A 57,671-nucleotide genomic window follows, 5' to 3' on the forward strand; every position below is an offset into this window, starting at 1 on the left:
CGAGGGTATGTCGGCAAGCGGAGCGACCAAGATCGCACCGGTGAACTGGCGAGATCCCTCGCCCGCTGCGCAACGTTCCTGGCGCAGCCTCACGCCCGCTACGTGATGCTTGTCCACCTTCCCGACGGCCGCAGCGCAGAGCACATGCGCGACGCGCTGGTGCAGACGGTGAAGACCTTGCCGACGAACCTGACACGCTCGCCGACCTGGGACCAGGGCTCGGAAATGGCCGCCCACTACGCCTTCAGCCTCGCCACCGACGTCCCGGTCTACTTCTGCGACCCGGCCAGCCCCTGGCAGCGCGGCTCGAACGAGAACACCAACGGCCTGCTGCGGCAGTACTTCCCCAAAGGCACCGACCTATCCGTCCACACCCACGAGCACCTGGCCGACGTCGCCGCCGAACTCAACGGCCGCCCACGCAAAACGCTCGGCTGGGAAACCCCAGCCGAGCGCCCGCATAAACTACTGAACTTGATTGGGTGATGTCGGCCTGATCGTGGTCAGCCGTCCATGGTCAGACCGGTTCCGGCGAGGCATCCGTCGACGAGGTGTGGTCGGTACTAAATCTGTTTGAGGTTTCGTTCCACGGCTCTGGCCAGCTGGTCAAGGTTGGCGGCGGCGAGGTTACCGATGGTCCGTTTGACCAGCGCCCAGATGCCCTCCTGGGGGTTGAGGCCGGGTGAGTAGGAGGGGAACTGGAAGACCGTCAGCCAGTCGGCGTTCGCTTCGATGAACGCTCTCATCTGCGGCATCAGGTGTGCGCGGAGGTTGTCCCAGACGAGTACGACCGGGCCGTCGAGCTGGATGTGTGCGCGGACGATCAGGTCGCGGTAGTCACGCCAGGTGAAGCCCTTGGGCTCGCCTTTTCGGCCCCGGTAGACGTGGAAGCTGTAGAACATGCGGGACCGCTCGCCCTCTCTGAAGCAGGTCATCCCGGCCATCGAGACCCGGCCGGATCCCCGCCCACGAACGCGGACCTGCGGGGTCTGGCCTATGCGGCCCCAGGTTCTGGCGCGCGGCGGTCTCAGCGACTGCCCGGCCTCGTCCTCGAAGGCGAGCCAGGCTCCGCGAGCCGCCGCAACGCTTTTACCCGCGGCCGGACCTCCTTCTTCCACAGTTCGACGGCCTCATCGTCGCGCTCGACGGCGCGGCGGGCCGGCTGCTGCCAGGACCGGCCGTGGCGCTTGAGCAGCCGCCACGTTCCCTCCACCGTGTAGGTGACGTGGAACAGGCGGCCGATCAGCGTCTTGACCCGGGCCAGCGTCCACCGCTGATCCGCCCAGCCGTGAACCAGCGGACCCCGCTCCAGCTCCCGCTCAAGCCTGGCTACTTGTCTCTCACTCAGCCTTGGACGCCCGGGAGAGCCCTTCGAGTGGACCCCGGCCTGACCGCGCTCCCGCCATTGGCGGCGCCGGCGTTCCACCGACCGCTCGCTCACCCGCAGCGCGGTCGCGATCTCTCTGTTCTTCTCCCCGCCCTCGAAGCGGACCACGGCCTGCAGCCGGATCCGCTCCCGCGCGGCCCTCTCGGCGTCGGTCAAGCCGCCGCCCTGCGCGTACCTCACAGCATCAGGGCTACCGGAACGGTCTGGACGCTGTCAGGCGAACAACCCCGACATCACCCAATCAAGTTCAGTACTCGCCGCCTAACCCTGGATATTCAGCGGAATTGGGTGGCCTGACGCCCCGATAGCAGAATGGTGCCGCTGACCTGCGAGGATGCGAGTGTCTACGTCGTATCCGCTGCAAGAATCAGGGCACCAATCTGGTGAGCAAGAGTACAGGGTGGGACCGTCGGTTGTCCGTGGTGGCTGACGGGAAGAGACTGATCGGGCATGCCGGTGCGGTGCTGCTGCGCCGGTGCGCGGACCGCACAGGGCTCACCGGGGCGCTGGCGAAGGTGCTGCCGTCCAGCACAGCGGCCGGCTGGCGGGAACGGGCGGGCGTGCTGGTGCACCTGGCCGTCGCGATCGCGCTCGGGGCGGCGAACCTGTCGGAGGCCGAACAACTCCAGCTTCATCACCGGCCGTTGTTCGGGCCGTCGGCCTCGGACTCCACCGCTCGCCGCACCCTGGCCGCGCTCGACGAGACAGTCCTGGTGAAGATTGCGAAGGCACGAGCCCGGGTGCGCCGGCATGTGTGGAGTCTGCTGCATCTGCGGCCGGGCGGCTTCCCCTGGCTGACCGTGGCGGGCAAACGGCTGACCGGCTGGATCGTCATCGACATCGACATCGACGCCACCATCATCACGGCGGCATCGAAGAAGGCCGGGGCAGCGGTCACCTTCAAAAAGACATTCGGGTTTCATCCGCTGGCCGCCTGGTGCGCGAACACCACCGAGTCCCTGACCATGCTCCTCCGGCCGGGGAATGCCGGAGCAAACACGGTGGCCGACCACATCACGGTGCTCACCGACGCCCTCGCCCAGATCCCCGGCTCCTCGGCCGCGAAGATCCTCATCCGGGTGGACGGGGCCGGAGCCACCCACGGGCTGCTGGAACACCTCGAAGCGTTGAACACCACACGGCGCACGGTCCGCTACACCGTCGGCTGGAAGATCACCGAAGACGACGAGAAGGCCATCGCAAAGCTGCCCAAAAGCGCCTGGGAGACCTCCCTGCACCAGGACGGCAGCCTCCAAGAGGGCTACTTCGTCGCCGAGTTGACCGCGCTGAACACCCGTGAGGGCTGGCCGGAGGGCATGCGGCTGATCGTGCGCCGCGTCAGGCCCACCCGGCGGCACCTGAAGAAACTGACCGCCTTCGAGAAGAAGACCGGCTGGCGGTACTGCATCACCGCCACCAATATCCGGCACATGTGGGGCATCCCAGGCTCGGGCCACAGCCAGTTCCTGGACGTGCTGCACCGCTCACACGCCGGCGTCGAGGACCGGGTCCGCACCAACAAGGCGACGGGACTGGACAACTTGCCCTCCGCCTCCTGGGAAGTGAACCGCGGCTGGATGCTCGCCGCGAACCTCGCCAGTGACCTCGACGCCTGGGTGCGGCTGCTGGCCCTGCACGACGTCGAGGGCCTGGCCGACGCCGAGCCCCAGACCATGCGCTTCCGCCTCTACCACCTGCCCGCCCGCCTCGCCGACCACGCCCGACGCCGATGGCTGCGTATCGACGCGACCTGGCCCTGGGCAGAAGCGTTCACCACCTGCTGGCAGCGGCTCACCGCCCTCCCAACTGTCACCTGACAGTCGGGCACTACCGCGACAAGGACCAGGAAGGAGAAGACCGGCAGCACTCCGGGCCCGTGGAGCCCGGCGCACCCGCGGCGTCACGCGACGGCACACCTCGAACGGCCCGAGGACATTACGGGCGAACTGCCGAGCAAGTCAGCCATCGAACCCCGCTGACGAATCGAGGCTAACACAACCGGCCACATGTTGCGACGATCCCTAGAAACCGCCCACACCTGGCGGGGCTTCCCTTTTGCTATTACCACTCAGGGGGGCGGTGGACGGCTGGCGAGTTCACGTCAGGGAGTCCGCTTCCGTATTATTCTCGGTGATCATCCCACGAAAGAAATCGGAGAAGGTTCGGTACCTTTCGATTTCCCCGCCTGCAAGCCAGATGACAGGGGCTGGTCGCTTCAAATCGCTCGCACACGGCATAACGATGATGTCGATGTCCGTCCGTGACGCTCCGATGGGAATCAGGCGGGTGAAGCCTTCTCCATGCTAAATCTCCACCTCATCCTCGATCACACGCACCAATTCTTCAGCTTCCGCGTAAGCATCGGTATCGAAATCCGCTGTCCCAAATGGATCAATGTCCTGCAAAATGGCCGACCAGCCATCCGCGTGCAGGAGGAAATCGGTGTACTCAGGGTCCACCGAACAGTGCGTCACCGTAGCGATTTCAGCGATCCGATCCGGTACGGCTGGAAGTCGACGTTGCTCGTGACGCCATAGCTTGTCTCGGTCACTCACCGCCAACCTGCGCTTAGCTGTTTCCATTTCCGCGAAGAGCGCCGACCAGTCAGACACCGCCACCCCTATTATCTACAAGTGCGAATCTCCTAGGGCTGCACCCTACAGGGCAGCTTTGCCCTTGGGCAGAAAGGTTGCTGTTCACCCGCTTCGTCATATCAATGACATCCCGGTCAAGGCGCTTCCAGCCCCTCACAGCGGCCGAAGCCCGCCAGTTTCTCCAAGCGGCCCGCGCCGACCGGCTCCACGCCCTGTACGAACTCGCCCTGCGCACCGGCCTCCGCAAAGGCGAACTCCTCGGCCTGCGCTGGGAAGACCTCGACCTTGACGCCGGGACCGCCAGCATCCACCGCTCCCTCCAGTGCACCCGCACCGGCGGCCTCACCATCTTGCACACCAAGACCCGCGCCTCCGAACGCCGCATCGTCCTCCCCGCCGAATGCGTCAGCTCCCTCAAGATCCACAGGGAACGGCAGCAGGGCGAACGCCAAACTGCCGAGTCAGGCTGGGCAGGCAACGGCCTCATCTTCACCACCCCGGTCGGCGGCCCCCTGGACCCCACCAACCTCACACGACGCTTTCGCCGCCTCCTGGACCGTGCCGGGCTACGCGTGATCCGCTTCCACGACCTCCAGCACTCCACCGCCACCCTGCTCCTGGAGCAGGGCGTCGACCTCATCGTGATCAAGGAACTCCTCGGCCGCGCCCACATCGGCGTCACCGCCGGCGTCTATGCCCACGTCCGCCTACGCCTCCAGCGCCAGGCCACCAACACTCTTGGCGACGCACTCGGCCAGGCTGACGATGACCCCGACGACCCACCCGCCACAGCCGCCGTCCGCTGACGTTGCCGTCACCGTTGCCGTCAAACGACCCGAGGGGCCCCTCCGCGCAGAAGCACGGAGGGGCCCCTCATTTGCGTAATGGCTACCGAACTCTCCATGAGGAATGACGTAATGGAGAGCGTTCAGTAAGCGCAACCTACGCACCAGTGGGAGGATCCGAAACGTCCATCCCAATCAAATCTGGCCGCTTCTCAAGAGAGCCCCAGTCCAGGATCTCACGAAGCTTCCGAGACAAATTCCCCTCATCCACCTGAGATTCACGCAGGTTCACTTCAACGGGTGTCGAGATCTCAAGAATCCCTGCATCCTCAGCAGTGAATTCCAGCGCGAGAACCATATTGGAAAGTCGCGCGCTTCGTAGGCAGCCGTACACGGTGAAGCCTCGCTCGGTGGAGACGTTGTAGGAATCCATACCAGACTGGATTTCCTGCTCATCTGGTTCGTACGTGGATCGCTGAATTGAGAACGATCTCGGGACGCCGGACTCATCCACCCCGGCAATGCCCACCTCAAGGGCCTCTTCGTCCTCGTAATCCTCGAAGAACCCAACCTCCGTGGCGGTCAATCTCATTGTTAGCGCCTCCTCCTTCCAGCTGTCCATGACCCAGCGCCCTTGGCGCCGGACCATTCATACGTGACCGACACTCCCAACTCGTTGACCATACGGTTCATCGCACCCTTGCACCGTGAGCAAGGGGGGAGCTGGCCTTGCATCCTAACCGCATTACCAGCATTCAACGGGGACTTGCCGGCGAATGGGTCATTCGGGAGTGAAACCTTCGGCCCTGTGGAAGCGCCCGACATACGCGAGAACCGATGCTCCGTATGTGTGAAAGCCGAGTTGTTGGGATACCCGAGCGCAGCCTCTTCAGGCGTCATGTCGCCGCTCTCCAGCGAGATATTTCTCGTGCTTCCGTCTGATGACGTCACAGAGATATCGCACATGTGCCCGTTGCCGCCAGTGTTATGAACCAGGACTGGAGTCTGCCCCGCCAGCACATAGTACGTGTGGGCGTCGGTGACGGTCAGGTTGTGCACCGTTGTCTGCTGCTGCCACCGTTGGACGTCGCTGACCTGCGACCGGGCTCCCGTCGATGTCTGCACGTGCATCCCCGGCTGCAGCTCTGCCGCCTTCACCCAGGCGTCCAGGGCGGGAACCCAGAAGGGGTGGCCGTCGGTGGCCGTGAGTTCCGCCTCTTGGGTCTGCTCGCCTTGCGTCTGGGCGAGCGTCACCTTGACGAGCTTCTTTTCCCCCGTGCCGGTGATCGTGGCGGATGCCGTCTGAACCGAGGTTTCTCCGGTCTTCGGGTCGGTGGCGATTACCTTGTCGCCGACCTTGATCGCGGAGATGGGTTTGCTTGACCCGTCAGCCATCAGGACGGTGGTCTCGGGTATGAAGCTGTTGCCTACCGCACATGTGGTCGGCTTAGCTTTCGCCTGCTGTGCGGGGCGCTGCACCTGGGACGGTCGCGGACGGGGTTTTGCCGCCGCGCGGGGTTTTGCGCTGGGGCGTGTGCGGGCGGCTTGTTTGCGGGCTGCGGCACGTCGGGCCTGTTCGCGCTTGGCTGCTGCTCGCTGTGCCTCTACGCGCTTTCGGGCTGCGGCGGCTCGCATGGCTGCTTGCTTGGCTGCCCGGGCTTCGGCGGCTGCTGCCTTGGCGGCTGCGCGTTGGGCTGCGGCCGCTTCTTCGGCGGCTTTTCGTTCGGCCGCTTCCTCGCGGCGCAGGGCTGCTTCGCGTGCGGCCTTCTCGCGTTGCAGGCGTGCTGCTTCCTCGGCTTTTCTCCTGATTTCAGCGATGCGTCGCTGGCGTTCGCGTTCCTGCTCCTCTTCCCATTTCCTCATGAGCCATCGCTGGAGTGCTGAGCCCAGCTCATAGGCGTTCTCACCACGGTCGTGGCCGCTTGGGCCACCGCCGCCGCCCTTTCCGCCGTAGTAGAGGCCGTCAGGGTCGGAGAAGGTGGCTGGTGCGTTGTTGCTGTAGGCGTACGGGTTCATCCTGCCGGACTGGCCGTAGTCGACGATGGGGTCGACGGAAATGAACCGGCCGGTGACCGGGTCGTAGTCTCGGGCGCCGAGTCGGGTGAGTCCGGTGTCGCGGTCCTTGGTTCCACCGACGAAGCCGCGCTGTCCGGACCAGGTGGAGGGCTGGATGCCCCGTTCCTCGCCGAACGGCATGGACTTGCGACGGGTGACCCGCATGTCTGCGGCGGCCATGTCGATGCTGGTGTTGGCGGTGCCGTGGTGGTCGGCGACCATCATCTGGCGGCCGCCGCCGGTGGCGCGCACGGTGGTGGCGCCGTCGGGGTGCGCGTAGAAGCGTTCCGCGGTCTTGGTGACGCCGTCAGGCTTGACCGTCAGTTCCGCCTCACCCAGGTAGAGCGTCTTGGATCCGTCGGCGCCCTTGCGGATCAGCCGGCTGCCGGATGCGTCGTAGAGGTATCCGGTGGTCTTGGTGGCGCCGCCCTCGACCGGTTCGGTGACCTGGCGGAGCTGGCCTTCGACGTCCCATTCCAGGGTCTGGGTGGTGCCGTTGACCTGGCGGGTGGTGGTGTTGCCGGACTTGTCGTAGGCGAAGGTGCTGAGCTGCTCTCCCTGGGGGCCGGTGGACTTGACCTGGGCGAGCGCGTTGGGGCCTCCGACTCCGGTCTTTCCGTAGGTGTAGGAGCGGGTGACGTCCTTGGTGGTGTTGCCGGTGATGTCGCGTTCGGTGAGCTTGGTGCGGTTTCCGGCGGCGTCGAACTCGTAGGAGTGCCAGTAGGCGTCGGTGCCGCCGACGGTGTCCTTGGAGGGGGCCGTCGTGCAGTCGTCGGTCTTGGCGGTCCAGGCCGAGGTCATCTGACGCAGCTGGTCGTAGACGAAGCACTGGGTGTCGGTCTTGCCGGTATCCGGGGCGGCCGCGCCCGGGACATCGTTGACCTTGGTGACGTTGCCGGCCTGGTCGTAGGTGTACTGGGTGTCGCTGATGCGCGCCGGTGCCACCGAGCGGTCGAAAATCGACTGGGTTTTACGGCGAGTGAACTCGTCGTAGACGTAGGTGCCGTAGACCTTCTTGGCAGCGACGCCGGCGTCGGTGCGCAGGATCTCGCCGAAGGCGGAGTACTGCACGTCGTTGAGGTAGGAGGCCGCGCCGCGGATGGAGATCGGGAGGCCGTCGGAGTTGTACCAGAAGGTCACTCGTTCGGCTGCCAGGCCGCCCAGGGCGGGGACGTCGGTTGACTGCAGTTTGCCGGTGGGCGTGTAGGCGGTGTTGTAGGTGTAGGTGCCTCCGAGGCCGGTTTCCTCTGTGGGGATGGTGGTTTTGGTGGTCAGCGGCCGGTAGGCGTTGTCGTACGTGGTGACTTCGTCGCGGTAGGCGAGCCCGTTGTCGTAGCGGATGGCCGCGGTGGGGAGTCCCTTGTAGAGGGTGTCGTAGGTCCACTCGATGCGCTTGGGGCCGGTGGCGCTTCCTTCGCGCACGGATGTCTGGCGGCCTGCGGCGTCATAGGTGGGGACCAGGATGTTGCCCCGGGGGTCCTTCACCGCGATGACGTTGTCGGTCGCGTCGTAGGTGAGTTCGGTGCGGCCGCCGTCGGGGTCGGTGGATGCGGTCTGGCGGCCGCGGTTGTCGTACTCGAAAGCCGCGACGGCGCCACCGGGTCCGGTGATCTTGGAGATCTGGTCGTGGTTGTTGTATTCGAAGGTGGTGTCGCGCCATGCGCTGCGATCCGGCTTGCTGTATTCGCGAGACGTGACGACGCGGCCCTCTGCGTCTTCGAACCGGGTGGTGACTGTGGCGCCCTGGGGCGGCACGGTCGTGGTGGTGTCACCGTCACGTTCGATGGTGGTCCGGGTCCGTTCGGTCCCCCGGGCATAGGTGATCGTGTGGGTCGCCTGGGCCATGCCGTCGTAGAACGTGCGGACCTGTGAGGGGACCTCGTTGTCGCCGACCTGGAGGAGGACGGCGGTGGGCTCGTTACTGTTGAAGTAGCCGTCGTTCTTCTTCCACGCCCGACCTGCGGAGTCGTAGAACGTGTCGCCGACAATGCGGCCGGCGCCGATGGCCTCGTCCTGGGTCTGCCGCTTGCGCAGCAGGCCGTCCATGATCTCGTAGGAGACGGCGTACTCGCCGTTGTCCTTCAAGGTGCGGTGGGTGACGACGGCGGGCCCGTCGCGGCGCACAGTGTACTCGTAGGTCGCGTTCGGTGTCTGGGTGAGCGGATCGCGGTCGATCTTCCAGACCTTCAGCAGCCGGCCCAGCGGGTCGTACTGCAGCGTCGAGGACTTGCCGTTGGCGTCGGTGGTCTTGGCCGCCAGGCCTCGTACGCCGTCGAACTCGGTGGTCTCGGTGTGTCCCAGCGGGTCGGTGGTGACCGTCTTGACGGGGCGGGCGCCGGTCGCGGGGGTGTTGGTGACGGTGGTCTTGCGGCCTTCCCCGTCCCAGGAGGCGGTTTCCCGGCCGTGGATGTCGTACTCGGTCTTGTCGATGGTCAGGTAGCCGGTGCCGCCGGCGTTCTGCTCCTGGACCTCGGTGGCCAGGCCCTTGGTGGGCGTCGCGCCGAAGGCGAGCCCGTCGTACAGGGTGCGGGTGTCCTTGACCACCTCACCCCCGCTGGTTCCACAGGCTCCGAGCGTCGTCAGCTGCCGGGATTCCGATTCCAGCAGGTAGGCGGCGGTGTTGCGCGCGTAGCTGGTCGTGGAGCACGACCGTTTGCCGCTGGCCGTGGTCTCGTCGACCTGGGTCGGCAGACCGTAGGTGTCGTAGGAGGTCACCTCTTTGTCGGCGCGCCACGTGTCGCCCTTGACCCGCTTGCGGGTCACGACCGTCTCGGGGTTGCCCATCCAGGCTTGCAAAGGGGTGGTGCCCGCCCGCTTGCGTTCGGCAGTCTTGACCGCCCAGGCCGTGGTGACCGTGGTGAAGTTGACAGGGCCGCCGTCGGACTCGTAGGTGATCTTCTCGCGGAGCTGGCCCTGGAGGTGCGGCAGGTCGGGAACCGAACCGCCCTGGGTGTCCTCGACCGTCGCGGTGCGGGTGCCGATGGGTAGTTTGTCCCCGTGCATGCCTCGGAAGTACCGCTGCTCGGTCAGCTGCCCGGTGTCCGAGCCCGCGCCGCGGCGGGTGCGGACCCGCTCGTAGCCGCGGTACTGGGACCAGGTGCGCTGCTTGGCCTCCGTGAACTCGCGGGTGTCGTACGCCCAGGCCGGTGAGCCGAGGAACTCGTAGGAGGTGACCTCGTCGGGGCTGTCCGTGACGAGGTCGTCCTCGCGGACCTGCGTGGCCAGATAGATGTGGAACCAGTCCTGGACGGGTTTGGTCGCGCCCTTGGGCGTCCAGTACTGCGGGTAGCAGCGCATCGTGTTGGTCTCGGGGGAGGCCGGCATCTTGCGCGGTTCGAGCACCTGGCATTCGCGCGGCGAGTAGGTGACGCCGATACGTCCGCCGCTCTCGGTGTCGATCGCGTGGATGCGCATCCGGGAGAACGGGGGCAGGCCCTCGACTCCGTCGACGCGGTTGTCCATCTGGGTGCCGGCGAAGGTCACCTTCGGCATGTTCGCCGTGCCGCCCGCACCGTGCCCGGTGCGGGTGATGGACTCCAGCCACAGAGCCGGGGAGGTGCCGTCACCGGTATCGGGGTACCCCTGTTCCAGCGTCCAGGAGTCGACGTCCGTCAGCGCGGTGCCGGTCAGTACCTGGGTGGTGACCTTGGTCAGACGCTTGGTCGACCAGAAGGTTGGGGAGTACTTGTCGGTGCACTGCGTACCTGGCCGGCACTCCTGGTCCAGCGGGGTGTCGGGCCAGTACTTCGCGTTGGCCGTCGTCCGCTTGGACTCCGCGCAGTCGAACGTGGCATTGGGTATGCAGCGCTCTGCGGTGGTGAAGCGGGTGCGGCCTGCCGGCTGCCCGACGAAGAGGGCATTTGAGCGCTGGCCGTAGTCGATCCGGTCCAGCTCCGCGGACCGGTCGTAGGAGATGGGTTTGTCGGCCTTCATGTGCTGGCCGTAGAAGTTGGTGTACTTGTTCCACCAGAAGGTCATGGCGTCACCGAGCGGATCGACGACGTAGTCCAGGTTCCAGCGGTAGGCCTGTGTGCAGTCGGAGTCCGCGAAGGCCGTCGCGTGACAGGGCTCACCGGGGTGGTTGCCGAACACCGGGACCGTCAGAGCGGAGTTGGTGCGCTGGGCACCGGCGCCGGGAAGCTTGTTCAGACCGAAGTGGTACTGGACACCGTCGGTGCTCGTGACAACCCAGTACTCGCCGTCTTTGGTGCCGTTGTCCGCGCCTGTGCGCCGTTCGATCCTGGCGCCGTCGTCGTCGGCCGCCCGCCATGAGCCCGTTGCGTCGTCCTTGACCAGCTCGGAGGTGCTGCCGTCCAGGGACAGTACGACGTGGTCGGAGCCCCAGCACAGGTCGCCGGTCTCGCCGGAGTTGTTCGGGGTCTTCCCGTCCTCGGCGGCCTTGTCGGTGGAGCAGGGCTTGTAGCGCCGTTCCACGAAACCGGGCTCGTAGTCCCAGCCCTCGGCGATCCACGAGGACTGCGAGCTTGAGGAAGCGGTACGGCCGTCCACCGAGTTCGAGGAGTACGACAGCTGGATCTCGGGTTCCGGTCCGCCGGGGACTTCCGGCGCCTTCATCGGGTACGACCAGGCGAACCCGCCGGATGAACCGCCGCCCTGCCAGGAGCCGGTCGATGACAGCGAGGTCGCCTGGTGGTTTCCGCCGGGTCCCGACGCGGAAGCCGCCGCTGCAAGGACCATCGGTGCGCCCGCACTACGCGCGACCTGCTTGTCAAGGTCGACGGTGGCACTGACGGTGCCGGTGACCGGGTCGTTGGCGCCGCCCAGCTCGGTACGCGTACGGCACTCCGCCTTGTCCGGTGTGCTCAGGGCGCAGGCGGGGAGCTGGACCAGCCGCAGCCGGGAACTCCAATCACCGCCGTAGGTGTCCTTGATCGCTGTGTAGTCCAGCTCGACCTTGACCGAACCGGTCGCGGCCTTGGCTGTGTTCGTGGCCGTGGGGGCAGCGGTGAACAGCACACCCTCGATCCCCGCCTTGCGCGCCGTGGCCTGGTCCTTGATCTGGACCCGGGCCGCACCGTCGGCCGGAGCCGGGGTGGCGGTCAGCTCGTCATGGGCGGCCTTCGCCGGCGCCGCAGGGCGGATCAACCGCACCGGAGCATCACCGGGCAGACCTGCTGCGAGTGTGCCCAACGTGGGGGCTGCGCGTGGGCGCAGCAGCGTCATGGGCTTCTTCTGGTTCCCCGTCACCTGGACGGTGAAGTCGCCCGCCAGGGTCCTGGAGGTGGACGGCAGCCACTTCTTCGCGGCGTCGTCCTGGACGTCCTTACGTTCGTTTCGGACGTCGCGGCCAGGAACGGACGCGTCGCGCTTGAGTTCCTCCAGATGCAGCCTGGCCGGGCCCGCCTGGGCGGAGGTCCCTGGCATGAGAGTAACGAGGAACGCCATAAAAAGGAGAAAAGCTACCGATCTTTGCCAGTTGCCCAAATGGCGCATGTGTTGGAGTAGTTGTCGCACGAATTTAACCCACTCTCGATCAGTTAGAACATATGGACGATGTAGTGTAAACACAGGTTAAAGTTCGCCAAAGCAAGGGGTCATCTCTCAAGCGGCCCCGGTCCAACGCAAGAACGGCAGAAAATGCTAGGAATATTCACGCGAGGATGGTCGCCGACAAGGCGTAGAGTGCTGCCCGGGGTCATGACGGTCCTGGTCATGTGTGGTTCGTTGAGCCTCGCGCCGGTCGTCCCGGCCTCCGCCACTGCCGCAGACAGCACGACCAGTACACCCTCAACTCCACAACAGAGCACGGGATCTGAGCAGTCCGCCGTCAACGCGGCGCGCCAGTCCGGTCAGCCGGTCGAGGTGCTCACGCAGCGCTCGGAGACCAGCGAGACCTACGCCCTGCCCAACGGGAACCTGCGCCGGACCCAGCACACCATGCCGGTCCGGGTGAAGCGCGAAGGTACCTGGACCCCCATCGATACCACCCTCGCCACCATCGCCGGCCGGGTCTCCCCCATAGCCGCCGCCGGCCATGTGACCTTCTCAGCCGGGGGTACGACCCCTCTGGTGACCCTCGCCGACCAGGGCCGCTCCATCTCCCTGACCTGGCCCACGCCGCTGCCCACGCCCGTTCTCGACGGCGCCACCGCGACGTATCCGGAAGTCCTGCCGGGCGTCGACCTCGCCGTTGCCGCGAGCGTCGACGGTTTCAGCCAGGCCCTCATCGTCAAGTCAGCCCAGGCGGCCGACAATCCGGAGCTCGCCACCATCGACTTCGGCCTCACGACCGACGGCCTCACCCTGAAGCAGGACCTGGCGGCCGGGAACCTCACCGCGCTGAACCCGGCCGGCCAGACCGTGTTCGCCACCTCCACCGCCCGCATGTGGGACTCCTCCGGCACTACCGAGCCCGCAGCCACCGCGCCGGCCGCGAAGTCCGCGGCGCCGCCGGTCAACTCCCTGAACGCTGCATCCCGGCTGCGCGAGGCACCCACTGACCTGAGCCCCGGCACCAACAGCAGCACCGTCGGCATCGACATCGCCCACGACCGGCTGACCCTCACTCCGGACCAGAAGCTGCTCGACTCGCCGAGCACCACGTACCCGGTCTACATCGACCCGAGGATGACCGGCACCCGTCAGGCCTGGACCATCGCCTACAAGCGCCACCCGAACGACAGCTACTGGAACGGCACCGGCTGGAGCGGCGGCACCACCAGCGAAGCACGTGTCGGCTACGAGTCGTCCACCGGCGGCACCGCCCGCTCCTTCTTCCGTGTCGACTCCAAGTTCCTCGCCGGCGTGAAGGTCGTGGACGCCCAGTTCCAGATCACCGAGACCCACTCTTGGTCATGCACCGCCAAACCGGTCGAGCTGTACTGGACCGGCGCCATCAGCTCGGCGACCACCTGGAATAATCAACCGTCCTGGACAATCCGTCAGGACAGCCGCAACTACGCGCACGGCAACGAGAGCGTCGGCTGCCCGGACAAGGCCGTCGACTTCACAGCCATGGACGTGGCCGTCAGGGCAGCCGTCGGCAACTGGTCCGACATCACCTTCGGCCTGCGTGCTCCGCAGAGCGCGGAAGACTCCAAGGACGCGTACAGCTGGAAGAAGTTCAAGCCGGACGCGCAGCTCATCGTCGAGTTCAACCGCGCCCCCAAGGCGCCATGGGCGCTGGACACCATTCCCAGTACCAAGGTCAACGGCACCGAATGCGGCAATGGCAGCAGCTACACGACGCTCGGCAACACCGACGTCACCTTGAACGCACAGGTATGGGATCCGGACGGCGGCGACGTCAACGTCCAGTTCCAGGTCTGGCCCACCGGAACCTATGGCGGCGCTCCCGGCGTCATCTTCGACCAGCGGGTCCGCAAGACCGCCTTGGCCAACGACCCCAACGGCGTGCGGGCCAGCATCGTCGTACCCAAGGCCCTGCTCACCCAGTACAAGGACGCCCGCGGCGGCCAGTTCTCCTGGAAAGCCCAGGCCGAGGACGTGGGCGACTCCACCTTCGCCTCCGACTGGACACCCGCACTCGGGGCAGCCGGGTGCCGGTTCGGCTTCGATCCGACAGCCCCTTCCACGCTGCCGACCGTGAAGTCCGTCAACAACCTCTTCCCCGAGAATGCTGAAGGTGCCCTGGCCCGCACCGAAGGAGAGTTCATCCTCGGGTCAGGCGGCGAGACGGACATCGTCGAGTACCGATGGAGCATGGACCGCACCCCTGCCAGCACCGTCGCCAACCCGGCCACACCCGGCGGCAACGCATCCATCAAGGTCACCCCGCACACGCCCGGCCCGCACACCCTGTACGTCCAGGCCTTCGACGCCGGCAAGAACGCCGGACCGGTCTACCCGTACCGCTTCCACGTCAAAAGCCCCGGCATCGTGGACAAGCCCGGAGATGTCAACGGCGACGGCCTGCCAGACATGTTCGCCGTCAACGCGGACAGCAACCTGATCCTGTACGGCGGAACCGGCAACGGCGGCGTGGCCACCTCCATCCCCCTCACAGCCAACGGCTACTGGGGCGGAGCCCTGCTGACCCACCGCGGCGACTGGACCGAAGACCTCTACGAAGACCTCGTCGCCCGCAAAGCCGACGGAACCCTCTGGCTCTACCCCAACAACGGACAGGGTGAATTCACCGAAGACACCAAACAGAAGGTCCAGTTCTTCAAGGACCCCGAGACCGGCCTGGAACTGAACCCAGCGACGATCAAACAGATCATCTCGGTCGGCGACCTGACGCCCAGCGAGGAGAGCCACAACCCTGACTTCGTCGCCGTCATCGGCGACCAGCTCTGGTTCCTGCCCGGCTACTCCGGCGGCAACATCCAGGTCGGCTACCAGATCGGATCCTCCGGCTGGGGCGTCATGCAGCTCGGCACCTCGGGCGATGTCGGCGGGGACGGCTTCACCGACCTCATCGCCCGCAACACCGCCACCGGCGAGCTGCGGGTCTACCACGGTAAGAGCAACGGCGACGCGGACGGCGACGGCATCCCCGACGGCGGCACAGCCCCAGCATCCCTCGGCGCCGATTCCGGCAAGACCACCTACGCCACCGGCTGGACCACTACCGACCGGCCACTGATCACCGCAACCGGCGACTCCAACGGCGACGGCATCGGCGACCTGTGGACCACCACGGCCAACACCACCGCCGGACTCGAATTCATCCCCGGCCGCAAGACCGGTCTCCTCGGCCCCGGAACCCCTGTAGGTACCAACGGCTGGCAAGCAATCAAGAACATTTCCTGACACACCAGCAACACATCCCCACGTCGGCCCGGTCCGCGCAGCCCTGCTGCCCGGACCGGGCCGACATCGCTATCAGCTCCATTGAGGTGGTCCAGGGACCACCGGTCCGTGGGAACAGGTCGGGCAGCGCCTGGTGGTAGAGCGACAGGGCCCGGTGCTCGAAGGCGATCAGTGCCGGTCGGTGGTGAGGTGCTGGATGCAGGCGAGGCGGTGACCGCGGACCTTGACGATGATCTGGCCTCTTTCGCCGTGGACCCGGAGATCGGGGGCGCAGGGGCCGGACCGCGCCGGACAGCCACACGAGCTCCTCGGCGGCGACGCTGTACCGGGCTATCGCGAAGTCGATCAGGCTGTGACGCCCGGTTGCGGTGTTGTACAGCCAGTTCCGGGTCGTGTAGTCGCTGTGCTGGAAGACCAGTGGCAGGTGCCCGGCCAGGTCCACCAGGTTCTTCGAAGCGGCTTCGACCAGCGCGATCCGGTCGGCGGCCAGGTGGGTGGCCGTGCCCTGAAGGCAGTCGGCGGCCTCCCGGGCCTGCTCCTGCATCGCCGCACGCACGGCGGCGCGGTCTGCGGCCGACCCGGAGCCGACGTGTCGTGCCAGGTGCGCAGCAGTCGGCCGGCGTTCTCGTGCAGGCGCAGCTGGACGTTCAGGGGCAGCGCCGGCGGCGTGTCGCCGCTGGAGGTTTCCTGATGGTTGAGGCACGCCACGATCCAGATCACCGCGGACATCTATGGTCACCTGACCCCGGACGCCGGTGGCAGACTGAGGTCCGTGATGGATCAGGTACTGGCTGGCGCTAGCGTGGTTGGTACTGACTGCGGCGCCCGTGCTGGGTTCGGAGGTAGAGGAGCGGTAAACGTGCAGGTCGGAGCTATATCTTGAGAATTCTGCACACCTTTTTGACACATCTCTTATCATGAATGCTCATTCGAGCGCAAATGTGCAGGTCAAGCGCTTGGTCCTCGCCTCTCGGTGGGGCCCTCCTGCATCCCCGTGCTGATCTGGTGCTGACCTCTCATCACCCGTCATCATCCCTGCGAACCTCAACCGTGCTGGGTTGGTGCTGACTTAGACAAGCCCAGCCTCGATGCCTTTGGGGGTGTGTCGGCAAGCGAAGCGGCCAAGATCGGACCGGCGAACTGACGAGATCGGTCTGAGCGGTGACAGGCGTGGACGGTAGGCGTAAGTCAGCCACCGCAGACCGATGCGGTCCGATCCCCGCGGGAGCGGAATACCTGGGTGGCGCGATTCCGCCCGGCTTCCGGCCGCACATCTTCCGGACTGGAATTGTGTAGTCGGTGAACATGCCAGGCGTGCCGAGGAGTCCGTGTGCGATGGAATCTCGGGCGGCGTAAGGGAGAATTGGTCGTCCCACGCCTTCGGCTCTTCGCATGCCGGCGAGCGGATCTCACGGGGGCCTCACGGCGGGGCAGGTGCAGGTTCGGCGATGCAGTTGGCTGTTGTGGGCGGGCCCTGTCTTGCAAAGCGTAAGCGTGTTGTAGTGAGGGTACGGCTTCAACGTGGTGCCGATGACGCACCACGTGGAGTGCGTGGCGATCCTGGAGCGGGTCGCCAAGGATGCCTGACCTGCAGGTTTGTCGATGTGCATTATGTGCACGGTGGGCGTTACGGGCGATATCTTGACGCTGAAATGACGCTCATTTGACGCTCGTCGAAGGTGTTCTCTGATGCATCGTCAGTAGTGGAAAGTCGCCTCCCAAGCCCGCCGTGTGCCCGGTCGTGGAGGCGGCTTCTGCGTAACTGGACGACTCGTGCGAGCCCTGTAGGTGTCCTGGCTGACTCCAGCTCGACGGATACGCTCCGAAGCTGACTGGGAAGGGGGATGCCGCCGCCAGAGAGTTCGACGGGGTTCCGAGCTCACCACTTCCGGTTTGGAGGAAGGCTGGGAGTGGAGGCAGCCCCTGGGGGTGACGGCGGCGCATCGGATGGTCATGACGTCGACGAGCGGCAGAGTCTTGTCCCATGACACGCCACCGGGCGGCACTCGTCCTGATAACGCTGTTCTTTGCGGGGGCCTTGATTGCTGCCCCATGCTTACCACCGGAGCCGCGAGCCCTTCTGGCCATGGAGGGGGCTGTCCAGCCGCTGCGCACCGCCGAGCCGTACGGTGATCTGAGTGACCTGCGGCCCTTCGGTCACATGGTGGCCAACGCGCGGGTGGTGGGGATGGGTGAGGCGACGCACAGCTCGCATGAGTTCTTCACGATGAAGCATCGCGTCCTGCGCTATTTGGTCGAGAACAAGGGCTTTCGGGCGTTCGCGCTCGAGACGAGCTGGAGCAGCGGCCTGCGCCTCGACGAATACGTGCTGACGGGCGAGGGTGATCCAAGGCAGGTCATGCGGGAGGAATTCCAGGGCGCGTACGCGTGGTGGAACACCGAGGAATACCTTGCGCTGGTCGAGTGGATGCGCGCATACAACATCCGCCACCCGGCTGATCCTGTGCGCTTCGTGGGCGACGACTTCGCTTATGCCGGGCCGGAGCTGTACGACAAGGTGCTCGCATACGTGGCCCAGGGCCACCCGGCGCTGCTGCACCGCTTCACCGACCTGTACCGGGGCCTGAGGCCGACCACCACGGCCGGCACTTATATGCGGCGATACCTCACCTACCCGCTGGACGAACGAAGGAGCAGGGCGAAGAGGGCCGAACGCGCCCTAACCCTGCTCAAGAGCCTCCCGGTGTGTTCAGGGGCGCGGAGGGCCACCTACGACCGGGCCGTGCAGAATGCGACCGCCATCACTCAGACCGCCCAAGGCTACGCATTCGACTTCGAGGACCAGCGACAACTCAAGGCGGCCATGCGTTTCCGTGACCGGATCATGGCGGACAACGTCGCCTGGTGGCATGCGCATACCGGGCACAAGATCCTGCTGTCGGCCCACAACGCGCACGTCTCCTACCGGACGTCCGATCCGCGCTATCCGAAGATGCAAGGCGCCTTCCTGCACGAGCGGTTCGGAGCGGACTACGTGAGCGTCGGCGCGACCTTCGGCCGGGGCTCGTTCAACGCGACCGGCCCCGACAACAGGACGCGAGTCCACACGGTCGGGCCCGCCACCCGGGGGAGCACGGAGTACCTTCTCGACCAGGTGAGCCCGCGCGACTACGCCGTGGACGTCCGTACGGTTCCGAAGGCCGCACGCACATGGCTGCTCACCGCCCGCCCCACGCGGAGCATCGGTACGTCCTACCCCGGGCCCGAGTCACTGATCGCGCCGGCACGGTCGCACGACATCCTCATCCACCTGCACCAGGTCCGTCCCGCAGGGCTGTTGGCGATTCCGTGACTGAGCCTGGGCACACCGCAGCCGTTCCCGTCCCGCTACCGGAAGACCTGGGCGAGCCTCTTCACCCCCAGCTCGATCTGTTCCGGACCATGGCCGGCGAAGGACATCCGCAGCGTGGCGGGGTCGGCCTGCCCAGCGAAGAACGGGGCGCCTGGAACGTAGGCGACACAGTGGGCAACGGCCTCGGACAGCAGGGCGTACGTGTCGTAGCAGTCGGGCAGCCGGACCCAGATGAACATTCCTCCGTCAGGCCTGGTCCAGGTACTGCCGGACGGAAGTGCGTGCGCGAGCGCGCCGAGCATCGCGTCACAGCGTTCCCGGTAGGTGTACGAGGCCTGCTCCAGGCGTGCGTCGAGATCGTGTTCCCTCAGGTAGTGCGCGGCGGCCGCCTGGTCGACCGTGGACGTGTGGAGATCGAAGGCCTGCTTGGCCAGCACACACACGCCGCGCAACGCGGCCGGAGCGCGCAGCCACCCCAGCCGCATGCCAGGAGAGAGGATCTTGGACAGGCTACCCAGCAGCACGGTGCGGTCCGCGGCGTCGTCCAGCGACGCGATCCACGGCACGTGCTCGCCGCGGAACCGCAGCTCGCCGTAGGGGTCGTCCTCGGCGATCCACAGCCCCTGTTCGGCCGCGATGCGCGCCACCGCTCGGCGACGCTCGATCGGAAGGGTGTGTCCGGTCGGGTTCTGGAAGGTGGGGACCAGGTAGAGCAGCTTGGGACGTTCTTCAGCCGTGATCCGAGCCAGAGCCTCGACATCGATGCCTTGTCCGTCGGTCGGCACCGGGACGACTCGCGCGCCCGCCAGGGCGAAGGACTGGAGAGCCGCCAGATAGGTGGGGTTCTCGACCAGCACAGTGTCACCGGGTTCGAGCAGCGCGGTCGCCAACAGCGACAGCGCCTGCTGCGACCCGGTCGTCACCAGCAGGTCCTGCGCGCGGGAGAGCAGTTGGCGGGCGGACAGCCGGGCCGCGACGGCCTCGCGCAGCCGGGGGTCGCCCTCCGTGGTCGAGTACTGGAGCACGCGATGCGGGGATTCCGTCAGCACATGGTCGTAAGCCGTGCGAATTCCCTCGACATCGAGGAGTTCCGACGCGGGCAGGCCGCCGGCGAAGGAGATCACCTCGGGCCGGGCCGTCAGGGCGAGGGCCTCCCGGATGACGGAGCCCCCCGCTGAGACGGCCCGGGCGGCGAATCGGGGAGGAGCGACGCGAGTGTTCATGAGGTCCGGTCGTCCGTCCCACGCTTGAGCAGCGCCACCACCTGGTCCATGAACCGGTCGGTGGTTCCCTGTCCTCCCAGGTCGGGGGTGGCCGCATCACTCCGCGACACCTCGATCACACAGCTGCGGAGCAGTTCGGCCGGCCGGCCGTGCCCGAGGTGGTCGAGCATCATCGCCAGCGACATCGCCGCGGCATAAGGGTTCGCGAGGCTCTTGCCGGCGATGTCGGGAGCGCTGCCGTGCACGGGCTCGAACAGGGCGAAGCCCGTCTCGGGGCAGACGCTCGCGCTCGCTGCCAGGCCGAGGCCGCCCATCAGGGCCGCACCGATGTCGCTGATGATGTCTCCGAAGAGGTTCGACGCAAGGATGCCTTCGTACGGCGTCGCGTCGCGTACCAGGTTGTAGCAGAAGGAGTCGACGTACTCCTCGGAGCCCACCAGCTCCGGGAACTCCAGCAGTTCCCGGCGGAACACGTCCTGCCAGAGGCTGCCGGTGTTCGGTACGGCGTTGGACTTGTGGACCAGGGTCACCTTCCGCCGCCCCTTGTCACGGAGCTGTCCGAGGCAGAAGCGTACGAACTTCTCGACGGTCTCCCGGGTGTAGACGCATTCGTCGATCGCTACGCTGACCCTGCCGGCACTGGCCACCGTGCCGCCGACGCCCACGTAGAGCCCCTGGGTGTTCTCGCGGTAGAGGTCGATGACCCCGCTCGGCAGGGCGATCGGGCGGTAGTTGACGTAGAGGTCGAGTCCCTTGCGCATTCCCAGCAGGATGTCCCGGCCGTGCGCCATGTCCGGGATGCGTGGATCGCCCAAGGCGCCCAGCAAGACCGCCGCGTACTCGCTCGACAGCAGGTCGATCGCCCCGGCGGGCAGGCCGATGCCCGTGTCGAGCCATTGATCGGCTCCCCAGGTGAACACCTCGTATTCGAGGCCGAGCCCGTAGGCCTCGTTGAGGTGTTCCAGGGCGGGCAGGACTGCCGGAACCACTTCCTTGCCGATTCCGTCACCGGGGACCACTGCGATTCTCATGATTGCGTCCGTGTCTTGAGCATGTCTTCAACAGAGCTGAGGCGGCCGGCGATCGCGGTGGCGGCCACGACGTAGGGGGAGGCCAGATACACGTGACCGGGCCCCGACCGGCCGGGGAAGTTGCGGTTCTGTGCGCTCACCGTGACCTCCTCCGGGCTTTCCGAGACGCCCGGCCCGGCGTTGATGCAGGCCCCGCAGGAGGGCGGCAGCACGCTCACACCGACCTCCTCGAAGAGTTCGATGTAGCCCCGGTCGACCGCATAGCGCATGACGCTCTCGCTGCCCACCTGGATGTACGCCTGGACACCTTCGGGGACGGTCATGCCCTGCGCGCGAGCCCGCTCGAAGACGCTCGCGTACATGTCCATGTCGTACGCCTTGCCACCGGTGCAGGACCCGCCGTACACCTTGTCGACCTTGACCTCCGCGTCGACAGAGGCCAGCGGAACGGAGTTGCGCGGGTCCCCGGGAAGGGCGACCATCGGCTGGATACCGGCCAGCTCGATGTCCACCACGGCGGAGTACGCCGCGCCCTGGTCGGAGTGAACGTCCGTGCCGGCGGACGAGGCCGGACCGCGCAGCGCCAGGTGGGCGTGGGTCACCTGGTCCGGCTCGAACATGGCGGTCATGCCGCCCGCCTCCACCGCCATGTTGCACAGCGTGGCGCGCTCGTCGAGGTTCATCGACGCGCACCCGGGACCGCTGAAGAGGATGACCTTGCCCAGCGTCTGGCTGCCCTGGATCATCGGGTGTGCCAGCAGCGCCAGCATGAGGTCCTTCGCGCACACGCCCGGTGCCAGCTCGCCCAGCAGGTTGACCTGGATGACCGCCGGGACCTTCACCAGGATCTCGCGGTTGTACCAGGAGTTGGCTATGTCGGTGGCACCCACGCCGAAGGCGAAGGCGCCCACGGCGCCGGCCGTGCACGTGTGGCTGTCGGTACCGATGATCACGTCGCCCGGCTTGGCGACGTTCTCGACGATGTAGTTGTGGCAGATCGCACGGCTGCCCCCGGTGTCCGCGGGGCCGATGAAGTTCCCGCCGCTCAGGGTCGCGAACTCCGCCTGCCGCTTGCCGAGGTTCTCCACCCGCTCGATCAGTTCCAGGCCGTTGGCGCGCCGCTTGAGAACCGGCTCCGCCAGCGAGAGGTGGTCCTGGAAGAAGTAGCAGGACTCGGGGCTCGCCAGCGCGGCATCCGCGCCGAACTGCTGGGCGAACATGCCGGCGGCCATGGGCGTCACGTACTCGTGCGAGAACCTGACGTCCGCCTCGATGAAGTACGACTCCCCGATCCGTACGGTGGCGTCCTCGGGGGGCTGGTTACGGGACGAGAGGCGGCTCTGAATGATCTTCTCGACGGCGTTCTGCGGGCGCGGCGCATCGAAGTGGGGCTTGATGGGGGACTGCGTGCCCTTACGCGTCTCGCGGTTGAACCCGAACAGGCCGCCCAGGTCGATGATGGCGCGCTCGATGTCGTTCGCCCGGCGTGTGAAGGCGTCCAGCGGCAGTTCCTCGCCCGTCAGCAAGGCGTCCAGGACGGTGAAATCGTCGCACGTGATGATGCCGACGTTGCGGCAGTTCTGCTGGTAGATCCGCTCAAAGGACCGGGCGAACACGATCTCTACACCGGCGTACTTCTCGGCGTAGACGGCGTGTTCCCGGGACGAACCGCAGCCCTTGGCCTCGCCGCTGACGATGATCTGCGGGGCGAAGGCCTTCACCGCGCCCTGGCCGAACTTCCTGTCCCGCAGGCCCAGGTACGCGTACTCCCCGAGCTTCTCGTCGTACCAGTAGCAGCACCAGCCGGGGATGATCTCGTCGGTCGAGATGTTGTTCATCAGCGGCGCCCGTATCAGCTCCGCCGGTGTCGCCGTTCCGGTGCCGTCCAGCTGCGCGGCGAGCAGATCAGTGTCCTCGGTGATGACCAGCAGGTTGCCGCTGAGCCGGATGTCACGGGTGCGGTTGTCGCCGGTCGGTTCACTCAGCGTTCGCAATGATCTGCCTTATCTGTTCGTCGGTCAGCGGACCGCGGCCCGACTTCGCCTGTTCGAGAACCTGCTTGATGAAGGAGGTGTTGTCGCTGTCGTAACCGTGCACCGTCAGCCAGTACTTGACGTTGTTCGCACCGGATGCCTCGTCGATGAGCACCTCCTGTTCCCGGCCCAGATAGCTGGCCGGGACGCTGGAGTAGACCGCATCCTTGACCAGCACATTGCCCTTCTCGTGGGCCTTGAGGATGGCGGAGGCATGCACTCCGGCACTGGTCTTGAAGACGTCCCGGCCCAGGGCGGGGTAGTTCTGCGGGATCTCGACCCCGAGCACGGACGCGGCGTAGTCGGAGTACTCGCGCAGCGCCCTGAGGTCGTAGTGGCCGTGCTCGTCGAGGTGGCTGTTGACCATGAGCTGGTCGAGGGAGGCGTTCCCGGCACGCTCGCCGATGCCCAGGATCGTCCCGTGCACACGCTCGCAGCCGTGGGTGAGGGCGGTCAGGGAGTTGGCCAGCGCCAGGCCGCGGTCGTTGTGCCCGTGCCACTCGAAGCCGACCTGGTGGCCGCGGTCCCGGAAGTACTGGTGCGACCACTGGAGCAGCGATTCGACGCCGCTCGGTAATGCCGCACCGACCGTGTCGCACAGGGTCACCCGCCGCACACCCGTGTCGATGGCCACGTCGAACACGTGGCCCAGCACGTCCGGAGTACACCGCACGGCGTCCTCCAGGACCAGGACGAACTCCGCTCCACCGCGCCGGCATTCGGCCACCGACTCGCGGATGTGACGCTGGATCAGCCGGACATCCCAGTCCTCCACGTACTGCCGGATGGGGCTGACGCCGATGAAGATGTAGGCGTCCACGGAAACCCCCACCTGTTGGGCTATCTCGCAGATCGCGTTGATGTCCGAGGGGTGGGTGCGGCCCGCGTACCCCTGGGAGAGCGGGTGGCCGCTGCGGAGGATGTGGCGGGCGATCTCCACGCAGGTCCGCAGGGCTGCGGGGTCCGAGCCGGGGAATCCCAGGTCCGCGGAGGTGACGCCGGCGCGGACCATGTGGTCCACCAGCTTCAGCTTCTCCTCCAGCGTGGGATTGCGGATGTTCGGGGCCTGGAGTCCGTCGCGCAGGGTCTCATCGAAAAGGGTCCCCGGGTAGGGAGGCTCCGGAACGGGCCGGTGCGCCGCCACCTTGATGGCGTTCCAGTTGAACCAGACATCGGGGCTCGGACTGGAGCTGTCGGAAGCTTTTCCGTTCACTGCGATCTCCGAGTTTCTTGAAATGCGGTCGCCCCGCACCAGCCGCCGACGTGCGGTCTGGAAGCTTGGGGAACCGCGCCGGGGGCACGGCAGGAATGTGCGGCCGGGACAGATCGGAAAACTGTCGACGGGAAAGTCCAGGTACGTGTGTACGGACAGCCCGGCCGGACTTCGGCGGTACGGCTACCCGTACGAACGGGGGTGCGGGTAGCCGTACCCCCCCATCCTTGATCGTTCACCCAGTCGAGGGCAAGCAGTTTCCATGGGAGGAAAAATGCCAGGTCAGAGGCCATTTATGGACCATGGCAGGATGGCGCGGGCGGTGGTGGGGCCACCGGCCGGGCTGGTGAGAACGAGCTTGCCGCGCAGGGCGGCGGCTCGGTCCACTAGCCCGCGCAGCCCGGTCCCGGCGTCCAGTGTGGCGCCCCCCACCCCGTTGTCGGTCACCACGACCACCAGGCAGTTGTCGGCGTGCTCCATCGAGACGTGAATGCGCGTGGCCGATGAGTGCTTGACGGCATTCGCCAGGGACTCCGCGATGATGAAATAGGCCGTGGATTCCACCTGGATGGCCGGTCGGCACTCCAGTTTGGAGGACACGGAGACGGGGACATGGAACGTCTCGGTCAATGAGGTGACGGCAGCGTGCAGTCCGCGGTCGCTGAGGATCGGTGGCTGGATTCCGCGGACCAGGTCGCGGATCTCATCGAGAGCTTTGCCGATTTCCCGGTGGGTCTCATCGAGCAGCTCGTGCAGGGCTTCCGCGCTGTGGTCCTTCCGCCGCGTCGCATGGGAGATCCGCATCAGCAACATGGCCAGCCTGGCCTGAGCGCCGTCGTGCAGATCACGGTCTATGCGCCGGTAGTCGGCGTCGTTGACGCGCAGCGCCGCGATGCGCTGCCGCTCGGCCAGTTCCTCGCGCCGGCGCCGCTCGTCCTCATCCACGCGGCCGAGCACCCGGCGGACCAGCCGTGCCCGCAGTTTGCCCAGCCAGAAGAGCAGCATCACCAGTGCGGCGAAGAGCGCGAGGGCGCCGACGGCCACACACAGGCGCGTGACGCCGCCTTCGACGACGAGTGTGCCGGCGGGGCCGAAGGCCAGCTGTTCGGTCCTACCGAAGGGGAGACTCGCCGTGAAGGCGACGACCGGCAGCGTCATCGTGAAGACCGGGAGCAGCCAGAGCATTCCCAGCAGGAGCAGGCACAGGTAACGGGACTCCCCCCAGCCCGAGGCCTTCTGCCGCGCTTCGACCTCGGTGGGGGCGGCGTGTTCCAGTCTCCTTCCGGGGGAGGCCGGATTCTGCGTCACCGAGGCTGCCAGCAGCAGTTCCAGGTCGGCGACGGCGCGCAGGAGCGGCAGGCCCGAGAGCAGCCCCGGACTCATGTCGGCCATCCGGTGCCGGAGTTTGTGCAGGGTCGGTCCCAGCCTGTTCTCCCGCTCGGGCAGCCGCTCGGCTCGGGGGGAGAGGAGCGCGATGATTCCGCGCGTCAGGTTCGTGAGGCCCTGCACGAGCAGCGCTGCCATCAGGGGAAGCGCGCTGAGGAGTGCGAACACCACTCTCAGCGCCATCTCCGCGATGGTCAGAGGGATCAGGAGAATACCGACCAGGCTGCCGACGGACAGGTAGATGACTCCTGCTGCGATCCGAGACTGGGCGGACGGGTAGTCCCGGACGGGTCTTTCCGCGTCATTCGACGGCGCTGTGCGGTACTTCATGACTCCAAAACCGCCGTAATTCATCTGATTTCAACGTGGGTCAATCCATTGGTGGGGCACATGGTTGGTGAGCGTCCCTCAACCACGCCCTCGGCGCAACTGCCCTCTGCGGAGGCCGAGAAGGCTCTTCGAGACCAGGAGGGCCCGGCTCTCGGCGGGCGCCGGGCGGGGAGTCCTCCAGCGATGGGCTGCCGGCCACCGGACTACAATTGCCGTGGATCATATGGTTCGGGGCACAGCAGGAGGCTACACACATGTCAGGGCGGCCGAACGGCTCTGGACCGGCGCCTGCGGGGCAACCACCGGAGCCCTCGACGACACGGGAGCAGGACGCTCGGAGCGTTGCCGTGTGGGAGGCGATGAAGCAGCACCCACTGAGCTTCCTCACCTCCGGCTGGCCCGTACGCTGCTGGGCCTTTCTCTTCGGTGGCCTACTGCTGGGCCTGGTCGTACTGGTGAGCCTTGCCGTGCTGATCGTCTTCGGAGTGTTGCTCTCGGTGGTCGGAGTGGGCCTGGTGGTGCTGACGGCCATCACGGTCTTCGGTCTTCCCGTCGCCGACGTGGAGCGCCGGCGCCTGCGGCTGGTGGAGCCGGTGCCACTGCCGGACCCGCACAGCTCCCTGGCGGGGGCCGGCGCCCGGACGTGGCTGCGCACACGGCTGAGGGAACGCGCGACATGGCGTGACCTGGGCTACGCCGTCATCCTCGCCGTCTTCTTCACCGGAGCCAACGCCGGCCTCGTCGTGCTGCTGGGCATGTCGCTCATGCTGCTGGCGACACCGGTCGTCGTGTGGGCGCTCGCTCCCGAAACCGTGATGATCATTCCAGGGCAGGCGATCTCCGGCCCGGTGGCCGCACTGCCGTTCTGCGCCGTGGGGCTGCTCGGCCTGGTACTGAGTGCCTACGGGGCCGGCTTGCTCGCGACGGTGCAAGTCAAGACGGCCTTGTTCCTGCTCTCTCCGCGCGACGAGCCGTCCCGGAGCCGTGTCATCGAACTCACCCGCTCCCGCATCCGACTGGCCGATGCCTTCGAGGCCGAGCGGCGCCGGATCGAACGCGACCTACACGACGGCGCCCAGCAGCAACTGGTCGCACTCACCATGACCTTGGGGCTTGCCGAGTTGGAGATGGGGGAGGGCGACTCACCCGCCGGCGAGCTCGTCTCCCGGGCCCGCCGCGAGGCACGGCAGGCGCTCGACGAGCTGCGCAGGCTCGTCCGCGGCATCTACCCCCAGGTGCTGACCGACCACGGGCTCGCCGCCGCGGTGGCGGAAGTCGCTCTGGGCCACCCGGTCCCCGTCACGGTCGACATCGATCTGCCGCACCGGCTGCCCGGTATGGTCGAGACCACGGCGTACTTCACGGTGACGGAGGCGCTGACCAACGCGGCCAAGCACAGCGGTGCTTCCCAGGTCGCGATCGTCGGCGAGTACAGGAACGACCGGTTTATCCTGCTGATCACCGATGACGGACACGGTGGCGCGGACCCTGCCGGGGGAACCGGGCTGTCGGGATTGGCGGACCGTATGGCGATCCTCAAGGGCCGGCTGGTGGTGTCCAGCCCCAAGGGCGGCCCGACCCAGCTTCGCGTGGAGGTGCCGTGCTCCGGGTAGTGCTGGCCGAGGACGCCGTGCTGTTGCGCGCCGGGCTCGTCGAACTCCTGACCCGCGGCGGCCACGAGGTGGTCGCCGCGGTCGGCGACGCCGTGGCACTGGCCGGCGCCGTCGAGGAGCATGCTCCGGACGTGGTGATCACCGATGTCCGGATGCCGCCCGGCTTCCGGGACGAAGGGCTCAAAGCCGCCGTGGAGTTGCGGGCCCGCCACGACCGGCTGCCGGTCCTGGTGCTCTCGCAGTACGTTGCCACCGCCTATGCCACGCAGCTGCTCAGCGGTGACGGCAGCCGGGGCGCGGCCGGGTTGGGGTATCTGCTCAAGGACAGGGTGGGGGAGGTCTCCGAGTTCCTGGAGGCCCTGCAGCGGGTCGCGGACGGCCACACCGTCATCGATCCCGAGGTGGTGCGCGTCCTGCTCGCGCAGCAGACGGCGAGCCGTCCGCTGCGCCAGCTCACCCCGCGCGAGCGCGAGGTGCTGGCAGCGATGGCGGAGGGCCTCAACAACCAGCTGATCGCGCGACGGCTCAGTGTGACCGAGGCCTCGGTGGTCAAGCACTCCAGCAATATCTTCATGAAGCTGGACCTCGGCCCCACCGACGGCAACCGGCGGGTGCTCGCCGTGCTCGCCCATCTGCGGGGCGAGTCCTCGTGAGGCCGGAACGGTCCACCGCGGGTCTCCGGGGGACCGCGGCCGCGGGGCAGGGCCCGGCGCTGCCTCTCAGGGCCGGCCGTCCTGGATGCGGGTCACCCAGCCCGCCGCCCTCGCGAACTCGGGGTCGCTCGTGCCGGGCGGCAGCGTACCCATGTTCTTCGGCGTAACCCCCGCCCGCGGATAGGAGCCGAGGAAACGTACCTTGGGGGCGCGGCGTTTCAGCCCCATCAGGGCTTCGGTGACCCGCCGCTCGGTGATGTGGCCCTCGGTGTCCAGGGCGAACCAGTAGTTGCCGATCCCTGCGCCCGTCGGCCGCGACTGGATCAGCATCAGATTGACACCGCGTACCGTGAGTTCCTGGAGCAGTTCGAGCAGCGCGCCCGAATGGTCGTCGTCCAGCCAGACGATCAGCGACGTCCGGTCGGCGCCGGTCGGTGCCGACGGCCGTGCCGGGCGGCCGACCAGCACGAAGCGGGTCTCGGCGTTGTCCGCGTCGTGGATCTGGGTGACCAGTGGCTCGAGTCCGTACGTCGCTGCCGCGAACTCGGCTGCGAACGCGGCGTCGTAGCGCCCCTCCTGCACGAGTCGCGCGCCGTCCGCGTTGGAGGCCGCCGATTCCCACTGGGCGTCGGGCAGCTTCGCCGCCAGCCATTTGCGCACCTGCGGCTGCGCGACCGGGTGGCCCGAGACCGTCTTGATGTCGGAAAGGTGGGTGCCCGGGCGTACCAACAGCGCGAAAGTGATGGGAAGGATGACTTCCCGGTAGATCATCAGCGGGTCGCCGTCGGCGAGTTCGTCGAGGGTCGTGGTGACGCCGCCGTCCACCGAGTTCTCGATCGGTACGAGGGCGGCAGCGGCCTCGCCGCTGCGGACGGCGTCGAGCGCCGCGGTCACGGACACCATGGGGACGAGTTCCCGGGCGGCCGCTTCGGGAAGCGTACGGAGCGCGGCTTCAGTGAAGGTGCCCTCCGGACCGAGATAGGTGTATCGGGTGGCTGACATGCCGTCACCCTAAGGGGTCGGCTTCCTGTAGGAGTTGCTGCCGAGCCCGTCTAGACGCTTATGGCCTGGGCTTTTTCCTCCCAGGGAAACGTCTTGCCCTCCGCTGGGAGAATGATCAAGGATTGAGGGGTACGGCTACCCGCACCCCCTGTGGTGCGGGTAGCCGTACCGGCGGAGGTTCGATGGTCGGTCAACTACGGGGGAAATCATGGATGCACGGCACCTTGGGAGCCGATTAGGGGAACTGGCCGACACCCATGTGGTCCCGGGGGCGCAGCTCGCCGTGTACACCGGTGGCGAGATCGTGAACGCCGTCGCCGGACTCGAGCGCTGCGACGGACCCCGCGCGGTGCAGCCCCGTACGGCGTTCGCCTACGGCTCCGTGACCAAGGTCTTCACCGCGACTCTGGTGCTCCAGCTCGTTTCCGACGGTGACCTGGAGCTCGACCAGCCGGTCTCCGGCTTCCTGGCGGAGTTCCGCGAGCCGGCGGACGCCCGGCTGGCCTCGATCACTCCCCGGCAACTCCTGAGCCACACCAGTGGCCTGGTCGCAGACCACGAACTGGACGAAGCCGGCGAGCGGTCGCTGTTCCGTTACGCGAAGAGCGTAGCCCAGCTCCCGCTGCTGGACCGCCCGGGGAACTCCTTCTCCTACTCGAACACCGGCTACAGCGTCCTCGGCCGTGTCGTCGAGGAGGTCACCGGTCTGAAGTGGCGCGACGCGCTCCAGGACTTCCTGCTGCGCCCGCTGGGCGTCGACCTGTCCATCGACCACGACTCCGAGGGGCCGGCCCGGCCCCTGGCCAAGGGGCACGCGGTCAGGCCCGGACAGCGCGAGGCGTTCCCGGTCGATCAGTTCCTGCCGCCCACCTGGACACCGGCCGGCGGGCTCAGCGGAAGCGCACAGGACCTGATCGCACTCGCCCAGCTGCACATCGGCACCGGCCTGAAGGCCGGCTCCCTCCTGGAGGACGAGCAGCGCACCGAGATGCATACCGCCGTGCGTCGCGCCGATGCCTTCGGCATGGCCGATGCCTGGGCTCTGGGCCTGGGGCACTACGGCAGTCCGGGCAACCGCTGGCTGGGCCACGATGGCACGGTGGACGGTGGTACGGCTCACCTCCGCTTCCACCCCGGATCGGGCCTCGCCGTCGCCCTGACCACCAATGCCACCACCGGGTCCAGCCTCTGGCCCGACGTGGTCAAGGAACTGCGCACCCTCGGCGTCGACGTCGGCGACCACGAGCCCGATGTGCCCACACCCCACCCCTCCGCTTCCCGGGCCGGCACCGGACCGCAGGGAGCCGAACGGCTCGTGGGCGACTACGGAAATGGCGACACCGTCTTCTCCGTCCGGCGCCACCAGGACGGCATCCGGCTCAGCGACCGGACCGGCCTGCTCGCCGATGTCACCTTGCACGAAAGCCTGAACTTCACCGCCCGGCGCATTGACACCGACGCGGCACCCTACGTCGGACGCTTCGTTCCGGACGACGGCACGGGCGAGATCGCCCTCCTGCAGCTCGCAGGGCGCTCCGCCAAGCGCATCCACGCCGCGGCCTGACGGTTTCCCGCCGCGCCCTGACCACTCTTCTCCGACTTCTCGGCAGCCGGCCCCGGCCACAGGCAGGGGGCAGTTGTTGCCGGAGTCCGTCAATCCTGGAGGTACAGCGTGACTCGCGCTGCAGCGTCGGCCAACCGGGAGCCTTTCCGGCATGTGGAATTCTGGCGTCAGCGGTTGGCAGGGATCGCTCCCCTCGAACTGCCGACGGACCGTCAGCGCCCCGTCGTCCGGTCGGCCGGGACGCAGACGTACGACATTGATGTCCCACTCGGCCTGGCCAAGGCCGTACGGGATATGGCCGCGCAGTACGAGGCCACCTCGCACGAGGTGCTCGTGGCTGCCGTGAAGGCGCTGTTCACCCGCTACTCGGGCCAGGACGACCTAGCCGTCGGCACGCTCTCCCCGCGCAGCGGGCACACCGTCGTGCTGCGCAGCGCGGTCGAGGCGGGTGCCACGTTCGGCGAGCTCGTCGCCCGGGTCAAGGAGACGGTGCGGGACGCCTTCGAGCACGGCGGGGTTTCGCTCGCGCAGCTCGTCGACGTGCTGTCACCGCAGCAGGACACCAGCGTGACCCCGTTCGTCCAGGCCATGGTCGTGGTGCGGGAGGAAGGGGACGAGCTCCGGCCGCCGTTCGACCCGCTGGACCTCACGCTTGAGTTCGCCGGCTCGGCAGAGCGGCCGACGGCGAGCATCCGCTTCAGCACGGCCCTCTTCGACGAGTCCACCATCGCCCGGCTCGCGGGCCACCTCGGAGTACTGCTCGCGGGCGCTGCCGCAGACCCCCGGGGCGCGGTCTCGGCGCTGCCGATGCTGACGGACGGCGAGTTCGACCAGATCGTACGGGAGTGGAACGCCACCGGCCTGGAGGTCCCCACCGGCACCTTCCCCGAGCTCTTCGCCACCCATGCGGCCTCCCGCCCGGACGCGGTCGCCGTCATCGACGAGCACGGCTCGGTGACCTACCGGGAGCTGGACGAGCGGGCCAACCGCCTCGCTCACCACCTGCGCGGGCTCGGCGCCGGCCGGGACGTCATGGTCGGCATGTGCGTGGAGCGGGGCGCCCCGATGGCGGTCGGACTGCTCGGCATCATGAAGGCGGGCGCCGCCTATCTGCCGCTGGATGCCGACTATCCGGCCGCCAGGCTCGCCCACATGCTCCAGGACTCCGGCGCGCGGCTGGTCGTGACGCAGAAGGGTCTGCGCGATCGGCTGCCGCGCACCGACGCCGTGCTGGTCACGGTGGACGAGGACCCGGAGCTGACCGACGCGGACCGCTACCCGCCCACCGCGCCGGACGTCGAGATGTCCCCGCAGGACCTCGCGTACGTCATCTACACCTCCGGCTCCACCGGCAAGCCCAAGGGGGTGCTCGTCCCGCACACCGGAATCGGCAACCTCGCAGCCGTACAGACCGAGCATTTCGACGTCACGCCGGACAGCCGGATACTGCAGTTCGCCTCCGCCAGCTTCGACGCGGCGTTCTGGGAGATGTGCATGGGCCTGGGCACGGGCGCCGCGCTGGTCATGGGCTCCAAGGACGCCATGCTTCCCGGCGAGCCGCTCGCCGTGTACGCCGCGGAACACGGCGTCACCCACGCCACGCTGACCCCGGCCACCGTCGCCGTCCTCCCCGAAGGCCGCGGTCTGCCCGCCGGCGCCACGCTCGTGGTCGCCGGTGAGGCGAGTACCGGTGACCTCGTGACGCGCTGGTCCGCCGGGCGCCGCATGGTTAATGCGTACGGCCCGACGGAAACCACCGTGTGCGCGACCATGAGCGCGCCGCTGACCGGCGCTGCGGTGCCGCCGATCGGCGCACCGATCGCCAACACGCAGGTCTACGTCCTCGACGACGCCCTGCGCCCGGTGCCCGCCGGAGTCCGTGGTGAGCTCTACATCGCCGGCGCCGGGCTGGCCCGTGGATACCACGGCAGGGCCGGCCTGACCGCGGAGCGGTTCGTCGCCAACCCCTTCGGCGAGCCGGGCCGGCGGATGTACCGCACCGGTGACGTGGCCCGCTGGACCGCCGACGGCACACTGGAGTACCTGGGCCGCGCGGACGACCAGGTCAAGGTGCGCGGCTTCCGCATCGAACTCGGCGAGATCGAGAGTGCGCTGGTCCAGCACCCGGACCTGGCGCAGGCCGTGGTCGTCACCCGCAACACCAACCTGCTGGCGTACGTCTCCGCGCTCGGCGCCACGCGTCCCACGCCCGACGAGATCAAGGCTCACCTCGCGGTGACCCTGCCCGACTACATGGTGCCGTCGGCGATCGTGGTGCTCGAGGCCCTCCCGCTGACCCCCAACGGCAAGGTGGACCGCAAGGCGCTGCCCGACCAGACCGCCGTGCAGGAGTCGGCCGGCGGCCGCATCGCGCCGCGCAATGCCGTCGAAGAGACCATCGCCGGCGTGTGGTCCGAAGTGCTGGGCGTCGACGGCTTCGGCGTCGACGACGACTTCTTCGCGCTGGGCGGCAACTCGATCCTCTCTGTGCGCGCCGTCTCCCGCATGCGCAAGGCGCTGGGGATCAAGCTCTCCCCGCGCGTCCTGTTCGACACCCCGACCGTCGCCGCGCTGGCCGCCTCGGTCGCCACGGCGGAGCAGGGCGGCGACGCCCCTGTCCCGGTCGCCTCCCGCGAGGGCGAACTGCCGATGTCCTACGGGCAGCAGCGCCTGTGGTTCCTGGAGGACTTCGACCCGGGGAGCGCCGAGTACCACACCGCCACCGGGCTGCGACTGACCGGCGAACTGAACGTGGACGCCCTGCGCGGTGCCGTGCACGACCTGATGACTCGCCACGAATCACTGCGCACTACCTTCGGCGTGGTCGGCGGGCGGGGCGTCCAGGTGATCCACCCGGCCCTGGAGCCGGAGTGGAAGACCACCGATCTCACCGCCGTCGCCGCAGGCCTGCGCGAGGAGCGGCTGCGCGAGCTGGTGCGCGCCGAGGTGACGCGGCCCTACGACCTCCAGGGCGGCCCCCTGGTCCGCGTCCTTCTGGTCGCCCTCTCGGCCGACGCGTACGTCTGCGTCCTCGGGATGCACCACATCGTGACCGACGGCTGGTCGATGGGCGTGGTCGCCCGGGAACTGGGCGAGCTGTACGCGGCCCGCGCGCTCCGGCGCCCCCCGACCCTGCCGGCGGTGCCCGTGCAGTACGCGGACTTCGCCGCGTGGCAGCGCGGCCGACTGGAGGGCAGCGGCCTGCTGGGCCGGCAGCTGGACTGGTGGCGCGAGCGGCTGACAGGCATCACCCCGCTGGAACTGCCGACCGACCGGCCCCGCCCGGTGGTGCGCTCCACCGCGGGCGCCGAGTACGCCTTCAGCGTACCGGCCGCGACCGTCGCCGAGGTGAAGGAGCTGGCCGGTGCCCGCGGCGCCACGCTGTTCATGGTGCTGACCGCCGCAGTCAAGGCGGTGTTCGCCCGCTACTCCGGTCAGACGGACGTTGCGATCGGCACGGCCTCGTCGGGCCGCGGCCACCGTGACCTGGAACAGCTCGTCGGGTTCCTGGTGAACACCGTCGTACTGCGCTCCCAGGTCGACCCGCACCAGTCCTTCGGCGACTTCCTCGACCAGGTCAAAGAGACCGTCCTGGAGGCGTTCGCCCACGAGGACGTGCCGTTCGAGCGGCTGGTGGAAATCCTCCAGACGGATCGGGACACCAGCCGCACGCCGCTCATCCAGACCATGGTCGTACTCCAGAACGCCTCGAACGACCAGGTGCGGTTGCCCGGAGTCGAAGTCCGCGACCACCCCGTGCACCGGGTGGCGGCGCCCTTCGACCTGACCATCGAGTTCTCCGAGACGGGCGCGGGACTCACGGGCCGGATCGTCTACAGCACCGCGTTGTTCGACGAGGCCACCGTCGCCCGCCTCGCCGCACACCTCAACGTGCTGCTCGGCGCTGCGGCCACCGCGCCCGAGCGGGCCGTCGCCGCCCTGCCGATGCTCGGGGACGGCGAGTCCCGGGAGATCCTGCACACCTGGAACGACACCGCCCACGATCTGCCGGACGCGGCGCTGCCCGAGCTGTTCGCGGCTGAGGTGGTGCGGCGCCCCGAGGCCGTCGCCCTCTCCTACGGCGACGAGAAGCTGACCTACCGGGAGCTCGACGAACGCGCCAACCGGCTCGCCCACCACCTGGCGGAGCAGGGCGCGGCCCCGGACGTGCTCGTCGGACTGTGCATGGAGCGCGGCGCCCAGACCGTCGTGGCGCTGCTCGCCATCCTCAAGGCGGGCGCCGCCTATCTGCCGCTGGACCCCGCATACCCGGCCGACCGGCTCGCCTACATGATCAAGGACGCCGGCGTCCGGCTGCTGGTTACCCAACGGCACCTGCACCACCAGCTGCCCGAGACCGATGCCCACCTCATCGACGTGGAACCGGGCGGCGAGGAATCGGCGCATCACCCGGCCACCGCCCCCGAGGCCGCCCTCAGCCCGGACCACCTCGCGTACGTCATCTACACCTCCGGCTCAACCGGCGCTCCCAAGGGCGTGATGGCCTCACACCGGGCCGTGGTCCGTCTGATCCACGAGTCCGGGGTGTTCGACGTACGGCCGGGTGACGTCGTCGCCCAGTTCGCGTCCGTCTCCTTCGACGCTTCCACACTCGAGGTGTGGTCAGCGCTGCTGGGCGGTGCGCAGCTGGCCGTCCACCCGCCGTCCGCGCCCACCGGCAGCGAGCTCGGCAGGTTCCTCAAGGACCACAGGGTCACCCATCTGGCCATCACAGCAGGCCTGTTCCACCAGGTCGTTGATGACGACCCCGGCGCGCTGGGCGGTCTGCGCCAGCTCGTCGCAGGCGGCGACAAGGTCTCGCCCGAGCACTGCGCCCGGCTGCTCTCGGCGCACCCTGAGCTCAGGCTCAGCAACGGCTACGGGCCGACCGAGGCCACCTCGTTGACCGCCACCCATGTACTGGGGGCCGGTCTGGACCCCGCGGCCCCGGTGCCGCTGGGTACCCCGATCGGCAACACCCGGGTCTACGTGCTCACCGAGACGCTGGAGCCCGCGCCGGTCGGTGTGCCGGGCGAGCTGTACATCGCCGGGCCCGGTCTGGCCCGCGGCTACCTCAACCGGCCGGGCCTGACGGCCGGGCACTTCGTCGCGGACCCCTACGGTGACGCCGGCACCCGGATGTACCGCTCCGGCGACCTGGCCCGCTGGCGTCCCGACGGGGTGCTGGAGTTCCGCGGGCGCACCGACGGACAGGTCAAGATCCGCGGCTTCCGCATCGAACTGGGTGAAGTCGAGAGCGCGCTCAAGAACCACCCGGACGTGGTGGACGCCGTTGTGGTGGCCCACCAGGGCGACAAGGGGCACCGCCGCCTGGTGGCCTACCTGGTGAGCGGCCGTGAGGTGACCGTCGGTGAACTGCGCGCCCACCTCGCCCTGTCGCTGCCCGACTACATGACGCCCGCGGTCTTCGTGTCACTGGAGAAGCTGCCGCTGACCTCGAACGGCAAGGTGGACCGGCGTCGGCTGCCGGAGCCCGAGATCCAGGCAGGCGGGCTCGGTTCGGACTACGCCGCCCCGCGCAACGCCACCGAGGAGGCGCTGGCCGGGGTGTGGGCCGAGGTGCTGGGCGTAGAACGCGTCGGCATTCACGACAACTTCTTCGACCTGGGCGGCGACTCGATCCTCTCCATCCAGGTTGTCTCGCGAGCCCGGCAGGCCGGTCTTCAGCTCACCTCCAAGCTGCTGTTCGTCTATCAGAGCGTCGCCACGCTCGCCCCGGCCGTCGGTACCCTCGCCGACGCTTCACCGGCGCCCACCGTGGTCGCCGGCCGCGTCGAACTCACCCCCATCCAGAAGCGGTTCTTCGAGGAGCACGCCGACGCCCCGGACCACTACGCCATGTCGGTCCAGGTCGAACTGGCCCCCGACACGGACACCGCCGTCCTGGAGCGGGCGCTGACCTCGGTCGCCGCCCACCACGACGCCCTGCGGATGCGCTACGTCCGCGACCAAGACCGCTGGACCCAGGAGTACGGCGACCGGACCCCGGGCCTGCTGCTGGCGGTACGCGACATCTCCGGCCTCGGCGACAGCGAGCGGGCGCACGCCCTGGCGGAGGCCGCCCTGGCCGCCCAGCGCGGGCTGGACCTGTCCTCGGGCACCCTGCTCAAGGGCGCCTTCTTCCGCCTGGGCGCGGGCCGGCTGCCCCGGCTGTTCCTGACCGCGCACCACCTCGTCATGGACGGCGTCTCCTGGCGGGTGCTACTGGAGGACGTGGCCACCGCGTACTCCCAGCTCGCCGAGGGGCGCGGAGCCGACCTCGGTGCCAAGTCCAGCAGCTACCAGCAGTGGGCACGACGGCTGGCGGACCACGCACGCTCCGGCGGCTTCGACCACGAACTGCCCTACTGGCAGGGCGTCACGCAGCACCACGGGATACCCCGCGACGGCGAGGGCCCCAACACCTTCGGCTCCTCCGCAGTGGCGTCCGTACGCCTGGACCGCACGCAGACCAAGGCACTGCTCCAGCGGGTTCCGGCGGTCTACCGCACCCAGATCAACGACGTGCTGCTCACGGCACTGGGCCGGGTCCTGAACCGGTGGGCCGACTCCCCGGTCACCATCGCGCTCGAGGGCCACGGCCGCGAGGACCTCTTCGACGACATCGATCTGTCCCGCACGCTCGGCTGGTTCACCACGGTCTACCCGGTCTCCCTGGACGTACCGGCCCAGGACTGGGGCTCGGCGCTGAAATCGGTCAAGGAGCGGATCCGGGCCATCCCGGGCCGGGGCCTCGGCTACGGCGCGTTGCGCCACCTGCCCACCGCGGACGGCCCGAGCCGCATACCGGCCGACGGGACAGGACCGCAGATCAGCTTCAACTACCTCGGCCAGTGGGACGGTTCGACCAGCCGGGACGGCCTGGTGCGCAGGCGGCTGGCCGGGCTCGGCCGGGACCAGGCGCCCGAGCTGCCCCGCCCGCACCTGATGGACATCGTGGCCGCCGTCAACGACGGCGAGTTGCGGATCGACTGGATCCACTCGCCCGCCAACCACAGCTCCGCCACCGTCGAGCGGCTCGCCGGGGAGTTCCTGGGGGCGCTGCGCGAGGTCATCGACCACTGCCTGGCCGAGGGCACCGGCGGCGCCACGCCGTCGGACTTCCCGCTGGCCGGCCTCGACCAGGCCGGCGTCGACCGGATCGCCGGCGACGGGCGCGCGGTGGAGGACGTCTTCCCGCTGACGCCGATGCAGGCCGGCATGCTTTTCCACACGCTGGCCAATCCCGCGTCGGCCACCTACTTCGAGCAGATGACCTGTGTGTTCGACGGCGTCTCGGACGTGGACCTGCTGGCCCGCGCCTGGCAGACGGTGGCCGACCACTTGGAGGTGCTGCGCGGCTCCGTGGTCTGGGAGCAGGTCGAACGTCCCCTGATGGTGATCCACCGCCACGCCGAACTGCCGGTCGGCCGGTTCGACTGGCGGGAGATGTCCGAGCAGGAACAGGCGAGTGCGCTGGAGCACTACCTGGCCGCGGCCCGCGAGGACGGCCTGGACCTGACCGCCGCGCCCCTGATGCGGCTGGCCCTGATCCGAGTCTCAGACACCGCCGTACGGCTGGCCGGCTCCTTCCACCACCTGCTGCTCGACGGCTGGAGCACCTTCAGCGTGCTCACCGAGGTGATCACCACCTACGCGGCGCTGGCCGCGGGCGAGATCCCCGCGCTTCCGCCGCGCCGGCCGCTGCGGTCATACGTGGAATGGCTGGCGGAGCAGGACCTCGAACAGGCGGAGAAGTACTGGCGGGGGCTGCTCTCCGGATTCGGCGAGCCGACGGCGCTGCCGTACGACCGGCGTCCGCAGGCGAGCCACACCACGCAGTCCACCAGCCGGCTGACCGCCGGGCTCTCCTCGCAGGAGTCGCGGGAGCTGTTCGACTTCGCCCGCAGGCACCGGCTGACGGTCAACACCCTGGTGCAGGGCGCATGGGCGCTGCTGCTCTCCCGGTACGCCGGCGAGCCCGACGTGGTCTTCGGCGCGACGGTGTCCGGACGGCCGACGGACCTGGCCCAGGCCGACTCGATCGCGGGCATGCTGATCAATACCCTGCCGGCCCGCATCGAGGTCGACGGCCGGGCCCCGGTGGCCGAGTGGCTGAGCCGGGTCCAGCGCGACCAGGTCGAGGCCCGCGGCTACGAGTTCGTACCGCTGGGGCAGGTCCAGGGCTGGAGCGGCGTCGAGCGCGGCACCAACCTCTTCGAGAGCCTGGTCGTCTTCGAGAACTACCCGAAGGACGAAGAGGCGATGGCCGCCCAGGGCCTGCGGTTGAGGGACCTGGAGGGCATGGACGTCACCAACTTCCCGCTGAACCTGCTCGCCTACGCCGACGAGGAGTTTTCCTACACGCTGGCCTACGACGCCGACCTGTTCGACACACAGACCATCGAGCGGATGGCGGGACACTTCAACGCTTTGCTGACGGGGCTGGCCGCGGACCCGGAGCGGACAGTGGCGGCGGTGCCCATGTTGTCGAACGGGGAGTTCGACCGCGTGGTGCACGAGTGGAACGCGACCGGCGGGATGCCGGCGCCGGCCGGCGCCGTGCACGAGCTGGTCGCCGAGCAGGCGTCCGCCACGCCGGACGCGACGGCGGTCACGTTCCGACAGGAGTCCTTGACGTACCGGGAGCTGGATGAGCGAGCGAACCAACTCGCCCGTCACCTGGCCATGCTGGGTGCGGCTCCGGGGCAGGTGGTGGGTCTCGCGGTCGAGCGCGGCGTGCAGATGCTGGTCGGCCTGCTCGGCATCATGAAGTCGGGTGCCGCCTATGTGCCGCTGGACTCCGCCTACCCGACGGACCGCTTGGAGTACATGCTGCGCGACTCGGGCGCCGCGGTGCTGGTGACGCACCGGGGCATCCAGGAACGGCTGCGCGTCGACGGGGTGCGGGTCGTGGACCTCGACGTCGACTGGCCTGCCATCTCCCGGCTGCCGGTGTCGGCGTCCACGGTGGCGGTGGCCGGCGAGGACCTCGCGTACGTGATCTACACATCGGGTTCCACGGGCCGGCCCAAGGGCGTGGCGATCGAGCACCGCACGGTGCTGAACCTGCTGGAGAACGCCCGGCCGCGGTTCGGGTTCGACGCGAGCGACGTGTGGACCGTCTTCCACTCGTACGCCTTCGACGTCTCCGTATGGGAGATGTGGGGCTGCCTGACGTCCGGCGGCCGGGTGGTCGTCGTCCCGCAGGACTGGGCGCGGAACCCGGACGAGACCTGGGCGATGCTGCGGAGCGAGGGCGTCACCGTGCTGAGCCAGACACCGTCGATGTTCCGGGCCCTGGTGGAGGCCGCAGCCGCATCCGACGGGCCGGCGCTGCCGGACCTGCGCTGGGTGGTACTGGCCGGTGAGGCGCTGGAGCCCAAGCACCTCACGGCCTGGTTCGACCGGTACGGCACCGGGGTGGCCCGGCTGGTCAACATGTACGGGCCGACCGAGGCCACAGTCTACGTGACCCGCCAGGAGATCACGGCGGAGCACGTTCACGCCGGGGGCCCCATGCCCATCGGGCGCCCGCTGCCCGGCTACCGGGTGCTGCTGCTGGACGGGACCGGCGCGCCGGTCCCGGCCGGGGTCACCGGTGAACTCCACGTGGCGGGCGCCGGACTGGCCCGCGGATACCTGAACCGACCGGAGCTGACCGACGAGCGCTTCGTGCGCAACCCCTTCGGTGAGCCGGGAGAGCGCATGTACCGCTCGGGCGACCTGGCGAGGTGGCGCACGGACGGGACGCTGGAGTTCCTCGGGCGGGCCGACGGCCAGGTCAAGATCCGCGGCTTCAGGATCGAGACCGGTGAGATCGAGGCAGCTCTCGTCACCCACCCGCGGATCGCGGACGCGGCGGTCGTCGCCCACACGGACGCCGATCGCACCGTCCTCGTCGGCCATGTGGTCGCGCCGGACTGGAGCGAGCCGCACACCACCGAATTGCGAGACCACCTCCTGAGGACGCTGCCGGAGTACATGGTGCCGGCGGTCTTCCTCAGGCTGGACGAGCTGCCGCTGACTCCCAGCGGCAAGGTCGACCGCAGGGCGCTGCCCGAGCCGCGGGAGCGGGTGGCGACCGGCGCCGCCTACGAGGCGCCGGCCACCGTCACCGAGGAAGCCCTGGCGGAGATATGGCAGGAACTCCTGGGCGTCGAGCGTGTCGGTGTGCACGACAACTTCTTCGAGGCGGGCGGCGACTCGCTGCTCGCGGTGCGGATGGCCTCACGGATCAACGCGTGCTTCGGTACCGCCGTCTCGCCCCGGACGCTCTTCGACCGGCCGACGATCGCCGGGACGGCCATCGAGGTCGAGGAGCGGATTCTCGCCGAGCTGGAGCAGGACACCGCCACTTCCTGACGTGGTCGCGCGCCACGCGTTCCCATGGCGGCGGCCCGGCGCGGGCCGCCGCCCCACCCCACCATCGAAAGGCCGGAGATCATGTCCAACCCCTTTGAGCAGTCCGACCGTTCCTTCAGCATTCTGGTGAACGACGAGGGCCAGCACTCCCTGTGGCCCGCCACCAACGAGGTGCCGGCCGGCTGGACCGTCGTTCTGGCGGACCGGCCGCGTGAGGAGTGCCTCACGTACGTCGAGACCAACTGGACCGACATGCGGCCCAAGAGCCTCGCCACCGGCTGACCCACGCCCCCTCAGCCCCACCAGGACCTATAACACCACCGCACCACTCTTTGCCCTGGGCGGTGGCGTGGCGGCCTCGCGCCGCCCGCCACCCCTGGCGCGCACACATTCTGCGGTTCGCCTCTTGTGGTTCGCCTCGCCAGCAGGCGTCCACGTCTCCTGGGAGTCCTTATGAACACGCCGTCTTCTCGCGAGGACCGGATCGCCGCGCTTCCCGCGCACCTGCGAGACGCGCTTGCGAAGCGCCTGGCCGGCGGGTCCGACGCCGCCGGACCCACGATCCCCGCGGTCTCGCGCGCAGGGGCATTGCCCATGTCCCACGGGCAGCAGCGCCTGTGGTTCATGGAGGACTTCGCGCCGGGCAGCGCCGACTACCATCTGGCGCTGGCCCTGCGGCTGACCGGCCCGGTGGACGCGATGGCCCTGAGGGCGGCGGCCGGGGAGCTGGTGGCCCGGCACGAGGCGCTGCACACCACCTTCGAGATGGTGGACGGGCGCGGCATCCAGGTGCTGCGCCCCGATGCCGCGCCCCAGTGGACGGCCGCGGACATATCTGACGTTCCCGAGGCCCGCCGCGAGGAGCGGGCCCGTGAGCTGGTGCGGGCCGAGATGGGGCGCCCGTACGACCTCGGCAGCGGCCCGCTGGTACGCGTACTGCTGGTGAAGCTGTCGGCCGCCGAACACATCTGCGTCCTGGGAATGCACCACATCGTGATCGACGGCTGGTCGATGGGGATCGCGGCGCGCGAGTGGGGCGAGCTGTATGCGGCCGGGGTGGCACAGCGGGATGCGACGCTGCCCGAAGTGGCCCTCCAGTACCCGGACTTCGCTGCCTGGCAGCGTGGCCGGCTGGAGGAGGGGAAGCTGCTGACCGAGCAGCTGGCCTGGTGGCGCGAACGGCTGGCCGGACTCTCGCCGCTGGAGCTGCCCACCGACCGCCCCAGGTCTGCCGTACGCTCCTCGGCCGGCGCCGCCCAGCTCTTCGAGGTGCCCGCGACGACCCTCACCGGGATCAAGGACCTGGCGCGCCGGCGGGGCGCCACGCTGTTCATGGCCCTGACGGCGGCGGTCAACGTGCTCCTCGCCCGCTATTCGGGGCAGCAGGACATCGCGGTCGGCACCTCGTCGTCGGGCCGGAGCCGGCCGGAGCTGGAGCAGCTGGTCGGGTTCGTGGTCAACACCGTCGTGCTGCGATCCCAGGTCGGCCCTGACATCTCCTTCGGTGACCTGCTGGGGCAGGTCAAGGAGACCGTCCTCGACGCGTTCGCCCACGAGGACGTGCCGTTCGACCGACTGGTGGAGGCGCTGCAACCGGAGCGCGACACCAGTCGTACGCCGCTGATCCAGGCGAGCGTCGTCCTGCAGAACGCCCCTGCCGAGTCCGTGGTGTTCCCCGCGGTCGAGACCACCGAATACCCGCTGGACCGGGACGCGTCCCTGCTCGACCTCACCTTGGAGTTCGAGGAGCGCGACGGCAGCCTGATCGGGCTCGTCGAGTACAGCACCGAACTCTTCGACGCGGCGACGATCACCCGGCTGACAGGTCACCTCAACACCCTCCTCGCCTCGGCTGCCGCCGACCCCGGGCGGGCGGTGTCGGAACTGCCGATGCTGACCGATGACGAGTACCGGCAGATCGTCGTGGACTGGAACGCGACGGAGTCCACCGACGGATCCGACGCCCTCATCCACGAGCGGTTCGCCGAGCAGGCCGCACGGACCCCGGACGCGGTGGCCGTGATCAGCGAAGGCGACATCCTCACCTACCGTGAACTGGACGAGCGCGCCAACCAGCTCGCCCACCACCTGCGCGAGCACGGCGCGGGCCCGGGCTCCTTGGTCGGCCTGTGCGTCGAGCGCGGCAGCCGGATGGCCGTCGGCCTGCTCGGCATCCTCAAGGCGGGGGCGGCCTACGTACCGCTCGATCCGGCGTTCCCGGCCGAGCGGCTCGCCTACATGCTCCAGGAGTCCGGCGCCGGCCTGATCGTCACGCACGACGCGACCTGCGGCATCCTCCCGCACACGGACGCCGTGCTGGTGGGCCTGGAGGCCGACCGCACCACGATCGAGGGGCGGCCGGTCACGGCGCCCGACACCGCCGTCTCCTCCACCGACCTGGCCTACGTCATCTACACCTCGGGCTCCACGGGCAACCCCAAGGGCGTTGCCATCGAGCACCGCAACGTACGGCACATCTGCGCCGCCTGGGACGAGCAGTACGACCTGAGCGGGCTCGAGCTGCGTTTCCTGTCCGTCTCCAGCCTCTCCGTGGACCTCTTCTTCGCGGACCTCATCCGCTCGCTCCCCTTCGGCGGCGCGCTGATCATCGCGTCCAAGGACGTGGCCACCGACCCGTCCGCACTCCTCGACCTGATCGCGCGAACCGGAGCCACCGGCATCGAGATCGTGCCCTCCCTGATGAACGCCGTCCTGCACGAGGTCGAGCGGCGCGGCGACGGCTTCCCCCCGCTGCGGCTGATCTCCGTCGGCTCCGAGGGCTGGCGGGTCGAGGACTGCCTGGCGCTGCTGCGCCAGGTCCGGCACGACGCCGTCATCGTCAACGCATACGGCGGCACGGAGGCCACCGTCGACTCCACCGTCTTCGTCCCCTCCCACGATGCGCTGCGCGACAGCGTGTTCGTCCCCATCGGCAAGCCGCTGCCCAATACCCGGGTCTACGTCCTGGATGCCGCGATGCAGCCCGTTCCGGTGGGCGTGCCCGGCGAGATCCACATCGGCGGCGACGGCGTCGGCCGCGGCTACCACAACCGTGACGACCTGACCGCCGAGCGCTTCGTGACAAACCCCTTCAACAGCGCGGACCGGCTCTACCGCACGGGCGACCGGGCCCGCCTGCTGCCCGGAGGTGACCTGGAGTTCCTCGGCCGGGCGGACGACCAGGTCAAGATCCGCGGCTTCCGCGTCGAGCTCGGTGAGGTCGAGAGCGCCGTCCTGTCGCACCCGGACGTCGAGGACGCCGTGGTGGTGGCACGCCAGGAGGACTCCGGGCGCCGGCGCCTGGCGGCCTACCTCGTCACCGCCCGCGAACTGCACCCTTCCGACCTGCGCGGCCACCTCAGCGGCCTGCTGCCGGACTACATGGTCCCGGCCGTGTTCGTGACCCTGGACGAGCTGCCGCTGACCCCGGGCGGCAAGGTGGACCGGCGCGCTCTGCCGGAGCCCGACGCGGGCGCCGGCCGGCCGGACGATCAGTACGTGGCACCGCGCGACGAGGTCGAGGAGATTCTGGCCGGCGCGTGGGCGGAGGTCCTGGGCGTCGAACGCGTCGGCATCCACGACAACTTCTTCGACCTGGGCGGGGACTCGATCCTGTCCATCCAGGTCGTCTCCCGGGCCCGCCAGGCAGGTCTGGCGCTGACCTCCAAGCTGCTCTTCGTCCACCAGAGTGTCGCCGCACTGGCCACCGTCGTAGAGAAGGCCGCGGTCACCGCAGTGGCCGCCGATGCGGGCGCGGTCTCCGGGCGCGTCGAGCTCACCCCGATCCAGGAGTGGTTCTTCACGACGCACACCGTCAACCCGGACCACTACACGATGTCGGTGCAGGTCGAACTGGACCCCGTTACGGACAGCGCTGTCCTGGGTCGCGCGCTGGACGCCGTGGTCGCGCACCACGACGCGCTGCGGATGCGCTACGTCAAGCTCGGCGGGCGATGGACCCAGGAGTACGGCAGCCGCCCGGCCGGGGCCCTGCTCGATGAGCTCGACCTCGCCACCTCGGGCGCCACCGAACGCGACCGTGCCCTGGACGACGCCGCCCTCGCCGCCCAGCGGTCGCACGACCTGTCCACGGGCGAACTGGTGAAGGGCGTTTTCGTCCGGCTGGGCGAGGGCCAGGCGCCCCGCTTGTTCCTCGCGGTGCACCACGTGGTGATGGACGGCGTGTCGTGGCGCGTGGTGTTGGAGGACCTGGCCACGGCGTACGGCCAGCTCGCCGGCGGTCGGCCGGTCGACCTGGGCGGCAGGACCAGCAGCTACCAGCAGTGGTCGCAGCGGCTGGCCGACCATGTCCGCTCCGGCGGGCTCGACCACGAGATCGAGCACTGGTCCGGCGTGGCCCCGGACAACGCCCCGCTCCTGCCCACCGACCACTCCGGCGAGAACGTCACCGCGCACGAGCGGACCGTCGAAGTACGGCTGAGCCAGGCGGAGACGGACGCCCTCCTCCACCAGGTGCCCTCCGTCTACCGCACGCAGATCAACGACGTCCTGGTCAGCGCGCTGGGCCGGGCCATGACCCGATGGATCGGCCTGGACCGGGTGGTCATCGGCATGGAGGGCCACGGGCGCGAGGAGCTGTTCGACGACCTCGACCTGTCCCGCACCGTCGGCTGGTTCACCTCCCACTTCCCCGTGGCGCTCACCGTGCCAGGCGACCGCTCCTGGGGCGAGACCGTCAAGTCCGTCAAGGAGCAGTTGCGCGCGATCCCCGGCCGCGGCCTGGGCTACGACGCGCTGCGCTTCCTCTCCCGGCCCGGCACCCCGGGCCACTCGCTGCACCAGGACCGACTGCCGCAGATCAGCTTCAACTACCTCGGCCAGTGGCACGGCACGACCAGTCAGGACGGCCTCGTCCGTGACCGGCTGCCGGCACTCGGCCTCGACCACGAGCCCGACGAGCCCCGCCCGTACCTCCTCGACGTCATCGGCATGGTCGAGGACGGTCGGCTCGGCGTCAGCTGGACGTTCTCCGACAGGGTCTTCGACCCCGCCACGATCGATCGGGTCGCCGGGGAGTTCCTGGCGGCGCTGCGCGAGATCGTCGAGCACTGCCTGGCCGAGGGCAGTGGCGGCGCCACGCCGTCGGACTTCCCGCTGGCCGGTCTCGACCAGGCCGGCGTCGACCGGATCGTCGGCGACGGGCGCGCGGTGGAGGACATCTATCCGCTGACGCCGATGCAGGCCGGCATGCTCTTCCACACGCTGGCCGACCCCGAGTCGCCCACCTACTTCGAGCAGATGGCCTTCGTCTTCGACGGTGTCCCGGACCCGGACCTGCTCGCCCGCGCCTGGCAGGCGGTTACCGATCACCTGGAGATCCTGCGCGGCTCGCTGGTGTGGGACCAGGTGGACCGGCCGCTGATGGTGATCAACCGGCAGGCGGAGCTGCCCGTCCGGCACCTGGACTGGCGGGGGATGGGGGAGGCGGACCAGCAGGCGGCGCTGGAGCGCTTCCTGGCAGAGGACCGCGCCCAGGGCCTGAACCTGTCCGTCGCGCCGCTGGCCCGGCTGGCACTTATCCGGACCTCCGACACCAGCGTCCGCGTCGTGCGCACCTCCCATCACGTCCTCCTAGACGGCTGGAGCACCTTCCAGATGCTCTCCGAGCTGTCCTCGGCCTACGGGGCGCTGTCCGCGGGCGGGACGCCGGCGCTGCCGGCCCGGCGGCCGTTCAGCGCGTACGTCCGCTGGTTGGAAGAACAGGATCTGGCGCAGGCCGAGGAGTACTGGCGAGGGCTGCTGGCGGGCTTCGACGAGCCGACGCCGCTGCCGTACGACCGCCGCCCGGCGTCCAGCCACCGGTCGCGGTCCACCGACAGCCTGGTCGAGCAGTTCTCGCCGCAGGCGTCCAAGGAGCTGTTCGACTTCGCGCGGCGCCACCGGCTGACGGTGAACGCAGTGGTGCAGGGCGCCTGGGCGCTGCTGCTGGCACGCCACGCCGGTGAGCGGGACGTGGTCTTCGGCGCGACGGTCTCGGGCCGCCCTGTCGACCTGACGGGTATCGACTCGATCGTCGGCATGATGATCAACACCCTGCCCGTACGAATCACAGCCGGCACGAGCACGCCCGTCGCCCAGTGGCTGGCCGAGGTGCAGCGGGCACAGGTCGAGGCGCGCGGCTACGAGTATGTACCGCTGGGACAGATCCAGAGCTGGAGCGGCGTCGAGCGCGGCACCAACCTCTTCGACAGCCTCGTCGTCTTCGAGAACTACCCGATGAACGACCGGACGGCCGCTGACGAGGGCCTGCGACTGCGGGGCTTGGAGGGCGTGGAGGCGACGAACTTCCCGCTGAATCTGATCGCCTACGCCGGCGATGAGTTCGCGTACTCCCTGTCCTACGACGCCGAGCTGTTCGACGAGTCCACCATCGTGCGGCTGGCACGGCACTTCGAGACCTTGCTGACCGCCATGGTCGCCGACCCCCAGCGGGCGGTGTCGGCGGTGCCGATGCTCTCGGACGGCGAGTTCGACCAGGTCGTGCGCGAGTGGAACGCGACGAGTGCGGTAGAGGTCTCGGAAGACTCCGTCCTCGACCGGTTCGCCGCGTGGGTGGCCGCGACGCCGGACACCGTGGCCGTCACCTTCGAGGACACGTCGCTGACCTACCAGGAGCTGGACGAGCGGTCGAACCGGCTCGCCCACCACCTGATCGCCCTGGGGGCAGGCCCCGACCGCGTGGTGGGACTGGCCGCCGACCGCGGCCCACACATGATGGTCGGCCTGCTGGGAATCCTGAAATCCGGCGCCGCGTACCTGCCGCTGGACCCCGCCTACCCGGCCGAGCGCCTGGCGTACATGCTGCACGACTCCGGCGCGCGGCTGCTCGTGACCCACCAGGGCATACAGGACCGGCTGCCGGACACCGAGGCAGCGGTGGTGGACCTGGAGGCCGACGGACCGGTGCTGCGGGACCGGCCCGCGTCGGCCCCCGCGATCGACCTGCGCGGCGCACATCTGGCCTATGTGATCTACACCTCCGGTTCCACCGGCAAGCCCAAGGGCGTCGGCATCCCTCACGACAACCTGGCCAACCAGCTTGCGTGGCTCAAGACGGCCTTCCCGGTCGACCCCAGTGACCAGGTCCTGATGCGGACCTCCATCAGCTTCGACGTTTCGGTGTGGGAGCTGATGCTGTCGGTGCTCTCCGGTGCCACGGGCCACATCGTCTCCACGGACGTGTCCAAGGACCCGTTCCAGCTGGCCGACTTCATGGACCGGCGCGGCATCACCCTCGCGCAATTCGTACCCTCCCTGCTGGCCACGATCCCGCTGGAACGCAAGCCCAAGGCGCTCAAGCGGATATTCATCGGCGGGGAGCCGCTGCCCAAGGGCCTCGCGGACGCACTGTGCGCGGCGTGGGACCTGCCGTTGGTCAACCTGTACGGGCCCACCGAGGCAACCATCCAGATCACCGCGGCCGAATACCGCGGGCCCGGCGACGGCGACACCGTCCTGATCGGCGGCCCGATCGCGAACGCCGCACTGCTCGTGCTGGACGCGAACCTGCGTCCGGTGCCGGCCGGCGTGGCCGGCGAGCTGTACGCGGCCGGCCCCGTACTGGCCCGGGGATACATCAACCGGCCGGGGCTGACCGCGGAGCGGTTCGTGGCCTGCCCCTTCGGCGCTCCCGGAGAGCGGATGTACAGGACGGGGGACGTGGTGCGCTGGCGCGGTGACGGCCGGCTGGAGTTCATAGGCCGCGCCGACGGGCAGGTCAAGATCCGTGGCTACCGCATCGAGCTGGGCGAGATCGAGGGCGTGCTGGGCGCCCAGGAAGGAATCGGCCTGGTCTCCGTGGTCGTGCGAGAGGAGAACCCCGGCGACAAGCGACTGGTCGCCTACTTCACCGCGGACCGGGAGCTGACGAGCAGTGAGCTGCGCTCGGCTCTGGCCGGTTCGCTGCCCGACCACATGGTGCCGGCAGCGTTCGTCCACATGGACCGGATGCCGGTGACCCCGAACGGCAAGATCGACGTGAAGGCGCTGCCGCGGCCCGAGATCCAGGGCGGCCGGCCGGGCTGGACATACGTCGCCCCGCGCGATGCGGCCGAGGAGGCCCTGGCCGGGATCTGGGCGGAGGTGCTGGGCACCAAACGCGTCGGCGTTCACGACAACTTCTTCGACCTGGGCGGCAACTCCATCGTCGCCATCCAGGTGGTTTCCCGGGCGCACCGGGCCCTTGGCGTCCAGCTCTCGCCACGTCTGCTGTTCGACGCCCCGACGGTCGCGGCGATGGCCGCGTCGCTGGCACCGGACCAGGTGCCCGCGGACACCTCGATCCCGGTGGCCGACCGCACGGGCACGCTGCCGATGTCCTTCGGCCAGCAGCGCCTGTGGTTCCTCCAGGACTTCAACGAGGACAGCACGGAGTACCACTCCACGGCCGCCATGCGGCTGACCGGCGACCTGGACACGGCCGCGCTGCGCGCCGCCACCGTCGACCTGGTCGACCGGCACGAGTCACTGCGCACCACGTTCGACATGATCGACGGCCGGGGTGTGCAGCGCGTCCACCCGGTCCTGGAGCCACGCTGGATCACCGCCGACCTGTCGACGGCCGCCGCCGACGAACGCGAGGAGCGCCTGTCGGAGATTGTACGCAGCGAGTTGGCACGGCCGTACGACCTCGAGCGCGGCCCGCTGCTGAGGGTCCTCCTGGTGCGGCTGACCGCCGACGAGCACGTCTTCGCCATCGGCATGCACCACATCGTCACCGACGGCTGGTCGGTGGGCATCGTCGCCCATGAGCTGGGTGAGCTGTACGCGGCCCGGGTGCGGGGCGCCGAACCGCGACTGCCGCAGGTCCCGGTGCAGTATCCGGACTTTGCCGCCTGGCAGCGCGGCCGGCTGGAGGACGGCGGTCTGCTGGACACCCAGCTGGCCTGGTGGCGCGAGCACCTGGAGGGCATCACCCCGCTTGAGCTGCCCACGGACCGGCTGCGTCCCGCAGTGCGTTCCGCGGCCGGCGCGGCCTACGGCTTCGAGGTGCCGCTGCCCGTCGTCGAGGGGGTCAAGAAGGCGGCCCGTGAGCAGGGCGCGACCCTGTTCATCGTGCTGACCGCCGTACTGAAGGTGATCTTCTCCCGGTACTCGGGACAGCGGGACATCGCGGTCGGCACGGTCTCGGCGGGCCGCGGGCACGCCGGCCTGGAACAGCTGGTCGGGTTCCTCGCCAACACCGTCGTACTGCGCTCGCACATCGACCCGCAGCTGTCCTTCGGTGAGCTCGTGGGTCAGGTCCGGGAGACGGTCCTGGACGCCTTCACGCACGAGGAGGTGCCTTTCGAACGGGTGGTGGAGGCGGTGCAGCGGGAGCGCGACACCAGCCGCACGCCGCTCTTCCAGGTCATGGTCGTCATGCAGAACGCCCCGGGGATGAACCCGGAGCTGCCCGGCGTCCGAGTCGGAGACTTCGCCATGGAGCGGGACACCGCCCTGTACGACCTCACCATCGAGTTCGAGGAACACGAGTCGGGTCTGTCGGTCCTGGTCGAGTACAGCACCGAGCTGTTCGACGAGGCGACGATCGCCCGGTTCGCCGAGCACGTCGGAGTCCTCTTGGACGGCGTGGCCGCCGAGCCCAAGGCCCCCGTCTCGGCCCTCCCGCTGGTCACGGGGGCCGAGCTGGAGCGTGTGGTGCACGAGTGGAACGCGGCGCGCGCCGAGCCGGTGCCGTCCGGCGCGATCCACGACCACGTCGCCGCGATGGCCGCCGCCACCCCGGAGGCCACAGCCGTGTCCTGCGGTCGGGAGACCCTGACCTACCGGGAGCTGGACGAGAGGGCGAACCGGCTCGCGCACCACCTGATCGCGCTGGGAGCCGGCCCCGACCTGCTGGTCGGCCTGTCGGTCGAGCGCAGTGCGCAGATGGCCGTCGGCCTGCTGGGAATCATGAAGTCCGGTGCGGCGTACGTGCCGTTGGACCCTGCGTATCCGGCGGACCGGCTGGAGTACATGCTGCGCGACTCCGGAGCCGGGCTCCTGGTGACGCACAGGGGCCTGCAGGAACGGCTCCCGGCGGCCGACACCGTGATCGTAGACCTGGACCGCGACGCCGCCGCGATCGGCAGGCTGCCGGTCACCGCACCCCAGGTCCCGGTGACCGGCGCGGACCTGGCGTACGTCATCTACACCTCCGGCTCCACCGGGCGCCCCAAGGGCGTCGCCATCGAACACTCCACGGTGCTCAACCTGCTGGCGAACTGCCAGCCGGCCTACGGGTTCCACGAGCGGGACGTGTGGACGGTCTTCCATTCGTACGCGTTCGACTTCTCGGTCTGGGAACTGTGGGGCTGCCTGAGCACGGGCGGCCACGCGGTGATCGTGCCACAGGACGTGGCCCGTAGCCCTGAGGCGATGTGGACCCTCCTGCGCGACGAGGGCGTGACGGTGCTCAACCAGACGCCGTCGATGTTCCGCGAGCTCGTGGAGAGCGCGGCGGAGCGTGACGCCGGGACGCTGCCCGACCTGCGCTGGGTGGTCTTCGGCGGTGAGGCGCTGGAGCCGAAGCACCTGATGACCTGGTTCGACCGCTTCGGCGGCGGCGAGGAGCGGGGCGCGGCCCGGCTCGTGAACATGTACGGCATCACCGAGACGACGGTGCACGTCACCTATCAGGAGGTGCTGGCCGAGCACGTGGCGGCCGGCGGCCGCATCCCGGCGGGCAAGCCGCTGCCGAGCTACCGGGTCCTGCTGCTCGACGAGGCGGGTGCGCCCGTTCCCATCGGCGTCCCGGGCGAGATCCACGTGAGCGGCGCCAGCCTGGCGCGCGGCTACCTGCACCGGCCCGAGCTCACTGCCGAGCGCTTCCCGGCCAACCCCTACGGCGAGCCGGGGGAGCGGATGTACCGCTCCGGCGACATCGCCCGCTGGCGGGACGACGGCACGCTGGAGCACCTCGGCCGCGCCGACGACCAGGTCAAGATCCGCGGGTTCCGCATTGAACTGGGCGAGATCGAGACCGTCCTGGTCCGCCACGAAGGGGTGCGCGAGGCCGTCGTGGTGGCCCACCAGCAGGAGAGCGGACACCGCAGGCTGGTCGCCTACCTCGTCAGCGGCCACGACATCTCCACGCCGGAGCTGCGAGAGCACCTGGCCGGCTCGCTGCCCGACTACATGGTCCCGGCGGTGTTCGTCACGCTGGACGCCCTTCCGCTGACCCCGAGCGGCAAGGTCGACCGGCGCGCCCTGCCCGAACCGGAGGTGCACACGGACCGGCTCGACTCGGACTACGCCGCCCCGCGCGACGCGACCGAAGAGATCCTGGCCGCGGTCTGGGCCGAGGTCCTGGGCGTCGAGCGGGTCGGCATCCATGACAACTTCTTCCACCTCGGGGGCGACTCGATCCTCTCCATCCAGGTCGTCTCCCGGGCGCGGCAGCAGGGCCTGCAGCTGACCTCCAAGCTGCTCTTCCTCCACCAGAGCATCGCCGCGCTGTCCCGGCTGGTCGAGCGGGCTTCCGCCGCCGGCGGTGACTCCGGCACGGTCTTGGGCGAGGTCGGCCTCACCCCCATCCAGCGGTGGTTTCTCGCCGAGCACACCGTCAACCCGGACCAGTACGCGATGTCGGTGCACGTCGAGCTGGCCCCCGACACCGACAGCACCCTGCTCGGCCGGGCGCTGTCCGCCGTGGTCGCCCATCACGACGCGCTGCGGATGCGCTACACCCGTACGGATGGCGGGTGGGTCCAGGAGTACGGTGACGCCGTCGCGCCGTCGCTCCTGGTGCGCGACCTGTCCGAGGCGGACGATGCCGGGCTCGAACGGTCGCTCGAAGAGGCCGCGTCGACCGCTCAGAGGTCACTCGACCTGTCCGCCGGCACCCTGCTGCACGGCGTCTTCTTCCGGCTGGGCCGGGGGCGGCTGCCCCGGCTGTTCCTGGTCGTGCACCACCTGGTGATGGACGGCGTGTCGTGGCGCGTGGTGTTGGAGGACCTGGCCACGGCGTACGGCCAGCTCGCCGGCGGTCGGCCGGTCGACCTGGGCGGCAGGACCAGCAGCTACCAGCAGTGGTCGCAGCGGCTGGCCGGCCATGTCCGCTCCGGAGGACTGGACGACGAGGCGGAGTACTGGGCGGCCGCGGGCGGTCCGCCTGCGATTCCGCGCGACGGCTCGGCCGTCAACACCTACGGCGATACCGTGGCGACGACCGTACGGCTGGGCCGTGGGGCCACCGAGTCCCTGCTGACGCGGGTGCCCGGCATGTTCCGCACCCAGATCAACGACGTGCTGCTGGCGGTACTGGGCCGGGTGCTGGGCCGGTGGGCCGGCGCCCCCGTGACGATCGCGCTGGAGGGCCACGGACGCGAGGAACTCTTCGAGGATGTGGACCTGTCCCGCACGGTCGGCTGGTTCACGACCATCTACCCGGTCCGCCTCGACGTCCCCGAAGGAGACTGGGGGCGCGCCCTCAAGGCGGTCAAGCGCAGCCTGCGGGAGGTGCCCGGACGGGGCCTGGGGTACGGAGCCCTGCGCTACCTGTCCACGGCCGACCAGGCAGGCAGCGCGCTGGCCTCCCAGGAACAGCCGCACATCAGCTTCAACTACATGGGTCAGTGGGACCTCACCGCCGACCAGGACGGCCTGATCCGCGGACAGCTGGACGGGCTCGGCCAGGACCAGGCGCCCGAGCAGCCCCGACCGCATCTGATCGACATTGTGGCGGCCGTCATCGACGGCGAGCTGCGGATCGAATGGATACACTCCGCCGCCATCCACCACAGCGCCACCATCGAGCGCCTCGCCGACCAATTCCTCGAGGGATTGCGGCAGATCACCGAATAGTGCGCGCGTCGGGCCGCCAGGCATGCCGACGCACCACCCATCGCGAGTGCCCCGCGCCCCGGCGCGGGGCCGGCCAACGACTGAAAGGTCCCTCTTGTGGCCCGGTACGTTCTCAACCAAGACGAGAAGCTGGAAACAGCGGAGATCGCCGATCAGTTCCTGGGAAGTCACCACACCTGGGAGCCGCTGAACCAGATCGACGGGATCAGGGCCTCGGCCGAGAAGATCCCCTTGGGGGTACGGCAGTTCCTGGCCGCCTCCCGGGCCGGCGAGGAAGGCGTCATCCAGGTGGCCAACCTGCCCCTGAGCGACGACCTCGTTCCGACGCCCCCGAGCTGGCAGATCGCGGAGAAGGAGGGCGCCGCGGTCCGTGAGGAACTGGTCCTGCTCCTGATCGCCTCACTGCTCGGCGACCCGTTCGCCTGGCAGAACCAGCAGAACGGCCGCCTCGTCCACGATGTGTGCCCCGCCAAGGGCCAGGAGGCGTCGCTGACCAGCGCGAGCAGCGAAACCCAGCTGACGCTGCACACCGAAGACGTCTTCCACACCTGCCGTGGTGACTACGTGGCGCTCATGTGCCTGCGAAACCCGGATCGGGTGGGCACCACCGTGGCGAGCCTGGACTCCGTCACGCTGCCGCAGTCCCTGCGCGAAGTGCTGGCGCAGGACCGCTTCCGGTTCTACCCGGACGACTCGCACGTCCCTCAGCAGGAGACCGCCTCGGGGGAGCGGGCCGTACTGGACGAGCGCGACCACGAGTTGGCGTCCGTGCTCTTCGGCCCGGTGGAGGCCCCGTACCTCCGCATAGACGCGGACTTCACCAGTCCGCTGCCCGGAGACACCGAGGCCGAGGCGGCGCTGAAGGAATGCGCGGAGCTGCTGCGGGAGTCCGCTGGGCGCGTCGTGCTGGAGCCGGGTGAGGCGGCGTTCCTCGACAACTTCCGCGTCGTGCACGGCCGGGACGTCTTCACCCCGCGCTACGACGGTACGGACCGCTGGCTCAAGCGCACCAGCATGGTGCGCGACCTGCGCCGGACCTACGTGCACACCCGGGCCCGCGCCCGCGTCCTGGGCTGAGCCCTCAGCCGATTCCACTGGGCACATCGCCGCCTTGGACCACCGACGAAGGAGCAGCCATGACTCATCCGCAACACGGTAAGCGGGACTTCACCCTGTTGTGGGCGAGCCAGACCTTCAGCGAGTTCGCCTACAGCACATCCCTGATCGTCCTGCCGCTGCTCGTTCTGACGGTCACCGGCTCGGCCAGCCAGGCCGGCCTGGTCGGGTTCGCCGACGCCGTGGCCATCCTGGCGGCCGGGCTACCGGCCGGGGCCATCGCCGACCGCTACGACCGCAGGACCGTCATGCTGTGGTGTGAAGCCGTCCTGGTGGTGGTCTTCGGAGCCTTGGCGGTGATGCTGTGGGCCGGGGCCGCGTCGCTGACCGCGCTGCTGGCCCTGGCCCTGGTCAACGGGGCCGCCACGGCGGTCCTGCTGGCCACCGGCGAGGCCATGATCCCGACGCTTGTCGCACCGGAGAAGGTGTCGGACGCGGTCGCGATGAACTCGGCGCGCACCTACGCCGGTCAACTCGCAGGGACCTCTGCGGGAGGGTTCCTCCAAGCGGCCAAGAGTGCCTTCCCGTTCCTGGCCGGATCCGTGGCCCACCTCCTCGGCTTCGTCCTGTTGCTGTTCGTCAAGCGTCAGCCGGCCGCCCCGCGCCCCGAGACCAAGGGCTGGCCGGCCAAGGAGCTGCTGGAGGGGGTCACCTGGATCAGGACGCAACCGTTCCTGCGGCTCGGTATCGGCTTCGCGACGGCGACGAACTTCTTCTACGGCTCGGTCTACTTCATCGTCATCGCATCGGCGCAGACCAGCGGTATGAGCACCGGGCTGATCGGTGTCATGGCGGCTCTGCTGGGGGTAGGCGGACTGTTCGGCGCGCTGGCCGCGCCGAAGCTCCAGCGCGTGCTGACCGGCTCGCGCCCAATCTTCGTCGTCCTGTGGCTCTTCGCCGTGCTCACCGTCGCCATCGCGCTGCTGCCCGGCAGCTATACCCCGGGCATCCTGCTCGGCATCACGGCCTTCACGGCGCCGACGGCCAACGCGTACTTCACCACGTACCAGTTGCTGCTCACCCCGGACACCCACCGGGGCCGGGTGATGAGCGTGGCGAACATCTGCAGCGCGGGTGGCGGTGCGATCGCCCCCCTGGTGGGCGGGGTGGCCTACGACCTGTGCGGCCGGCTCGTCAGCCTGTTGGTCTGCGGGGGCGTCCTGGGGCTGGTCGCTCTGTGCGCCGTTCTGAGTCCGGTCATGCGCAACCCCCCGTCGCGCCACGGTGTGCCGGACGACCGGAGCCAACAGCCGGACCGGGTCGGGAACACCGCCTGAGATCCCTCCCGCCCCACCCCGCCATCGATCGACCCTGAGGAAAGACGGACCACCATGGACTTGGCAAACCCCGATCTCTACACGAGCGAAGCGCGCTTCGAGATGTGGCAGGAGTACGTGTCCTCACAGGCGAGGATCTGGAGCGAACCGGGATTCTCTCCGAATGGCTTCTGGTCCGTCTTCTCCCATCAGGACTGCAGTGCCGTCCTTTCCCCCAAGGCTCCCTTCACCTCCGAGCACGGCATGATGATCGGTTTCGACACCGAGAATTCCGACAGCTCTGGTGGCCGCATGCTCGTGGTCACCGACGGAAGCTGGCATGCCGCTCTCAAGCGGCTGATCGGGCCGTTCCTTTCTCGGCTGCGAGCCCCGGAGCTGAACTCGGTCCTGGAGCGCGAGGTCAAGGAAATCATCGACCGGATGAAGTCCCAGGAGACCACCGACGTCGCGCTGGAGGTCGGGCCCCGCCTCCCCGCCGCCATCGTCTGCGAGGTCATCGGCGTGCCGCTCAGTGACCGGGAGAGCCTGATCGAGTTGACCAACCACGCATTCGGGGGCGAGGAGAGCTCATTCGACAAGATGTCGCCCGCCGAAGCCCACTCGGAAATCCTCTTCTATTTCCACGAGTTGGCTGCCGAGCGGGAGAAGAAGCCAGGTGACGACCTGGTGAGCGCGTTGCTCGCCGACGGCCGGCTGGGCATCGATGATGTGGTCATCAACTGTGACAACGTCCTTATCGGCGGGAACGAGACCACTCGGCACTCGATCACCGGCGCCTTCCACATAATGCAAGCCTTCCCGGACGCCCTGGACAAGATCCACGAGGGCGGCGGTATAGTCGATCTTGCAGTCGAGGAGGTCGTCCGGTGGACGTCACCAGCGATGCATGTGCTTCGCGTGGCCACCGAAGACTGCACTGTCGGGGGGCAGCGGATACGGAAGGGGGACCCGGTGGTCGCCTGGCTGTCCGCAGCCAATCGTGACGAGCGGCTCTTCGCGGATCCGCACACTTTCCGACCGGATCGTAAACCGAACCGGCATTTGGGTTTCGGTACCGGACCGCACCATTGCCTGGGAGCCGCGCTGGCCCGTATCGAACTGCGTGGCCTGTTGGTTCAGTTGGCCGGACACGCGCGTTCCGTACGACTGGCGAGCGATCCCGAGTGGATGCGATCGAATCTGGTCCAG

Annotated in this window: 24 protein-coding genes and 2 pseudogenes (1 of these 26 cut by a window edge); 14 read left to right on the forward strand and 12 right to left on the reverse strand. The window is 68.8% G+C overall.

Annotated features, from left to right (window positions below; genetic code table 11):
• Positions 1-78: 78 nt before the first annotated feature.
• Positions 79-486 (forward strand): annotated as a pseudogene (locus tag ACIA5F_RS14095) (IS30 family transposase); the annotation flags it as partial.
• A 77-nt stretch (positions 487-563) separates the two neighbouring features.
• Here the strand turns inward: ACIA5F_RS14095 and ACIA5F_RS14100 are convergent.
• Positions 564-1,031, reverse strand: a complete 468-nt coding sequence (locus ACIA5F_RS14100) for a transposase (protein WP_399352736.1) — start codon at positions 1,029-1,031, stop codon at positions 564-566.
• Complete coding sequence (locus tag ACIA5F_RS14105) at positions 1,028-1,567, reverse strand: winged helix-turn-helix domain-containing protein (RefSeq protein WP_399352478.1); 540 nt, start codon at positions 1,565-1,567, stop codon at positions 1,028-1,030. The genes ACIA5F_RS14100 and ACIA5F_RS14105 overlap by 4 nt, the downstream gene beginning before the upstream one ends.
• 203 nt (positions 1,568-1,770) lie before the next feature.
• Here ACIA5F_RS14105 and ACIA5F_RS14110 point away from each other — a divergent pair, with 203 nt between their 5' ends.
• Positions 1,771-3,204: an IS1380 family transposase gene (locus ACIA5F_RS14110; protein WP_399352480.1), complete on the forward strand. Its 1,434-nt coding sequence runs from the start codon at positions 1,771-1,773 to the stop codon at positions 3,202-3,204.
• Between the two features lie 486 nt (positions 3,205-3,690).
• On the opposite strand, the gene ACIA5F_RS14115 is transcribed toward ACIA5F_RS14110, so the two are convergent.
• Positions 3,691-3,999 (reverse strand): hypothetical protein, encoded by a 309-nt coding sequence (locus ACIA5F_RS14115; RefSeq protein WP_399352481.1) that lies wholly within the window; start codon positions 3,997-3,999, stop codon positions 3,691-3,693.
• A gap of 113 nt (positions 4,000-4,112) precedes the next feature.
• Here ACIA5F_RS14115 and ACIA5F_RS14120 point away from each other — a divergent pair.
• Positions 4,113-4,787, forward strand: a pseudogene (locus ACIA5F_RS14120) (site-specific integrase); the annotation flags it as partial.
• 136 nt (positions 4,788-4,923) lie between these two features.
• Here ACIA5F_RS14120 and ACIA5F_RS14125 read toward each other — a convergent pair.
• Positions 4,924-5,388: an Imm10 family immunity protein gene (locus ACIA5F_RS14125; RefSeq protein ID WP_399352483.1), complete on the reverse strand. Its 465-nt coding sequence runs from the start codon at positions 5,386-5,388 to the stop codon at positions 4,924-4,926.
• Positions 5,361-12,206 carry a polymorphic toxin-type HINT domain-containing protein gene (locus ACIA5F_RS14130; protein WP_399352485.1) on the reverse strand — a complete coding sequence of 2,282 codons (6,846 nt, stop codon included), beginning with the start codon at positions 12,204-12,206 and terminating at the stop codon, positions 5,361-5,363. The genes ACIA5F_RS14125 and ACIA5F_RS14130 overlap by 28 nt, the downstream gene beginning before the upstream one ends.
• A 288-nt stretch (positions 12,207-12,494) precedes the next feature.
• Here ACIA5F_RS14130 and ACIA5F_RS14135 point away from each other — a divergent pair, with 288 nt between their 5' ends.
• Entirely contained in the window at positions 12,495-15,557 is a 3,063-nt protein-coding gene (locus ACIA5F_RS14135) for a VCBS repeat-containing protein (protein ID WP_399352487.1), read from the forward strand.
• On the opposite strand, the gene ACIA5F_RS14140 is transcribed toward ACIA5F_RS14135, so the two are convergent.
• A complete protein-coding gene (locus ACIA5F_RS14140; protein ID WP_399352489.1) occupies positions 15,541-16,476 on the reverse strand; it encodes a phosphotransferase in 936 nt (311 codons plus the stop codon). The genes ACIA5F_RS14135 and ACIA5F_RS14140 overlap by 17 nt on opposite strands.
• Positions 16,477-17,541: 1,065 nt before the next feature.
• On the opposite strand from ACIA5F_RS14140, the gene ACIA5F_RS14145 reads away from it, so the two are divergent.
• A complete protein-coding gene (locus tag ACIA5F_RS14145; protein WP_399352490.1) occupies positions 17,542-18,870 on the forward strand; it encodes an erythromycin esterase family protein in 1,329 nt (442 codons plus the stop codon).
• A 35-nt stretch (positions 18,871-18,905) separates the two neighbouring features.
• Here ACIA5F_RS14145 and ACIA5F_RS14150 read toward each other — a convergent pair whose 3' ends face one another.
• The 5 genes from ACIA5F_RS14150 to ACIA5F_RS14170 form a co-directional block, all read right to left on the reverse strand.
• Positions 18,906-20,093, reverse strand: coding sequence for a PLP-dependent aminotransferase family protein (locus tag ACIA5F_RS14150; protein WP_399352493.1), 1,188 nt, complete (start codon positions 20,091-20,093; stop codon positions 18,906-18,908).
• Complete coding sequence (locus ACIA5F_RS14155) at positions 20,090-21,124, reverse strand: isocitrate/isopropylmalate dehydrogenase family protein (protein ID WP_399352495.1); 1,035 nt, start codon at positions 21,122-21,124, stop codon at positions 20,090-20,092. The genes ACIA5F_RS14150 and ACIA5F_RS14155 overlap by 4 nt, the downstream gene beginning before the upstream one ends.
• Entirely contained in the window at positions 21,121-23,118 is a 1,998-nt protein-coding gene (locus ACIA5F_RS14160) for an aconitase family protein (RefSeq protein WP_399352497.1), read from the reverse strand. Before ACIA5F_RS14160 ends, ACIA5F_RS14155 begins: the two co-directional genes overlap by 4 nt.
• Positions 23,102-24,370 carry a LeuA family protein gene (locus ACIA5F_RS14165; protein WP_399352499.1) on the reverse strand — a complete coding sequence of 423 codons (1,269 nt, stop codon included), beginning with the start codon at positions 24,368-24,370 and terminating at the stop codon, positions 23,102-23,104. The genes ACIA5F_RS14160 and ACIA5F_RS14165 overlap by 17 nt, the downstream gene beginning before the upstream one ends.
• Positions 24,371-24,652: 282 nt before the next feature.
• Entirely contained in the window at positions 24,653-26,086 is a 1,434-nt protein-coding gene (locus tag ACIA5F_RS14170) for a sensor histidine kinase (RefSeq protein ID WP_399352501.1), read from the reverse strand.
• 359 nt (positions 26,087-26,445) lie between these two features.
• Between ACIA5F_RS14170 and ACIA5F_RS14175 the strand changes: the two genes are divergently transcribed.
• Complete coding sequence (locus ACIA5F_RS14175; RefSeq protein ID WP_399352503.1) at positions 26,446-27,699, forward strand: sensor histidine kinase; 1,254 nt, start codon at positions 26,446-26,448, stop codon at positions 27,697-27,699.
• A complete protein-coding gene (locus tag ACIA5F_RS14180; protein ID WP_399352505.1) occupies positions 27,687-28,352 on the forward strand; it encodes a response regulator in 666 nt (221 codons plus the stop codon). Before ACIA5F_RS14175 ends, ACIA5F_RS14180 begins: the two co-directional genes overlap by 13 nt.
• 66 nt (positions 28,353-28,418) lie before the next feature.
• Here ACIA5F_RS14180 and pheA read toward each other — a convergent pair whose 3' ends face one another.
• Positions 28,419-29,354 carry a prephenate dehydratase gene (gene pheA / locus ACIA5F_RS14185; RefSeq protein WP_399352507.1) on the reverse strand — a complete coding sequence of 312 codons (936 nt, stop codon included), beginning with the start codon at positions 29,352-29,354 and terminating at the stop codon, positions 28,419-28,421.
• 208 nt (positions 29,355-29,562) lie between these two features.
• Between pheA and ACIA5F_RS14190 the strand changes: the two genes are divergently transcribed.
• The 7 genes from ACIA5F_RS14190 to ACIA5F_RS14220 form a co-directional block, all read left to right on the forward strand.
• Positions 29,563-30,918: a serine hydrolase domain-containing protein gene (locus ACIA5F_RS14190; RefSeq protein ID WP_399352509.1), complete on the forward strand. Its 1,356-nt coding sequence runs from the start codon at positions 29,563-29,565 to the stop codon at positions 30,916-30,918.
• 108 nt (positions 30,919-31,026) lie between these two features.
• Positions 31,027-41,283 (forward strand): amino acid adenylation domain-containing protein, encoded by a 10,257-nt coding sequence (locus ACIA5F_RS14195; protein ID WP_399352511.1) that lies wholly within the window; start codon positions 31,027-31,029, stop codon positions 41,281-41,283.
• 81 nt (positions 41,284-41,364) lie between these two features.
• Positions 41,365-41,565 carry an MbtH family protein gene (locus tag ACIA5F_RS14200; RefSeq protein ID WP_399352513.1) on the forward strand — a complete coding sequence of 67 codons (201 nt, stop codon included), beginning with the start codon at positions 41,365-41,367 and terminating at the stop codon, positions 41,563-41,565.
• A gap of 312 nt (positions 41,566-41,877) precedes the next feature.
• Positions 41,878-54,090, forward strand: a complete 12,213-nt coding sequence (locus ACIA5F_RS14205; RefSeq protein ID WP_399352515.1) for an amino acid adenylation domain-containing protein — start codon at positions 41,878-41,880, stop codon at positions 54,088-54,090.
• Positions 54,091-54,186: 96 nt separating this feature from the next.
• Positions 54,187-55,167, forward strand: a complete 981-nt coding sequence (locus ACIA5F_RS14210; protein WP_399352517.1) for a TauD/TfdA family dioxygenase — start codon at positions 54,187-54,189, stop codon at positions 55,165-55,167.
• 59 nt (positions 55,168-55,226) lie between these two features.
• Positions 55,227-56,483: an MFS transporter gene (locus tag ACIA5F_RS14215; protein ID WP_399352519.1), complete on the forward strand. Its 1,257-nt coding sequence runs from the start codon at positions 55,227-55,229 to the stop codon at positions 56,481-56,483.
• Between the two features lie 54 nt (positions 56,484-56,537).
• Positions 56,538-57,671, forward strand: partial view of a cytochrome P450 gene (locus ACIA5F_RS14220; RefSeq protein ID WP_399352521.1) — the 5' portion only. 39 nt of this gene lie beyond the right edge of the window; only the first 1,134 of its 1,173 coding nucleotides appear in the window; its start codon is at positions 56,538-56,540; its stop codon lies beyond the right edge, outside the window.

Source organism: Streptomyces sp. NPDC051567, assembly GCF_044454165.1.
GTDB lineage: Bacteria > Actinomycetota > Actinomycetes > Streptomycetales > Streptomycetaceae > Streptomyces.

Bases quoted from the DNA above. Each gene is read 5' to 3' on its own strand.
- ACIA5F_RS14175 (WP_399352503.1), top strand. From the start codon at position 26,446: ATGAAGCAGCACCCACTGAGCTTCCTCACCTCCGGCTGGCCCGTACGC.
- ACIA5F_RS14200 (WP_399352513.1), top strand. From the start codon at position 41,365: ATGTCCAACCCCTTTGAGCAGTCCGACCGTTCCTTCAGCATTCTGGTG.
- ACIA5F_RS14145 (WP_399352490.1), top strand. From the start codon at position 17,542: ATGACACGCCACCGGGCGGCACTCGTCCTGATAACGCTGTTCTTTGCG.
- ACIA5F_RS14130 (WP_399352485.1), bottom strand. From the start codon at position 12,206: ATGCCAGGGACCTCCGCCCAGGCGGGCCCGGCCAGGCTGCATCTGGAG.
- ACIA5F_RS14170 (WP_399352501.1), bottom strand. From the start codon at position 26,086: ATGAAGTACCGCACAGCGCCGTCGAATGACGCGGAAAGACCCGTCCGG.
- ACIA5F_RS14155 (WP_399352495.1), bottom strand. From the start codon at position 21,124: ATGAGAATCGCAGTGGTCCCCGGTGACGGAATCGGCAAGGAAGTGGTT.
- ACIA5F_RS14190 (WP_399352509.1), top strand. From the start codon at position 29,563: ATGGATGCACGGCACCTTGGGAGCCGATTAGGGGAACTGGCCGACACC.
- ACIA5F_RS14150 (WP_399352493.1), bottom strand. From the start codon at position 20,093: ATGAACACTCGCGTCGCTCCTCCCCGATTCGCCGCCCGGGCCGTCTCA.
- ACIA5F_RS14140 (WP_399352489.1), bottom strand. From the start codon at position 16,476: ATGATAAGAGATGTGTCAAAAAGGTGTGCAGAATTCTCAAGATATAGC.
- ACIA5F_RS14125 (WP_399352483.1), bottom strand. From the start codon at position 5,388: ATGGACAGCTGGAAGGAGGAGGCGCTAACAATGAGATTGACCGCCACG.
- ACIA5F_RS14205 (WP_399352515.1), top strand. From the start codon at position 41,878: ATGTCCCACGGGCAGCAGCGCCTGTGGTTCATGGAGGACTTCGCGCCG.
- pheA (WP_399352507.1), bottom strand. From the start codon at position 29,354: ATGTCAGCCACCCGATACACCTATCTCGGTCCGGAGGGCACCTTCACT.
- ACIA5F_RS14215 (WP_399352519.1), top strand. From the start codon at position 55,227: ATGACTCATCCGCAACACGGTAAGCGGGACTTCACCCTGTTGTGGGCG.
- ACIA5F_RS14135 (WP_399352487.1), top strand. From the start codon at position 12,495: ATGTGTGGTTCGTTGAGCCTCGCGCCGGTCGTCCCGGCCTCCGCCACT.